The organism is Pseudomonas sp. LY-1 (assembly GCF_053502595.1).
Genome location: NZ_CP094353.1, coordinates 6,115,232 through 6,170,829 on the forward strand (window position 1 = coordinate 6,115,232; position 55,598 = coordinate 6,170,829).

The following is a 55,598-nucleotide window of genomic DNA, read 5'->3' on the forward strand; positions in this document are numbered from 1 at the left end:
TCCAGGTAGCGCGCCTCGAACAATTGCAGGTCGAGGGTGCAGCCAGGGAACAGCACGGTGTTGAGCGGGAACAGCGCCAGACTCATAAAGGTTTCCTTAACCCTGGTTCAAACAATCACCGACACGGCCAGCGGCAGGAACACCGCCGTCGCCACGCCCATCAGACTCATGGCCAGCGCCGCAAAGGCGCCGCACTCTTCGCTTTCCTGCAGGGCCACCGACGTGCCGACGGCGTGAGCGGTCATGCCCAGCGCCATACCGCGCGCCTCGGGGCTGTGGACGCCCAGGCGCGACAAGTACGCCGGGCCGATCATCGCCCCGATCACGCCGGTGATCAGCACGAACACCGCGGCCAACGCGGCCACGCCGCCGATCTGCTCGGCCACCAGCATGGCAATCGGCGAGGTCACCGACTTGGGTGCCATGGTCATCAACATCCTGTGTTCGGCACCGAACCACCAGCCCAGCAACACACACAGGCCGGTGGCCAACACACCACCTATCACCAGCGTAGTAAAAATCGGCCAGAACAATTGACGAATCCGGCGCAGGTTCAAATAGAGCGGCACCGCCAGGGCCACGGTCGCCGGGCCCAGCAGGATGCTCATGATCTCGGTGCTCTTGCGGTACTCGGCGTAGCTCAGGCCACAGGTGAGCAGCACGCCGATCACCAGCAGCATGGACACCAGCACCGGCTGCAGGAAGATCCAGCGGGTTTTCTCGAAGCCCGCGAGCACCAGTTGATAGGCGCCGAGGGTGATGCCGATGCCGAACAGCGGATGATGAATCACCGCCGCCCATGCGCCTTGCCAGTCGAAGGTCATGATTGCTCCTCCTGCTGCGCCTGGCGCTTGACCAGTTTTTGCATCAGCACGCCGACGAACCCCATGGCGATCACCAGCGACAACACCAAGGCACCGACGATGGCCCAAAAGTCTGCGGCGATGTCCTTGGCATACACCATCACCCCGACCGCCGGCGGCACCAGCAGCAAGGGCAAGTAACGCAGCAGGCTGCTGGCCGCCAGGCTCAGCGGCTCGCCGACTTCGCCGCGCCACACCAGGTAACCCAGCATCAGCAGCAGACCGATGATCGGCCCCGGCAACACCGGCAGCAGCAAATGGTTGATCGCCGTGCCGATCAATTGAAACAGCACCAGCCATGTCAGACCGCGTAATAGCATCCGTCCTTCCCCCCTCAAGACCGACCCGCATTATAAGCATGCCCGCGCTATGCTCCGGCATTCGTCATATGCATGGTGGGTTGACCGGGCTGGTTGCCCATGATGATCTAACATGGTTCTCGCACATCAATAAAAACCGATGAACCAAGGAGAGACGCAATGCCCTATGTACCCGTAGCGCAGCTCAAAGATTATGTCGGCAAGGAACTGGGACGTTCCGACTGGCTCACCATCGACCAGGCCCGCATCAACCTGTTCGCAGAAGCCACTGGCGACCATCAGTTCATCCACGTCGACCCGGTCAAGGCCGCGCAAACCCCGTTCGGCAGCACCATCGCCCACGGTTTCCTGTCGCTGTCGCTGATGCCCAAGTTGATGGAAGACATCCTGATCATGCCCGAAGGCCTGAAAATGGCGGTCAACTACGGCTTGGACAGCGTGCGCTTTATCCAGCCGGTGAAGGTCAATTCCAAGGTCCGCCTGAACGTGACCCTCACCGACGTCACCGAGAAAAAACCCGGCCAATGGCTGTTCAAGGCCACCGCCACCCTGGAAATCGAAGGCCAGGAGAAACCCGCTTACATTGCCGAGTCGCTGTCGCTCTGCTTCGTGTAACCGCCTCCTTCCTCCCTGTAGGAGCTGGCTTGCCAGCGAAAAGCCCCCAGACGCCACATTCCCCCTGAATGCCCGCGTTTTCGTTGACCACCTTCGCCGGCAAGCCGGCTCCTACAGGTCATCATTCCCCAACAGACCACTAGGTATGGCTCCTTCGCTGCGGCATACTCGGCGCTTAATTATCCGGATCCCGCTATGCGCCCACTCGCTCCCCTTGCCCTTGTCCTGTTGCTCACCGCTTGCGGAGACGGCGAATCGCTGTTGCCGCCCGATGCGCGCCTGCCCGACGGCGGCCGTTACCGGGGTGATGTGGTCAATGGCTTGCTGCAAGGCCAGGGCCGCGTGGATTACCCCAACGGCAGTTGGTACGCCGGCCAGTTCGACAAAGGCCAGTGGCACGGCCAGGGCGAATGGCATGGCAGCAACGGCGAAGTCTATAAAGGCCAGTTCCAGCAAGGCCTGTTTGACGGCCAGGGCAGCCTGACCACTGCGGGCAGCCACTACGTCGGCGGCTTCAAGCAAGGCCGACGCAACGGCGAAGGCACCCTCAAAGAGGGGCAAATGACCTATCGCGGCGAATTCAAGGACGACCAGTATTCCGGCCTCGGGCGCCTGGAACTGGCTGACGGCAGCCAATACCAGGGCCAGTTCGCCCACGGCAAGCCCAACGGCGAAGGCCAGCGCAACGACGACAGCGGCAACCAGTTCAGCGGCCACTTCGTCGATGGCCAGCTGGAAGGCAACGGCACCTTCAACAGCGCTGACGGCGACATCTACGTCGGCCAGTTCAAACAGAACCAATTGAACGGCAAGGGTCGCTACGAAAACGCCGACGGCGACGTGTGGATCGGCCAGTTCAAGGAAGGCGCCCTCAGCGGCAAGGGCGAGTTGATCGGCGTCGATGGCAGCCACTACATTGGCCAGTTCAGCGATTGGCGCTTCAGCGGCGAAGGCCGCCTGAACCTCACCGACGGCAGCTTCTATATCGGCGGTTTCGACAGCGACAACTACCAGGGCCACGGCACCCTGGTGCTCGCCGACGGCACCGTGCAGGCCGGCACCTGGGTCAACGGCATGCGCGTGCGCGACGCCGACGGCAAGCTGTTGCCTGACCCGTTGGAAATCGGCGTGCTGGCCCAGGGCCGCCTGCTCGATGCTGCCCTCGCCGCCGTGCCTCCTTCGACCCCCGCCGTGGAACTGTACACCCTGGTACTCGCTGGCGACGGCAAACAGAGCGTGTTCCTGCGCGAAGCCGATTACGTCAGCAACATGCTCGCCAGCCGCTTCGGTGCGCGCGGGCAGATTCGCCTGGTCAACCACCGCGACCATATCGCCGACCGCCCCCTGGCTACCCGCGAAAGCCTGCGCCGTGCGGTGCAGACCCTGGCCGAACGCAGCGGGCCGGAGGACCTGGTGTTTATCTACCTGACCAGCCACGGCACCCACGAAAGCGAACTGGTGCTCGACCAGCCGCGCATGGAGCTGGCCGACCTGCCGGCCGATGAGCTCGCCGCAGTACTCACGCCGTTGAAGAACCGCGACAAGGTCGTGGTGATTTCCGCGTGCTACTCCGGCGGTTTCATTCCCGCGCTGAAAGACGAGCACACCTTGATCATGACCGCTTCCCGCGCCGACCGGGTGTCGTTTGGCTGCTCCGAGGAAGCCGACTTCACCTACTTCGGCGATGCCCTTTTCGCCCAAGCCTTCAACCAGACCGACGACTTGCAGCAAGCCTTCAAGCTGGCGCAACTGCACGTGACCGAACGCGAACAGGCGGACAACTTCGAAGCCTCCGAACCGCAAATCTGGGCCCCCAAAGGCGTGATCGCCCATTGGCAACTATTACGCAAGCAGCAAGCACGAAAGGCGCTCGAAAGCGTCTCAATGAATAGCAAGGAAGCTAAAGGCAACTAAGCTGTAACGTGTAACAAAGGGGGAAACACCATGTACCTGACGCCTCAGCATATCTTGCTCGCAGGAGCCTCTGGCCTGACCGGCGAACACCTGCTCGATCGCCTGCTCAACGAACCCACCGTGACCCGTGTGCTGGCGCCCAGCCGCAAGCCATTGGCCGAACATCCACGCCTGGAAAACCCAGTGGGCGACCCGGCGGTAGTCCTGCCGCAACTGCGTGGCCAGGTCGATATCGCCTTCTGCTGCCTGGGCACCACGATCAAGCAAGCCGGCTCCGAGGAAGCCTTTCGCGCGATCGACCTGGACCTGGTCGTGGCCTTTGCCAAGCGCGCGCGGGAAATGGGCGCGCGGCACCTGATCGTCATCAGCGCGATTGGCGCCGACCCGAAATCCTCGATCTTCTACAACCGAATCAAAGGGCAAATGGAAGACGCCTTGAAAGCCCAGGGTTGGCCGCAACTGACCATCGTGCGGCCTTCGCTGTTGCTGGGGGAGCGCCTCGAACCGCGCCTGGCCGAGCAATTGGCCGGGCCGTTGTCACGGCTGATTCCAGGCAAGTACCACGGCATCGAAGTGTGCGAACTGGCACGCGCCATGTGGCGCCTGGCGCTGGAAGAGCAAGATGGTGTGCGTGTGGTCGAATCGGATGAGTTGCGCAAGCTGGGTAAATAAACCCGCCAACCGAGCTGCCAGCTCAACATGTGGGTTCAGATGGGGCCTGAGCGCGGAGTCACAGCCCTCCCGTGGCGTTGAACCCTACCCCCAACACCGTCAACACCGACAGCGGCAACAGCAGGGTATCGAGCAACGCGCTGGCTGGCAGGTCGACGCCGGGATAGCTCGGCGCCTCGGCACCAAAACGGTCCATCGCGCAACAGCCGCCGTTCATCGCATACAGGTCCAGCCGCGTGCCGGCGTACACCACCGGCGCGCCGGGCTTCGCCGCATCCAGCGTTCGCGCGGTGGCGCAGCCCGCCAGTTGCAACGCCAGTAACACCAACAACGCCTTATTCATCGCTGCTCAAATGGTGCTCACCCCAACGCGGGAGCATGTCCTGGGGAATGTTCAGCAGGTTGAGAATCCGCGCCACCACAAAATCCACCAGGTCATCGATGGTCTGCGGCTGGTGATAGAAACCGGGCGACGCCGGCAAGATGGTCACGCCCATGTTCGACAACTTGAGCATGTGCTCCAGGTGAATGCTCGAATACGGCGCCTCACGCGGCACCAAAATCAGCTGGCGCCGCTCTTTCAACGTCACATCGGCGGCCCGTTCGATCAAATTGTTGCAGGCGCCCGTGGCAATCGCCGACAACGTACCGGTGGAACACGGCACCACCACCATCGCCGCCGGCGCGCCGGAGCCGGAGGCCACCGGCGACATCCAATCCTCTTTACCGTAGACCTTGATCTGCCCCGCCGCCGCACCGGTGTACTCGGTGAGGAACGCCTGCATCATCTGCACCTTGGGCGGCAGCGCGACATCGGTCTCGGTGGCCATCACCAGTTGCGCGGCCTTGGAGATCAGGAAATGAACTTCACGCTCCTCGCGCACCAGGCAGTCGAGCAGGCGCAAGCCATAGGGCGCGCCGGATGCGCCGGTCATCGCCAGTGTCACGCGCTCGGGCCCGCTCATTTCAGGGCCTCGGCCAGTTTGCCGTGCAGGCCGCCGAAGCCGCCGTTGCTCATGACCACCACGTGGGTGCCGGGCGTGGCCTGTTGCTTGACGTGTTCAATGATGCCTTCGATCGAATCGCAGACCGTCGACGGCACGTGACACAGCGCCGCAATGGCGGGCAGGTCCCAGCCGAGGTTGGCCGGTGCGTACCAGACCACTTGGTCCGCATCATTGACGCTCTCCGGCAAACCATCGCGGTGCGCGCCGAGCTTCATGGAGTTGGAGCGCGGTTCGATAATCGCAATGATCGGCGCATCACCGACCCGCTTGCGCAGGCCATCAAGGGTTGTGGCAATCGCCGTTGGGTGGTGGGCAAAGTCGTCGTAGATGGTAATCCCATTCACATCGGCAACCTTTTCCATGCGCCGTTTCACACTTTTGAACGCACTCAAGGCCGCGATGCCCATGGAAGGCACCACGCCAACATGCCGTGCCGCCGCCAAGGTGACCAGGGCGTTGGCAACGTTGTGCTGGCCGGTCATGTCCCAGTCGACCACACCCTGGGCCTCGCCTTCGAACAGCACTTCAAATGTCGAACCGTCTTCACTGAGCAACCTGACCTGCCACTGCCCGCCCGCGCCGGTGGTTTGCACCGGCGTCCAGCAGCCCATGTCGATGACGCGCTGCAAGGCCGGCTCGGTGGTCGGGTGGATCACCAGGCCCTCACTCGGGATGGTGCGTACCAAATGGTGGAACTGCCGCTCGATGGCCGCCAGATCGGGGAAGATATCCGCGTGATCGAACTCCAGGTTATTCAGGATCGCCGTGCGCGGGCGGTAGTGGACAAACTTGGAGCGTTTGTCGAAGAACGCGCTGTCGTATTCATCGGCTTCGATCACGAAGAACGGCGTATCGCCCAGGCGCGCCGACACCGAGAAGTTCTGCGGTACGCCGCCGATCAGGAAACCCGGGCTCATGCCTGCGTGCTCCAGCACCCAGGCCAGCATGCTGCTGGTGGTGGTCTTGCCGTGCGTACCAGCGACCGCCAGCACCCAGCGCCCTTGCAGCACATGGTCGGCCAGCCATTGGGGGCCGGACACATACGGCAAACCTTTGTTCAGTACGTACTCGACCGCAGGGTTGCCCCGAGACATGGCGTTGCCGATCACCACCAGGTCGGGGACCGGATCAAATTGGGATGGATCATAGCCCTGGGTCAACTCGATGCCCTGGGCTTGCAGTTGCGTACTCATGGGCGGATAGACGTTGGCATCGGAACCCGTCACATGGTGGCCCAACTCCTTGGCCAGAACCGCCATCGAGCCCATGAAAGTACCGCAAATACCGAGAATATGAATGTGCATGGTCGACCTCGTAAAACATCGAGGCAGGTTAGCGCAGGGAGGGGGAAATCGCACTCTTTTAGCGGTACACGCCAGCTCAATCGTCTGAATTCGGCCGGCAGTGCGGTCGTTGAGCCCGGTGCCGTCACCCGCCGTGACTGCACCGGACTCAGCGTATACGAGGGGTCACTATGGGGTGTCAATTAACGGCCTCCCCTGCATAACCCGCATCAGACAAACTGCATCGAGGATAGCGGCCCCTTCGGCTCCAACACCGTATTGATACGGGAGATCTGGTTTAAAACAGCCTGATTGCGTCGATCCAATGTTTCAAGGCGGCGCACAGGGTCTTTCTCGGTGGCGGCGGTATCACTTTTAAAGGGCCTGAATATAAAATCATTTTCCTTAGAGATTAATTCCAAGTTCGACTCGACGGTGTTGTATTGCTTTTCCAACATATCAAGTCGGGCAGTTGTCTCGGTTGGCCAATCGGGGCTTTTATCCAAGGCTTGACCCTCGCTCCCTTCGGTATAGGCCTGGATCGTATTACTGACCAAGAGCAGTTTTAATTCTGCATTGTCCAAGTGCAACGCCAGGTCTTGCGGCGATGAAGGACTCGGCGCCGATCCCGCCACACCGTTCTGTTGACTCGGCGCGGGCTGGTGCGCGGGAGGAAGTAAGGGGGTATTGGCGCTGAACGCCCCCTTGATCTGCTCGCCACTCCATACGGAGCCTGCGTAAGTACCAATACTCAATGGCGTACTGACCAAGCCGTTGACTGCGGCATTCACGAAAGCGTCCCGTGTCACGGTTTTCAGATCTGGCCCGGTCTTGAACACGCCTGCCTTGACCAGGCGATCGGCAGTGACGAGGTTTTGCGCCACCTCGCCAAACGTCTTGGGAACGGGGTGAGACCTGGAAGGAAGGGTAGTGCTCCCGAACCGGTTGTTACTAATCAGATCTCGAAAGGGCTTATTAGGTGCGGGAGCGGAAGGTGGGTTTGAGAAAGACGATCCCTTAACCGGAGTATATTTACCGGGCGTCCCAGACGGCACGCGGGAAGTGCTATGCGTCGGCCTGCGGAAAAAACGTCCGAAATCAATTCCCCTTTTGCTACGAACCTGCGTGTCCGAGTTCAAACGTTCGGCATCATAAGTAAGCTCGGAGCGATCATTTTTCCAAGTAGCCGAAGCGGCGTTGCGCGGGTTACCGGTCGATCCAGTATTATTGGCAGTTTGAGTAACATCAGCTGAAACGTCACTGGACGGCACTGTAGTGTAAGTTGGAACACCTGTAACATTCATAATCATCACCTTAGTCAGTCAATAAAAACTTGCATTCACTGGGTGACAAAAATATCTATCTCAGTTCCACCGAAACAACATTACATGCATTTACTTCCGCGCCAGCCAGGACACACTTTCTCAACAATTAACCCACAAAAGCAAAAACAGTAAATCCCCCTACAACCAACAATTAAAAACCGCTCCCACACACTCGACAACAACTTACGAATTACAACGCCGAACGCAGTTCAATGCCATGTTTGCGTAACTTTCGATATAACGTGTTGCGGCTCACCCCCAACCGTTCAGCCACAAGGGTCATATGCCAGCGCTGCTGCGTCAGGACCTTCAACAATGCCAGGCGCTCGGCATCCTCAAGCAGCGACAGCGGGGGGACATCCGCAGCAGGCATAGCCAAGGACGCCGGGCGGATCATCGGCGGCAAATCATCGACACCGATCAACGCGCCGTCACACAGTGCAACCAGGGTGCGCAACACCGTGCGCAACTGCCGCACATTGCCCGGCCAGGCGAACGCCAGCAATGCCTGACGCGCGCCGGCATCGAGCGTTATCGTCTGCTCCCCGGCTTCCTGGGCCAGCAGAAAATCCAGCAATTGCGGCTTATCACTGCGCTCGCGCAACGGCGGCAAGCCGATTTCGAGGCCATTGAGTCGGTAGTACAAATCTTCACGAAAGCTGCCGGCCTGCACACGTTGCAACAAATCACGGTGGGTGGCGCTGATGACTCTCACGTTTACCGCCTGGGGCTCGCCGCCGATGGGCACCACTAGGCGATCCTCCAGCACCCTCAAGAGCCGGGTTTGCAAAGCCAGGGGCATGTCGCCGATTTCATCCAGGAACAACGTGCCCCCATCTGCCTGTTGCAGCTTGCCGCGCATGCCTTCCTTGCGGGCACCGGTGAAACTGCCGCCGCGATAGCCGAACAGTTCGCTTTCGATCAGGCTTTCCGGGATGGCGGCGCAGTTGAGCGCAACGAAAGCCTTGTCCGCACGCTGGCTGGCCTGGTGTACGGCCTTGGCGAAGGCCTCTTTGCCGGAACCGGTTTCACCGTTGACCAGCAGCGGCACATCACGTTCGAACACGCGCAACGCCTTGCGAAAATCGCTTTGCAACGCGGAATCGCCCAGGCAGATACCGAGCAGACGCTCGGGCTTGGCGGCAACCACCGGCTGCGACGGTACGGGCACCGGCACACTGCGCGGCTGGCCGCGCAACGCGGCAAACAGATGTCGACCGTCCCGCGTCCGCAGCGGCCAACTCGCTGTGGCATTGGCGCTGGCGCGGCCCAGCAGTTGATCCAGGGTGCATTCGAAAAGCACTTCCACAGGCTGCCCCAGCAAGCCACCACGCATCTGCCCCAACAGGTTCAGGGCACTTTGGTTGACTGCGCAAATGCGCCCTTCACCGTCGAACGCCAGCAGCCCTTCACTGAACAAGCCCACGGACTCCGCCTGCAAGTGAAAACGCAGCAGCCAGTGGTGTTCAAAGTGACGCAGGAAGTAACAACTCTCGATCATCTTCGCCGACAGGTTGACCAGCGCCATGGTGTGGAACTGGCTCTGACGCGACACCGCTTCTCGCGCCGACGACACGTCCAGCACCGCCAGCAACTCACCATGGGGATCGAACACCGGGCTCGCCGAACAGGTCAGCCCGGTGTGGCGCCCGCGAAAATGCTCATCGCGGTGAATGGTCAACGACTGGCGCTCCACCAGGCAGGTGCCGATGCCATTGGTGCCTTCGCAGGCCTCGCTCCAGTCGGCGCCGAGCCACAACCCGGCGCGCTCGAAAATCTTGCGCTCGGACGGCGCGGTGACGCAGTTGAGGATCACCCCGCGCGCGTCGGTGAGCAGCACGGCGTGACCGGCGCCCGAAAGTTGCTGATGCAGGCTGTTCATCTCGCCGCCAGCGATGTGCAGCACCTGCTGCAGGCGCTCGCGGCTTTCCAGCAGACGGCCATGTTCGAGCACGGTGGGGGCGATGCTCAGCGCAGGGTCGAGGTGATAGTCCTCCAGGCAACGCAGCCAGGAGCGGGCGATGGACGGGTCGCTGCCGGGGCCCTGGGAAAGGTCTTGCCCACGGGTCACGGTCAAGACTTGCTGGGCATGGCGACTGAAATGATCGTGATGCATGTTCTTATTATTCTCCCTGCGTGAGAACGTCCAGCATCCCCCAGCCACCCGGCCATTGCAATCCCGCGCCGACCCACCGGTCACAGGTTGTACCGTGCATGGCACAAACTGTCACACAGACTGTACCAAGGCTGGCACAGCCGCACTTTTTGGCTCTCGCCAACCCCCTGATTTAACTGGCTTGCAAGGCAGTGGCCCGACCTTTGCTCTACGCTTTATCAAGCGCTTGCCGCGCTGCACTCCAATAAACATAAAAAGCCAGGAGATACCCACCATGCGTTACGCACACCCCGGTACTGAAGGCGCCATCGTTTCGTTCAAGGCCAAGTACGGCAACTACATCGGCGGCGAATTCGTGGCGCCGATCGATGGCAACTACTTCACCAACACTTCCCCGGTCAACGGCAAGCCCATCGCCGAATTCCCGCGTTCCACCGCCAAAGACATCGACAAGGCGCTGGACGCCGCGCATGCCGCCGCCGACGCCTGGGGCAAAACCTCTGCCCAGGACCGCTCGCTGGTGCTGCTGAAGATCGCCGACCGCATCGAACAGAACCTCGAACTGCTGGCCATCACCGAAACCTGGGACAATGGCAAGGCCGTGCGGGAAACCCTCAACGCCGACATCCCGCTGGCCGCCGACCACTTCCGCTACTTCGCCGGTTGCATCCGCGCCCAGGAAGGCAGCAGCGCCGAAATCAACGAACACACCGCCGCTTATCACTTCCATGAGCCCCTGGGCGTGGTCGGCCAGATCATCCCGTGGAACTTCCCGCTGCTGATGGCCGCCTGGAAACTCGCCCCGGCCCTGGCCGCCGGCAACTGCGTGGTGCTCAAGCCGGCCGAGCAAACCCCGCTGGGCATCAACGTGCTGATGGAAGTCATCGGCGACCTGCTGCCGCCGGGCGTGCTGAACGTGGTACACGGTTTCGGCAAAGAAGCCGGCGAAGCCCTGGCCACCAGCAAGCGCATCGCCAAGATCGCCTTCACCGGCTCTACCCCGGTGGGCGCGCACATCATGCATTGCGCCGCCGAGAACATCATTCCGTCCACCGTTGAACTGGGTGGCAAGTCGCCGAACATCTTCTTCGCCGACATCATGAAAGCCGAACCGCAATTCATCGAGAAAGCCGCCGAAGGCTTGGTGCTGGCGTTCTTCAACCAGGGCGAAGTGTGTACCTGCCCATCCCGCGCGCTGGTGGAAGAGTCGATCTACGACGACTTCATGAAAGTGGTGATGAAGAAGGTCGCGTCGATCAAGCGTGGCGACCCGCTGGACACCGACACCATGGTCGGCGCCCAGGCGTCCGAGCAGCAGTTCGACAAGATCCTGTCGTACCTGGAAATCGCCAAGGGCGAAGGCGCCGAGTTGCTGGCCGGCGGCAAGGTCGAGAAGCTGACAGGTGATCTGGCCACCGGCTATTACATCCAGCCGACCCTGCTCAAGGGCACCAACAAGATGCGGGTGTTCCAGGAAGAAATTTTCGGCCCGGTGGTGAGCATCACCACCTTCAAGGATGAAGCCGAAGCCCTGGCGATCGCCAACGACACCGAGTTCGGCCTCGGCGCCGGCCTGTGGACCCGCGACATCAACCGCGCCTACCGCATGGGCCGGGCGATCAAGGCGGGCCGCGTGTGGACCAACTGCTACCACCTGTACCCGGCACATGCCGCGTTTGGCGGTTACAAGAAGTCCGGCGTCGGTCGTGAAACCCACAAGATGATGTTGGATCACTACCAGCAGACCAAGAACCTGCTGGTGAGCTACGACATCAATCCATTGGGCTTCTTCTAACCCAACACCGCCGGGGCGATAACCGCCCCCGTAGGAGCGAGCTTGCTCGCGAAGAACCTCAACGATTACGCGGATAGCCTGGCTCTGCGCGGTGCTCTGAAGTTTTTCGCGAGCAAGCTCGCTCCTACATTACCCGGCGACAACTTGTCGGGACCAAAACAATAAGAATGAAAGGTACTTTCCCATGCCTAGCGAACCCACTGGATCCTCCGTCGACTTCGAAAAAGTCGATTCCCAATACTTCCAACAACGCGAACTGAAAAAAGGCGCCGCCGGCTGGGTGCTGCTGGTCGGCCTTGGCGTTGCCTACGTGATCTCCGGCGACTACGCCGGCTGGAACTTCGGCCTGGCCCAGGGTGGCTGGGGCGGCATGTTCCTCGCCACATTGCTGATGGCCACCATGTACCTGTGCATGTGCTTTTCCCTGGCCGAACTGTCTTCCATGATCCCTACTGCCGGCGGTGGCTACGGTTTTGCCCGTAGCGCCTTTGGCCCTTGGGGCGGGTTCCTGACGGGCACCGCGATCCTGATCGAATACGCCATCGCCCCCGCCGCCATCGCGGTGTTCATCGGCGCCTATTGCGAGTCGTTGTTCGGCATCGGCGGCTGGATGATTTACCTGGCGTTCTACATCATCTTCATCGGCATCCATATCTTTGGCGTGGGTGAAGCCTTGAAGCTGATGTTTGTCATCACCGCCGTCGCCGCCATTGCACTGGGCGTGTTCCTGGTGTCGATGGTGCCGCACTTCAACGTCGCCAACCTGCTCGACATCCCGGTGACCGACGCCAAGGGCGCCAGCACCTTCCTGCCATTCGGCTACGTCGGCGTGTGGGCAGCGATTCCCTATGCGATCTGGTTCTTCCTGGCGGTCGAAGGCGTACCGTTGGCCGCCGAAGAAACCAAGAACCCGAAGCGCGACCTGCCTCGCGGCCTGATCGGCGCCATTGTGGTGCTGACCAGTTTTGCCCTGCTGATCCTGGTGATTGCACCGGGCGGCGCCGGCACCTACGCGCTGATCAAGTCCGGCAACCCGCTGGTTGAAGCGTTGGCGCTGTCTTACGGCGGCTCGACGTGGATGGGCAGCTTCGTCAACCTGGTCGGCCTGGCGGGCTTGATCGCCAGCTTTTTCTCGATTATCTACGCCTATTCGCGGCAGATCTTCGCGTTGTCCCGCGCCGGCTACCTGCCGCGCAAACTGTCCCAGACCAACAAAAGCAAGGCGCCGGTCCTGGCGCTGGTGATCCCCGGCATTATCGGTTTCGGCCTGTCGCTGACCGGCCAGGGCGACCTGCTGATTCTGGTGGCGGTGTTTGGCGCGACCATTTCCTACGTGCTGATGATGGCCGCGCACATCACGCTGCGCATCCGTCGCCCCAAAATGGATCGCCCGTACCGCACGCCGGGCGGCATCTTTACCTCCGGCGTGGCCCTGGTATTGGCCTGCGTGGCCGTGGTGGCGGGCTTTCTGGTCGACCCGCGAGTGGTGATTGGCGCTGCAATCATCTATGGAGTATTAATTGCTTACTTTGCTTTCTACAGCCGGCATCACTTGGTAGCAGGCACGCCGGAAGAAGAGTTCGCGGCGATCCAGGCCGCAGAGGCCGCCTTGCACTGACTGCCGTAAACCTCGACGCGGGCGCCTTACCCATATTCGCCCGCGTCATCAAGGAGACACTGTATGGCAAGTTTTTCCCACGCGGTGGGTGCATCGACCTACCGCTTCGACAGCCTCAAGGACGTGATGGCCAAGGCCAGCCCCGCCCGTTCAGGCGACTTCCTCGCCGGCGTCGCCGCACAGAACGATGGCGAGCGGGTGGCGGCGCAAATGGCCTTGGCGAATATCCCGCTGAAGCACTTCCTGCAAGAGGCGCTGATTCCCTATGAAAGCGACGAAGTCACCCGACTGATCATCGACACCCACGATAAACAGGCGTTTACCGCCGTCAGCCACCTGACCGTCGGCGGCCTGCGCGACTGGCTGCTCAGTGACGCAGCCGATGAACAATCCCTACGCGCCTTGGCGCCAGGGCTGACACCAGAAATGGCCGCCGCCGTGTCGAAGATCATGCGCGTGCAAGACCTGGTGCTGGTCGCGCAGAAGATCCGCGTGGTCACCCGGTTTCGCGGCACCATGGGCCTGCGCGGCCGCTTGTCGACCCGCCTGCAACCCAACCACCCCACCGACGAACCGGCGGGCATCGCGGCGAGCATTCTCGACGGCCTGTTGTACGGCAACGGCGACGCCATGATCGGCATCAACCCGGCCACCGACAGCATCGCCTCGATCTGCGCCATGCTGGAGATGCTCGACGCGATCATCCAGCGTTACGAAATCCCCACCCAGGCCTGCGTGCTGACCCACGTCACCACCTCCATCGAAGCCATCAACCGTGGCGTGCCGCTGGACCTGGTGTTCCAGTCGATCGCCGGCACCGAGGCGGCCAACGCCAGTTTCGGCATCAGCCTGAGCGTGCTGCAGGAAGGCTACGAAGCAGGCCTGAGCCTGAACCGTGGCACCCTCGGGCAGAACCTGATGTATTTCGAAACCGGCCAGGGCAGCGCCTTGTCGGCCAACGCACACTTCGGCGTCGACCAGCAAACCTGTGAAACCCGCGCCTATGCCGTGGCCCGGCACTTCAAGCCGTTTCTGGTGAACACCGTGGTCGGTTTTATCGGCCCCGAGTACCTGTACAACGGCAAACAGATCATCCGCGCCGGCCTCGAAGACCACTTCTGCGGCAAGCTGCTGGGGGTGCCGATGGGTTGCGACATCTGCTACACCAACCACGCCGAAGCCGACCAGGACGACATGGACACCCTGCTGACCCTGCTGGGCGTGGCCGGGATCAACTTCATCATGGGCATTCCCGGTTCCGACGACATCATGCTCAACTACCAGACCACCTCGTTCCACGACGCCCTGTACGCCCGCCAGACATTGGGTCTAAAGCCGGCGCCGGAGTTTGAACAGTGGCTGGCGAACATGGGCATTTTCACGCAAGCCGACGGCAAAGTGCGCTTCGGCAACAGCCTGCCACCGGCATTTCGCCATGCCTTGGCGCAATTGGGATGAAGGAGCCGCCCGTGCAACCAGACTTACCCGAAAACCCGTGGCTGGAACTGCGTCGCCTGACCCCGGCGCGCATCGCCCTGGGCCGTACTGGCACCAGCATCCCCACCAGCGCACAGTTGGACTTCCAATTTGCCCACGCCCAGGCGCGGGACGCGGTCCACCTGCCCTTCGACCACGTCGGCCTCAGCACTCAGCTCGCCGAACGCGGGCGTGACAGCCTGTTGCTGCACAGCGCCGCCGTCGACCGCCACAGCTACCTGCAACGCCCGGACCTGGGGCGGCGTCTGAGCGATGAGTCGGCCCAGGCGCTGCGCGACCATGCGGCGGCCAACCCGGGCGGCATCGACCTGGCCGTGGTGGTGGCCGATGGTCTGTCGGCGCTGGCGGTACATAAACACACGTTGCCGTTTCTCACGCGCATGGAGGAACAGACCCACGCCGAAGGCTGGTCCTTGTCACCGGTGATCCTGGTGGAACAGGGCCGCGTCGCGGTGGCCGATGAGATTGGCCAGCTACTCGGCGCCAAGATGGTGGTGATCCTCATCGGTGAACGACCGGGGCTCAGTTCGCCGGACAGCCTGGGCCTGTATTTCACCTACAACCCCAAGGTTGGCCTCACCGATGCGTACCGCAACTGCATCTCCAACGTGCGCCTGGAGGGTTTGAGTTATGGCATGGCAGCCCACCGCCTGCTGTACTTGATGCGCGAGGCCTGCCGCCGGCAGTTGTCGGGGGTCAACCTCAAGGATGAGGCGCAGGTTCAGACCATCGAGTCAGATGACCCGGACTTGGTGAAAGGCAATTTCCTGCTCAGCCCGCCCACCGACTGATCCCCGCACGATTGCGCTTTTTCGCGTCTTTAGGCAGCATCGAGTCACGGCCGCTCGCGTGGTCATATACCATCTGGAAGTTGAGGCCTGGCATGCGGATCACTCAAGCGACCCTGGAACACCTGGACCTGTTGACCCCGTTATTCGTCAAATACCGCGAGTTCTACGGGGCGCTGCCGTTCCCGGACTCTTCGCGGGCGTTCCTGGAAAAACGCCTGCGCCGCAAGGAATCGGTGATCTACCTGGCCCTGGCCGATGACGACGACAAGCGCTTGCTCGGGTTCTGTCAGCTGTACCCGAGCTTTTCTTCGTTGTCGCTCAAACGGGTGTGGATCCTCAACGACATCTACGTCGCCGAAGACGCGCGCCGGCAACTGGTGGCGGACAACCTGATGCGCGCGGCGAAGAAGATGGCCAAGGAAACCCATGCGGTGCGGCTGCGGGTGTCGACCAGCAGCAACAATAACGTGGCGCAGAAGACGTATGAGTCGATGGGTTTTCGCGAAGACAGCGAGTTCAAGAACTACGTGTTGCCGATCAGCGAAGACTGACCCCATCCCCAAGCCCCCCCAAAGTCCCTGTGGGAGGAGCTTGCTCCCGATAGCCGTGGACCAGTCAGACTATTTATAACTGGCACGACCCGATCGGGGGCAAGCCCCCTCCCACATTTGGTTCTGTGGTGCTCTGGGAGCCGAGTGCCATGACATCACCCGCTACAAAACCCACACACTCTTTTCACTTCTCAATCCGTATAATGCCGACCTTTCAGGATTGTAAGAAGCGCGACAAATACTTGTAGCCTTATTACCCGAGCCTCCGCACAGGCCTGCTGAGTCGGGCCATTCACACAGGTGCCATCCATGGATTTCAACCCGCTTGACCTTATCCTGCATCTCGACGTCTACCTCGACCTGCTGGTAAAAAATTACGGTCTGTGGATCTACGCCATTCTGTTCCTTGTAATCTTTTGCGAAACCGGCCTGGTGGTCATGCCGTTCCTGCCGGGTGATTCATTACTGTTCATTGCCGGCGCGGTGGCGGCGGGTGGCGGCATGGACCCGGTCTTGCTCGCCGGTCTATTGATGTTGGCGGCGATCCTCGGCGACAGCACCAACTACGTGATCGGGCGAACAGCCGGCGAACGCTTGTTCAGCAACCCGAACTCGAAAATCTTCCGCCGCGACTACCTGCAAAAAACCCACGATTTCTACGACAAGCACGGCGGCAAAACCGTGACCCTGGCGCGCTTCCTGCCGATCCTGCGCACCTTTGCACCGTTCGTTGCCGGTATCGCGAAAATGCCCTACCCGCGCTTCTTCGGCTTCAGCGTGCTGGGCACCGTCTTCTGGGTCGGCGGCCTGGTAACCCTGGGCTACTTCTTCGGCAACGTGCCGTTCATCAAGAAAAACCTCTCGCTGCTGGTGGTGTTCATCATCCTGCTGTCGCTGGTGCCGATGATCATCAGCGTGTTCCGCAGCCGCTTTGGTCGCACGTCCACCGAAGCCAAGTCGCAGTAACCTGCGATGTGGTCCCTCAGCGCCTGGCGTCGCCGGCGCCTGTTGGCCAGGCACCCGATTGCCGATGACACCTGGCAGCGGGTGCGCGAGCACCTGACCTTCCTCGACGGCATCAGCGCCGAGCAAGACCAGTGGCTGCGCGAAGCCTGCGTGGTGTTTCTCGCCGAAAAACACCTCACCGCCCTGCCCGGCGTCGAGCTGCACCAGGAACAACGCCTGCTGCTCGCCGCCCAGGCGCAACTGCCACTGATGAACCTCGGCGATCTCGACTGGTATCAGGGCTTCCACGAGATCGTGCTGTACCCCGACGACTTCCTCAGCCCGCAACGTCATCGCGATGCCAGTGGCGTCGAGCACGAGTGGGACGGCGAGCACAGCGGCGAAGCCTGGCAACAAGGCCCGGTGATCCTCGCCTGGCCCGGCGTGCTGGCCAGCGGCAACTGGGAAGGCTACAACCTGGTGATCCACGAACTGGCGCACAAGCTCGACATGCTCAACGGCGACGCCAACGGCCTGCCGCCCCTGCACCACGACATGCGCGTGCAAGACTGGGCCCGCGTGATGCAAGGCGCCTACGATGAGCTTAACCGCCAGTTGGACGCCAACCCCGACGCCGAAACCGCCATCGACCCCTACGCCGCCGAAAACCCGGCGGAATTTTTCGCGGTCACCAGCGAATATTTTTTCAGCGCGCCAGATTTATTGGTGGAAAGTTATCCACAGGTGTACGCCCAACTCAGTCATTTTTACCGCCAGGACCCTCTGGCCCGCCTCGCGCAGCTGCAAGCGCACGACCCGCGTTATCAGCCACAAGGCGAATGACTGTACGACGTCTGGTGCATGGCATCGGCGTCAGAATATGCCTATAATCGCCGCCACTTTTAGGCCAATCCGGCCATGTACATGGCCAACTACGGGGGCAACGCCCAATGAGCTACAGCAAGATTCCGGCTGGCAAAGACCTGCCGAACGACATCTACGTCGCCATCGAGATTCCGGCCAACCACGCGCCGATCAAATACGAAATCGACAAAGACAGCGACTGCCTGTTCGTTGACCGGTTCATGGCCACCCCGATGTTCTACCCGGCCAACTACGGTTTCATCCCCAACACCCTGGCTGACGACGGCGACCCCCTCGACGTGCTGGTCGTAACCCCTTACCCGGTTACTCCAGGCTCGGTTATCCGCGCGCGTCCAGTCGGCATCCTGAACATGACCGACGACGGCGGCGGCGATGCCAAAGTCATCGCAGTGCCCCACGACAAGCTGTCCCAGCTGTACGTGGACGTGAAGGAATACACCGATCTGCCGCCACTGCTGCTGGAACAGATCAAGCACTTCTTCGAGAACTACAAAGACCTCGAAAAAGGCAAATGGGTGAAGATCGACGGTTGGGGCAACGCAGACGCCGCCCGCGCCGAGATCATGAAGTCGGTCGCCGCCTACAAAGGCTGATACCGGCTCCTCATTGCTGCGGCAATCAAAAAGCCCCGATCATTCGGGGCTTTTTTTGTGGAAAAATTTAAACACCAAGTTCAATTATTAACACTCTATGTTGAACTAAGCAGCACCAACGAAAGATCAGGCTACAACTAAGTAAAAACCTACACCGGCAATTGAACGCATAGTTTATTTGATCTATTTTCCCGGCCAGTAAACTCAGCGTTTATGAATACATCAGGTGATCGCTTAAAAGCGCTATTACGGGAAGTTCATCTTTCCGCTTCCGACTTCGCCAAGAACCGCGGCGTCACGCCTCAGCACGTGAACAACTGGTTCAAACGCGGTGTTCCCATGGGCCGACTCAACGAAATCGCAGAACTGCTGTGCGTCTCCAGCCGCTGGCTGCACGCCGGTGTAGGCCCTAAACACCCACCGGCCAACTTCCTGTTGGACGCTCAAGATGCAAGGAAAGCATTGCCCACCCGCGAAGAAAGCGGCAAATACCTCACAGGCCCCGCCCGTTCCCCGGAAACAATCGATGTGGAGATCGCCCTCCATCCGTCCTTCACCTCAACCGAACGTATCCGCCTCTCCCGTCACACCCTCGAGACCTTAAACGTAAACCCCGACCGCGCCCTCGGCGCCTACATGGTCGATAACAGCATGGTCGACATCATCCAACAAGGCGCCACCCTCGCCATCGACCGCGGCCGCACCCAAATCGTCGACGGCGAAATCTACGCCGTCGAACACGACGACATGCTGCGCATCAAATACCTCTACAACCGCCCCGGCGGCGGCCTGCGCATGCGCAGCCACAACGCCGGCGAACACCCCGACGAATACCTGACCTTCGATCAACGCTTCGAACAGAACTTCCAGATTGTCGGCTGGGTGTTCTGGTGGTCCACCCTCAACAACCGCCGCCCACCCGTGCCGCTGGATGAACACCTGCTGGGCTGGGAAGGCTCTAAATCGGATACGGAGGTGGGCAACTGAGGTGAATGTGGGTATCATGCGCCGCACATTTGGCAGGGGCTGGTTTTAGGCCATTCACCCTGCCAGGCGATGCGGAAAAACGCCCGCGGATGCCCTGACTATTCAGCCAGACGCGATGTTGGCTGAGCGATTTGAAGGCTGGTGAGGTTTGTCAAAAACAAGCTGAGGCGGTCCCCGAGAAGCCGGCCACAAGCCGGCTTTTTAATTGACACCGAAATAATCCTATCTCTCCCGAGAATCCTGCCTAGCGATCATCGACGTTTCAGACACTCCCCCTGTCCGATGGTGCTCGATACGATTTCACCACTACAGTATCGTTTGTCTAAAGGAAGGGCGTTGACCGAGAGTAGACTCGTCTTCAGCCATCAATCAACCTCTCCTTCCCTGCCAATAGCGCCATGAAGGCTTCGCAAGCCTTACTTACGTAGCAGTTCGTGCCGGAAGCGTGCTTCTAGGGACGGAATCTCCAACAGCACATCTTCGTCTTCCCAGACATCGTAAGATCGGACTTCCAGGATCTCGTCCTCAAATTCCAGATCTTCATGATCTTCATCGGCAATTCCCTCATAGAGCGCCGAGGTGTAACCCTTGATCCACAGTTTGCGCTTGTCAGCGCTGACGACATAACCAGAGGTGTACTCCCCACCAGGCAGCCGGTCGGGCATTGCGCTGCCTTTACGCCCCAACGCGGTGATTGCAATTACCAGATGCGCCAGTTCATCAATGTCTGGGCAGACCGTTTCATGGAAGGAAGGCCAGAAGGATTTGTCTGCATCGGAGGCTCGCCAGCCCTTGCAGTCATTGACTTCGGATAAATCCTCATATGGGTGCGAGTGGAAGGTTCCAATTAGTTCCAGTTGCGGCCAGTACTCGGCAAAAAAATCTCGCTTCATCTTGATGGACTCAAGATCGGGCTTGACCCATTCGGCATGTCGTAACGCAGAGGTTTCCACGGTCGCAACCGCAGCTACCAGTCGAGCAGGTACATTCTCTCGCACCGGTAATGCGTAACCCCACAGCAGGCCAAAGGTTTCCAGTTTCTTGTTTACTCGACCTCGTTCATGAGCTTTGTGGGAGACCTCATACGCTTCAATGGCTGAGGTAAGGAGCTGAGGCAGTACGTGGTCCTCAATAATGACTTGCGTGCGCATGAGAGTCCTTGTTTTACGCTGGAGAAAGAGGCACTGGAAAATGTGACAGGTGCCTAATCAGAGCTATCGACCGGAGCTTGGCTTTCTTGAAGTTCTAATGCCGCGCCCCCACCAGATAGACAGGCGCTGTTTGTGTCATATTCGATAATTACTTGACCACCAGAAAGTGATGAAAAAATCAAAGCACCTAGGTGCCGACCTTCCCTACTGACATACGAGACCAGACGACATACTTTCAAAGGGAAGGGGCTTCTCGATAATTTTTCCGTCGGCCACTCAACGCAAAAGCGGGAAAAACAAAGAACAAAATAATCAAAAAAAGCCGGGCTTTTGCTGAAAAAAAACCAAGTGAGAATTGTAAAAAGTGGAGGAGTAAATGGGGATCTTAGCGTTTTTAAAAACATCTAAGTCATTGCTTTTTTCAAAAACATAGATCGATAAATAGCTAACCACAGACTGGTTTTTTTAATGCCTGCCGTCAGCAAAATCCAAATACCCATCGTTTACCAAACCCTCCGCCAATAGCGGGCCGCATATCGCCCTGCCCGCCTCTCAAGTCGCGTTACCTAGGCTTCAAACACTCCACCGCCCGATCCGCCACCAGCTTCGCCATCTCCACCAAATGCATCACCGCCCTCTGCGGCGCAGCCAGCGGCTCCCCGAGCTCCTGCGATGTGGCCACCGCACATTGCAGCAACTCAGCCACGCGCACCCAGGCATCCTCGAAGCTCAGTTCTTCATTGACAGTAAAGGGGTTGGCCGCAGGCGATGACGGTGAATCCGAAACAACGTTATCCATAGCAAAACTCCTAGCAGTAAGTGAATACCACCGTCCTTTCGCGACTAAACGAGCAGAGGTGGCGGCTGTGCACAGGTTAGTCGACCGGCCGCTAGGCACCGGCGCACCCGGAGGTGCCCTGCGCACAGCCACCATAAAGTGCAGGTGAGAAGACACCTGTCTTTGGGATGGCGCGTGCGCCTAGCGAAGTCCGGGCGACTAAACCCGATCACTGAATTTGCAGTGACGGACCGCAGCCTAGTCACGGAATTTCGCTGGCGCAAGCGGCTGGGATTCTCTAGGAAACGTCCTGCAAATGAAAGGGATCGAGACTGCTGGCCGTTCAAATCCATTGTCCTTTCCAAGTTGACAGTAAGACGCCTCCCAGCCGATTTATCCCTCACGTCCCACCCATTAATCTGTGCCCATGTTGAACGCAACGCCCAACCCACTTAAACAAAAAAGGATTCAACCATGAGCACGCCAACCTACAACCGCTTGAACAAAGACGACGCCGTAGTCCTGCTGGTCGACCACCAGACCGGTCTGATCTCCCTGGTGCAGGACTTCTCGCCCAACGAGTTCAAGAACAACGTGCTGGCCCTGGCGGACCTGGCCAAGTTCTTCAACCTGCCGACGATCCTCACCACTAGCTTCGAGCAAGGCCCTAACGGCCCGCTGGTGCCGGAGTTGAAGGAGATGTTCCCGGACGCGCCGTACATCGCTCGCCCTGGCCAGATCAATGCGTGGGACAACGAAGATTTCGTCAAGGCGATCAAGGCCACCGGGCGTAAGCAGATCATCATTGCCGGTGTGGTGACGGACGTGTGCGTGGCGTTCCCGACGTTATCGGCGCTGGCGGAGGGGTTTGATGTATTTGTGGTGACGGATGCGTCGGGCACCTTCAATACCACGGTGCAACAGGCGGCGTGGAGCCGGATGACGCAGGCCGGTGCGCAGATGATGAACTGGTTTTCGGTGGCGTGTGAGCTGCATCGCGACTGGCGCAACGATATCGAAGGCCTGGGCAATCTGTTGTCCCAGCGTATTCCGAACTATCGCAACTTGATGAATGGTTATGCGGCGCTGACGGCGCAGCAGGCTCAGTAAGGCCGCCTGTCAGGACAAGCCTGACCAGCACCGCTGGCCTGGCTCATGTCGTCAAATCACCCGATACTCCCCTTCAATCACCTCACTTGAACCAAACGCTTGGCTCAGGTGCGTTTCCACCTCTGTCAGTTGCGCTTGACGTTTGCGCAAATGCTCAAGGTTGCCTTCTTGTTCCACTAGAATCTTCTCGAACCCCTTGATCTGCGGTGCAAAGATTTCCATCACCTTGTCGTGGTCTTTGAGCAGTTTCATGGGTTCAGCGAAGTGGCTCTTGACCACTTCGGCAAGGTCATTCTGCAGTTGTTTGAGTTCGGTTTCCGCGCGCTGCTGCTGGGCAACGCTGATGACGTCGGTCAGTACCTGGATGCCCGCGCCGATGGGCCCCGCCCAGCGGCTGATGTTGGCGGCCAGTTTGGTGGCTTCCCAGGGTTTGAACTTGTAGACATATCCGGTGAGGTTCTTGAGGGTTTCACGGGCAAGGAACACGCCGTTCTTAATGCTTTCGACCGGGATCTTCGAGACAGCACTCAACGCCCTGCTAGAGGCAGATAAGGCCGATGCAGTGATGCTGTCGGCAAAGTCCGACGAGCAGTCCAACTGATGTTCGATGCTGGCACTGATGCCATTCATGATGGTCGAGGACTGGTTGAATGCAGTGCTGAACAGGAGGTCGATGCGGAATCGCAACTTCTCTCCGATGTCGTTCTTGGTGAAGCCGATTTCCGCTTCAAGAAAGGCATGAACCTGATCACGCGGCAAGGTGCGAATGCTGTTGAGCAGATCTTTTTCCAGGTTACTGAGCTCCTGGTAAAGATTACCGACGGTGGCCAGGACCTTGCGTTTGCCTTCGTCAATATCTTCCTGAATACGTGCCGAGTCACGACGCTGGTTGGCAGCAAGAAGTTCGAACCTGATCAGTTCATCCTTGGCGACACTGATTTTTTTGCCCAGCACATCACGGACCACATCGATTCCGGTTTTCTTGATCAGGGTTTCACGCCCGCTGCCGTCAAGAACGTGTTGGGTCACTCGTTTAAGCTCGTTGATCCGCGAACGCTGGTCATACAGATCCTTTTGTTCCAGCCAAAACTCCAGACCACGACTGTTGGGGTTGGACGCGACGCAGACCACGTTGACAGCTTTGCGCTCGGCGGGTGTCAGGTCAACAAAACGCTGTAGTTTGTCGAGTAGGTTGGTCTTCTTGATGGTGCTTTGCTGCTGAAATTCTTCAGCGTCGCGCAGGTCGGCCACTTCATCCATCTTATTAATGATGAAGATCGTCGAGCTCAATTTATTGAGGTCACGCAATACCCAGCGGACGATGTCCTGGTGGCTTTCCTTGAGTGGGTTCGTCGCATCGACCACGTAGAAAATCAGATGTGCTTCGGAGATGTAGTTCTTGGTGATGTCGCCGTACTGGATCAGAGCACCGTTTTCCGCGGTTTTTTCCTTGTCACCAAAAAGACCGGGGGTATCGACGATTTCGCAGCGGTCTTGCAGGTTTTCGGGCCGGTAGATCGCGAGCGCGTCCGAAGACTCGTTTGTGTCGATCTTCATGTCCTTCATCACCTGGCCCAACCAGCCGGCAACTACACTGGTCTTGCCATCGGAGAACGCGCCCAGCAGGGCGATGCGCAGCGTATCGGCCTGGACATCACCAATGGCTTTTTTGATCTTGTCGATATCCTGGGCCACGTCCAACCCCAGTTTCTCCAGCTCACCTACCAGGTTCTGGAGGTTGTCGAGCGAGTGAATCACCTCGGTCTTGCTGGCGTTGAACTGCTTAAATTGTTCCATGGGGCTTAGCTTCCACTTGATTTTTCAACGCCTGGATAGAGGCAATTTTTTCGTCGAACAAGGCACCGACGTCAGCCATTTTGCGGCGCTCATCATCCAGCGGGCTCAGGGTTGAGCCTTCAATCTGGGTCTTGATTTGCTCCAGCATGGCCTGGGTATCCCGTTCGAACGTCTTTTCGCTCGCAACGCGTTCTTTCTTGATGGCTTCGGTGATATTGGCTTGTGCTTCGGCGATCTTCTTGTTGCGTCCGCCGAAGAGGTAACTCAACCCTGCGGCAAGGATTCCGACGACACCGCCGATCACGGCGCCAATGATGTTACCCACCCCAGGGAAGAAGAACGTACCGATCGTGAAACCACTCGCGGCATACCCTCCGATACTCAGTAGGAAGCCGCCGAAGTCGGAAAAGTTGAAGTCGATTGCATCCATCGCGCTGGATAGCGAAATTGAACTACTGGCCGCGGTGTTCAAGCGTTGTTGAAAACTAACCCGCTCCGCGTTCTCTTGCAGACGCTTGAGTGCCCGCTCAATATTTTGTGACAGTTGCTGCAGAACCTCTTCCTGGCTCTCTTCCAGACGTTTGGCAAGCTGTTCTTGGCCCGCACTGACGTGTACCTGGATCACCCGCTCTACTTCATCCTTATCACTGAAGTGCTCTTCGACCGCTGCACGTGCGGCACTACTCAGGTCATTGAAAAAAATACCGAGGGCATTGCTGCGGCGTTTGGTGAAGCTGGTTTTCAGCTCTTCAAAACTGAGCCGAATGGATTTCTGACACTCTAGGATTTCCGCACTGATCTTGTCGGAAAATGCCTGGTGCTCATCCCGTTGTTTCTTCAGATCATTCACGGTGTCTTGCAGCAAACGCAGCACTTTGCGCTTGTTGCTTTCAACGATATCAACCTCAAAGTTGGCGCACGCCTGGCCGATGACTTCGTGCAACTGGTCCAACTGGCTGAAACTGCGCATAGCTTGGCGGCTGGAGAAGTCCTGCTGATAGGCTCGTTGCGACTTCAGCAGGTCAGTACGGCTGGGGTGGATACTGGTCAGGCCGCGCTCATCAAATGCTACGCCGGTCAGGCCGAGCAACCCTTGCAGACTCTGGCAACCACTGACCAATTCGGCGCCGAGAATGTCTTCGAGCACCTCGCGGGTCTGCTGGCGGGTTGCGAGTGCGTCCTTGTGGGTACGCTCCAGCGACTCGCGATCGGTGTCGAACTCATAGGAGTCCGCCTTGCCGCGCAGGTTGCAGATGGCGTAAACCTTGGCGTCACGGTTGAGGTAGTGTTTGATCTTTTGGGCCGTCTCGGCCTCCGGTTTCTTGTTGGTACCGTTGACGTAAAACACCAGGTGGGCCTTGGCGATAGCCGCCTGGACCATCTTTTCATACTTGCTTTCGTTACCCTCGATACCGGGAACGTCGATCAGGTGGAAGCTCTTGCCCTGATGGTTGAACTCGTAGATCACATTATCCTGGGTGAAATCCGCACGACCAGTCCCGACGATTTCACCGTCGATCTGTTCGGCACAGCGCTGCAGGCGCTCCAGTTCTTTCTGCTGTTTCAGCAGGGTCGGCAGCCTGTCGCTGACCAACTCGCTCAAGGAATGTTGTTCGCGCATGGTGGTGTCCGGGAGTCGACGAATGAGAAATAAGTGCCGGGCAAAAAGACGCCGACCTTAAAGCAATTGGGCGTAACCCAAGACTCCCGCGATGACACCGAACGCCAAACCCACGGCCAGACCGATCACCAGTTTCACTGTTGCACGCCGCTCTGAAGCAATGCGCGCAACCTCAGCCTGGCGCTGACTTTCGAGCAATTGCGATTGGCTGGCTTGCAACTGAGCACTTTGCTCCGTCAGTTGCTGCTGACTGCGCTGGCAGTCGCTGCGTGCGCCTTGTAACTGCTGACCAACCTGTTGCAGTTCACCCCGGACCTGGCCCAGCATGCTCTGGCTTTCACTCAGGCGCGTTTCGGTGCCTTGCAGCGCTTGGCGCGTGTTATCCAAATCGCTCTGGGCATGATTAAGCCGCTCTTTGCAGAAGGTGTAATCCTGCTGGGTATGCTCGAGTTGCTGGCGGGTGCTTAACAGGTCGCGCTGGGTCTGGTTGACCAGGGCGCCAATGTCGTCCCCCAGCGCGGCAACGTCTTCGCAGAAGCTGACATAACGCGTACTGAGTTCGTCAATAAGCGCGTCGCTTTTCTCCGAGAACACCGCCTGGATATCACTGACGGTGGCCTGGTTTCTTTTGATCAGCGCCTGGCGTTTCTTTTCTTCAAACAGAATGCGCAGGCTTTCAATGATCGTGCTTTTCCCAGCGTTTGTTTCGCCGAAGAAGGCGATGGTGAAGTTGTCCCACTCGGCATGTTTCTCGAGATAGGTAATCTCGGAGTCGAACCGCAACTTCATTTCGCCGAGTTTTTCTTTAACGCTGGCGAGGTGGGCATTGCCCTTGTCGTTACTGACATCAAGCCTGGAAACGTCTTCCAGTGCAGTGGCGATATCACTCGCCACACGCGCATACAGCTTGGAGAAATCCTGAGCCTTACTCATATCGTCCCTTAATAATGTATCCAGGTGTACTACGCTTCAGGTGGCTAAGTTGCATTTTGCCATCATCGGTGTCAAGTTGATCGGCAGTACACTGCAAGATCCAATTAGCGGCGGTCCGGCTAAGACGTTCCCAGCCTACTCTTCCTGCGCAATCACCCCCTGCAAAATCCCCACCTTCGTCTGCAACTGCTTGATATGCGCCTTCTCAGCGCGCAGCGCAGAACGCAACTCCCGGTTCTCAGCCTCATAGATCCGCCCCCAGCGCGCGTTCCGGCGGCAGGTAAGCGCCATTTTCCAGAGTTCACGCAGCCTCAAGTATTGCAGCAGGAGCACCAGCAGGATGCTCCCCAACACTACCAATGCCCCTGTCGACACTGCTTCTGCCATAGTCATGCGTACTTCCTTGCGTATACCCAATTTGTTTAAACGACAGCCACACGATATGTAGCAATAGACGACAGGTCTAGAATGTAGACTTATACAGGTAAAGTATTCGCACACGTCACGAGGGGATGGAACCCATGCATTGCATTGAACAGGTTTGCTGAGACCTGGCACTTCGCCACTGCTTGATCGAGATTGTCGCCCGGCAGGAGGGCCGGCAGACCACGGGGCACTTGATCCAGAGCGTTGGTAGCAAAAGCCGGCAGGCCGCCAACGACATCAATATGCACATCACCGAACATGCGCCTCAAAACCTTACACATGACAAAAAAAATAACCGGCTACGTGCCAAGCAAAACGTTCCAGCCGCTGTTCATCGGTGACGAATCTCAAGCACTTGAGACCGGGGTTTTATGAGTAACGGGGCAAAACGTGGGGCAAGCCGCATCGTGCTATTGCCCTTGACTCTCCCCTATACGGCAGCCCCTACCCTGCAACCCCGTTTCAGGACTCATCCCCATGGCTCAGCGCATTCTGGTCATCCTCGGCCATCCCTCCAGCACCAGTTTCTGTTCGGCACTGGCGGACACCTACATCCAATCGGCCAAAAACGCCGACCATGAAGTACGCGTCCTACGGCTGGGCACGCTGACTTTCGACCCGGTGCTGCATCACGGTTACACCGACATTCAAGCCCTGGAAGCCGATTTGCTCGGTGCCCAGGCAGATATCCTGTGGGCCACCCATTTGGCGTTTGTCTTGCCGATTTGGTGGGGTGGTATTCCGGCGTTGATGAAGGGCTTTATCGATAGAGTTTTCCTACCCGGCTTCGCCTTCAAGTACCGTGCAGGCAAGGCATTTCCCGACAAGCTGCTGCATGGCCGAACCGCACACTTGCTGGTGACGCTCGATACGCCGCCATGGTATTACCGCTGGTTCTACCGCATGCCGGGTATTCATCAGATGCGCAAGACGACGCTGGCGTTTTGCGGCATAACGGTGACCAAGACCTTGTTGCTCGGGCCGGTGCTGGGTTCCACGCCCGCGCAACGCGCTCGTTGGCTGACGCGGGCCGGCGGATTATTTGGAAAAGGGCGTTTTCATGTTCATCGGCAAAGCGGCGCAACTGTCGGGCACGACCATCAAGGCGATTCGTCACTATGAAGCGATCGGCCTGCTTCCCAGCCCGCAGAGAGCGGGGCGGTATCGGGTCTATTCGGCGCAGAGTGTCGAGCTGCTGATGTTGATCAAGTGTGCTCAGCAACTGGGTTTCAAGCTCAAGGAGTTACAGGCCATTTTGCACGGGCACCAGGGCGACGCGCTGCCCTGGGCGCGCGCGAGCCAGGCGATTGCCCGCAAGCAGGAGGAGCTGGCGCTGCAGATGGCGGCACTGCAGAAGATGCAGGCCGGGCTGGTCGAGTTTGACGCGATGCTTAAACACTCAAACCAGAATTGCACTATAAGTACAAATTAGACAATAAATACAAAACAGGTTAGTGTCGCGCTTTCGTCCCGTTGATATTCAGGAGCGCGCCATGACCACACTCTCGGACTTCAAGCTTAAAACCTGCGTTCCCCTGCAGGAGCGTGCGTGATGAGCGCGGTGCCACTGGCGGTTTACGAACTCAGTGCATTGCGCGCCACGCTGTCGCGCCAAGACATGCTGCACGCGGTGGAACAGGCATTGATCAGTCACGCCGACGGCCGCATCGTGGCCCCGCCGCCGGGGGTGTTGTTGTTTGAAAACCCGCCGGGGGACTGTCATATCAAGTCCGGCTACGCGAAAGACGGTTCGGTGTTTGTGGTCAAGCTGGCCATGGGCTTTTATGAGAATCCTTCCCGCGGCCTGGAGACCAATAATGGCCTGGTGCTGGTGTTCGATTCTCACACCGGCAAGACCCGCGCCATCCTCAACGACGAAGGCTGGCTGACCAGTTGCCGCACTGCCGCCGCCGGTGCCTTGGCCGCACGGGCCGGGGCGCCCGCACGGGTGAGCGCGTTAGGCATTCTCGGCAGCGGGCATCAGGCGCAACTGCAGGCGCGCTGGGCCTGCGAACTGCTCGGAATCGAGCGTGTGGTGATCTGGGGACGCGCTCCCGAGCGGGCACAACACCTCGCCAACGCGCTGCAGCAAGCTGGGTTGAAAGCCCAAGCAGCCGACAGCGTTGAGGCTGTTTTCGCACAGTGCAATCTGGTGATTACCTGCACGCCGTCGACCCAGGCAATCGTACCGGCCGACGTGGTGCGTAAAGGCACTCATATTGTCGCCCTGGGCGCAGACAGCCCAGGCAAACAGGAACTGGACCCGTTGCTGCTGCAGAGGGCACGGGTGCTCATGACCGATGACCGGGCCCAATGCCTGGACCATGGCGAAATGAGCCACGCAGTACGGGCCCATTTGATCAGCGACCAGGCCGACGTTTCCCTCGGCCATGTGCTGGCCGGTAAGGCACGCGGGCGTTTCCGCGACGATGACCTGACCATCGCCGACCTGACCGGCCTGGCCGCTCAGGACATCGCACTGGCGACCCTCGCGGTGCAGCGCATGCAGGCCGTGGACTGACAACTGTTCGGACGCCTGCGTACAATCACCGTTCCTTTTTCCAGTGCCCGGTTAACCCATGGTCGATATCGCATTCATCAAGGCAACCGCCGACGGCATCGCCGCCCTGCTCTATCCGGACCTGGAAGCCGTGGTACACGACCTGCACACCGGGCGTATTGCCCACATCGCCAATGGCTTTTCCCGACGTCAGGTCGGGGATGAATCGCTGATCACTGACCTGGCTGAGTTGGCTGCCGGACCCGACACCGTCGGGCCGTATGAAAAGACCGGGATCAACAGCCGTCAGTTGCGTTCGATCTCCCTCGTCGCCCGTGCCGCCAACGGTGAACCCTGCGCCTTGCTGTGCCTGAACTTCGATGTGACCGCCCTGGCCCAAGTGCAGAAACTGATCAGCGGCTTTGCCGTAGGCCAGCAGTCCCAGGGGCGCCCAGAATCGCTGTTCAGCGGCGATTGGCGGGAAAAACTCAATGAGATCATCGAAACCCTCGCCGCCGAAAATCATTTGAAACCCGCCGATTTCGGCCGTGGCGAAATCATCCAGGTGCTGGTGCAGGCGCGGGAACACGGCTTGCTGGATGTGCGTAACTTTGTCGACTACGTCGGCGACTACTTCAAGATTTCCCGGGCCAGTGTGTATAACTATTTGCGCGCCGCGGCGGCGCAGTAACAGGCGACCGCGCAATCGGCTCAGTCGCCCCGTTCATTTGCCCCCATCCCCCATGTCTGCTAGTGTCGCGCCGGTTTACCGTCTACCGGAATAGCCGCCATGGCCCGCAAAAAAGTTGCACTCGATTTCGAACAATCCCTCGCCGACCTGCAAACCCTGGTCGAGCGTCTGGAGAACGGCGAGTTGTCGCTGGAAGACTCGCTGACGGCGTTTGAACAAGGCATCGGCCTGACCCGCGACTGCCAGAGCGCGTTGGCGCAGGCGGAGCAGAAGGTCCAGGTGTTGCTCGAACGCGACGGGGAGTTGGCCGAAGAACCTTTCGATGCGGAACAGCCCGAATGATCGACGCGTATCAGGCCAGTAGCCAAGCCCGGGTCAATGCGGCGCTGGAGCCCTTGTTTGTTGCGCCAAGCCCGGAAATGAAACGGCTCTACGAGGCCATGCGCTACAGCGTGATGAATGGCGGCAAGCGGGTGCGCCCGTTGCTGGCCTATGCGGCATGCGAAGCCCTCGGCGCGCCTGCCGAACAGGCCAACGGCGCGGCCTGCGCGGTGGAGTTGATTCACGCCTATTCCCTGGTGCATGACGATTTGCCGGCGATGGACGACGATGACCTGCGTCGCGGCCAGCCGACCACCCATAAAGCCTTTGACGAAGCCTGCGCGATCCTCGCCGGCGATGGCCTGCAAAGCCTGGCGTTCAGCGCATTGCTCGACCCGAGTTTGAGCAGCGTGAATGCCGAGATCCGCTTGCGCATGGTCACCACCCTGGCGGTCGCCGCAGGCCCCGCCGGGATGGTCGGTGGCCAGGCCATCGATCTCGGCTCGGTGGGCCAGAAGCTCGATCAACAGGCCCTCGAACACATGCATCGGCACAAGACCGGCGCCCTGATCGAAGCCGCCGTCCACCTGGGCGCACTGGCCAGTGGGCGTGCCGAAGCCGCGCAATTGGCGGCTTTGCAGGTTTACTCCGGGGCCATCGGCCTGGCGTTCCAGGTGCAGGACGACATTCTCGACGTAGAAAGTGACACCGCCACCCTGGGCAAACGTCAGGGCGCCGATATCGCACGGGACAAACCGACTTATCCTGCGCTGCTCGGGCTGGATGCCGCCAAGGCCTATGCCCTGGAACTGCGCGACCAGGCCCTGGCCGCCCTGCGACCTTTCGACGCAGCAGCCGAGCCCCTGCGAGACCTGGCGCGGTACATCGTCGAACGTCGTCACTGATAACCGCGGCCATTACAGCCACATATCGGTCAAGTTCGGTGCTCTGCGTGGGCAGTTTGCGATGCTTGAGGTAAACTGCCGCCTCTTCTATACCTATAACGATTCGCCTGATGCCCACGACGTTTCAAGAGATTCCCCGCAAACGCCCGTCCACGCCTCTGCTCGACCGTGCTGTCACGCCGGACGGCCTGCGTCGTCTGGGTGAAGCCGAGCTGGTAACCCTGGCCGATGAATTGCGCCTGGAATTGCTCTACACGGTCGGCCAGACCGGTGGGCATTTCGGTGCCGGCCTGGGCGTCATCGAGCTGACCATCGCGCTGCATTACGTGTTCGACACCCCGGACGACCGGCTGGTGTGGGACGTAGGCCATCAGGCGTATCCGCATAAAATCCTCACCGGCCGTCGCGAGCGCATGAGCACCCTGCGCCAGAAGGACGGCATCGCCGCCTTCCCGCGTCGCTCGGAGAGCGAGTACGACACCTTTGGCGTCGGCCACTCCAGCACCTCGATCAGTGCCGCGCTGGGCATGGCGATTGCCTCGCGCCTGCAAGGCAGCGATCGCAAGGCGATTGCGGTGATCGGTGACGGCGCGCTGACCGCCGGCATGGCTTTCGAAGCGCTGAACCATGCGCCGGAAGTGGACGCCAACATGCTGGTGATCCTCAACGACAACGACATGTCGATCTCGCGCAATGTCGGCGGCCTGTCCAACTACCTGGCGAAGATCCTTTCCAGCCGGACCTACGCCAGCATGCGCGAAGGCAGTAAGAAAGTGCTGTCGCGCTTGCCCGGCGCGTGGGAAATTGCCCGCCGCACCGAAGAATATGCCAAAGGCATGCTGGTGCCCGGCACGCTGTTCGAAGAGCTGGGCTGGAACTACATCGGCCCCATCGACGGCCACGACCTGCCGACCCTGATCGCCACGCTGCGCAACATGCGTGACCTCAAAGGCCCGCAGTTCCTGCACATCGTCACCAAGAAAGGCAAAGGCTTCGCCCCGGCGGAAGTCGACCCGATCGGTTACCACGCGATCACCAAGCTCGACCCCCTCGACGCCCCCGCCGCCGCGCCGAAAAAAGCCAGCGGGCCAAAGTACTCCGGTGTGTTCGGCGAATGGCTGTGCGACATGGCCGCCGCCGACCCGCGCCTGGTGGGAATTACCCCGGCGATGAAGGAAGGTTCCGACCTGGTGGCGTTCAGCGAGCGTTTCCCGCTGCGCTACTTCGACGTCGCCATCGCCGAGCAGCACGCGGTGACATTCGCCGCAGGCATGGCCTGCGAAGGCGCCAAGCCGGTGGTGGCGATCTACTCCACCTTCCTGCAGCGCGCTTATGACCAGTTGGTGCATGACGTCGCGGTGCAGCACCTCGACGTGCTGTTCGCCATCGACCGCGCCGGCCTGGTCGGCGAAGACGGCCCGACCCACGCCGGCAGCTTCGACCTGTCCTACCTGCGTTGCATCCCCGGCATGCTGGTGATGACGCCGAGCGACGAAAACGAACTGCGCAAGATGCTCAGCACCGGCCACCTCTACAACGGCCCGGCCGCCGTGCGCTACCCGCGCGGCACCGGCCCGAACGCGGTGATCGAAAAAGACCTGGCGCCGATCGAAATCGGCAAGGGCGTTGTGCGACGTCAAGGCAGCAAGACCGCGTTCCTGGTGTTCGGCGTGCAACTGGCCGAAGCGCTGAAAGTCGCCGAGAAGATCGACGCCACCGTGGTCGACATGCGTTTCGTCAAACCGCTGGATGAAGCGCTGGTGCGCGAGATCGCCGCCGGCCATGAACTGCTGGTGACGGTCGAAGAAAATGCCATCATGGGCGGTGCCGGTGCGGCGGTCAGCGAGTTCCTGGCGCGCGAGAACATCCTCAAGTCGGTGCTGCACCTGGGCTTGCCGGATGTGTACGTCGAACACGCCAAGCCGGCGCAGATGCTCGCCGAGTGCGGGCTCGACGAGGCGGGTATCGAGGCGTCGGTCCGCGAACGCATGACACTCCTGGGTTTATAACCCCCCGAGACTTCTGTAGGAGCGAGCTTGCTCGCGAAAAACGTCAACGATGACGCATGCACTCTGTATGCACGCGGCGTCCTCAGGTTTTTCGCGAGCAAGCTCGCTCCTACAAAAAGCTATGGACCGCTCTATGAATCACCTGCGCCTTGCCCTGCCCTTGCTTCTTCTGCCAGCCCACGACCTGCTCGCCGACAGCCGCGACGCTGCGCTGAAACTCCCCGACGTGGTCATCAGCGCCAACCGCCAGGTCCAGGCGCGCAACGACAGCAGCGCCGCCAACACCGTCTTCACCCGCGACGACATCGACCGCCTGCAACCCACCAGCCTGACCGACCTGCTCAGCCGCGTGCCCGGCGTGCAAGTGGCGCCCACCGGCGGCCGTGGCAGTTTGCCGGGCATCTACCTGCGCGGCACCAAGTCCGCGCAAAGCCTGGTGCTGGTGGACGGCCAGCGCATCGCCAACGCCACCTCCGGCGACAGCGGCCTGCAATACCTGAATGTGGACCAGATCGAGCGCGTCGAAGTGCTGCGCGGCTCGCGCTCGGTGATCTACGGCAGCGATGCGATTGGCGGGGTGATCCAGGTGTTTACCCGGCGCAACGCCGAACAGGGCCTGCAACCGCGCCTGCGGCTGGGCTTCGGCAGCCACCAGAGCTGGGAGCGCAGCTTCGGGCTGTCCGGCGGCGACGAACACACGCGCTTCAACCTGGGCGCGAGCCTGGATGAAAGCGCCGGCATCAACTCGACACACACCTCGTTTCCCAGCGATGGCGACCATGATGCCTACCGCAACCAGTCCGTCAGCCTGAACCTCAGCCACAGTTTCAGTGACGCGTTGGAAGCCGGTTTCAACCTGCTGGATAGCCGCGGCAAGTCGGAGTACGACAACAGCTTCGGCCGCTACGACGTCGCCACCGGGCAAAGCGTCGGCCAGAAACCCTACACCGACTACGCCGTGAGCAGCGCCAGCGGCTATGCCGACGCCCGCCTCAGCGAACGCTGGCAATCGCGCATGGAGCTGGGCCACAGCGAGAACCGCGACACCAAGCGCGACACCCTCAGCGATGACTTCAGCGTATTCAACACCTACCGCGACTCGGTCAACTGGCAGAACGACCTGACCCTGAATGAGCGCAACAGCCTGATCCTCGGCGGCGACTGGTACGAAGACCGCTTCCACGGCTCCACCACGTTTACCGAAAACAGCCGCTGGAACCGCGCCGCCTTTGTCCAGCATCGTTTCCGCAGCGAGTGGTTTTCCACCGAACTGGGCCTGCGCCATGACCAGAACCAACAGTTTGGCAGCCAGAACAGCTGGAGCGGCACCCTCACCGTGCCGATCAACCCCGACAACGATGTGCTGCTCAGCTACAGCGAAGGCTTCCGCGCGCCGACCTTCAATGACCTCTATTACCCGGACACGCAGTACAGCAACCCGAATCTTCAGCCCGAGACCTCCAAGAGTTACGAACTGCAATGGCGCAGCCAGCTCGGCGACCACACGCGCCTGGAAACCTCGCTGTACCGCACCGACTTGAGCGACGCGATCATTCTCGACGGCGGCAAACCGCAGAACGTCGCAGCGGCGCGGATCAATGGTTTTGAAGCCGCGCTCAAGCACGAGCTGTTCGGCTGGCAGGGCAACCTGGGCGTTTCGCTGATCGACCCGCGCGACCGCGACAGCGGCCACACCCTCGCCCGCCGTGCGCGGCGCACCCTGAACCTGGACCTGGATCGGCAATTCGATCAACTCGGCGTCGGTGCGAGCTGGCAGGCGATCAGCAGCAGCTACGACGACGAAGCCAATCGCAATCGCCTGGGCGGTTATGCCTTGCTCGGGCTGCGCAGCAGTTGGGCGCTCAGCCGGGAAGTGGCGCTGTCGCTGAAAGTCGATAATGTGCTGGACAAGACTTACGCTCGGGCACGTTACAGCTATGACGATCCGGCGTTCCTGAACAATCAGGACTATCGGGAAGAAGGTCGGGTGTGGAGGGTTGGCGTGACTTGGACGCCGACGCTCTGATAGAAACGTCGGCGTGCCTGCGATTGCGTCAGCGGTTCGGCGCAATCACCTGACACAACCGCGCCAAGGCTTCCAACATCTGCCCGCTCGGCCGTTCCAAGCCTTTGTCCGGCACCAACAGCAAACGCCCCTGCGCCACCGCCGCCAGCTGCGGCCAGGCTTTCCAGGCATCCAACTGCGGTTGATCCGCCGCCAGAATCACCTCGGGGTTGCGCTGCAGCACCGCCTCGACGCTGACCTGCGGCGCGGGCAGCGTGAGGTCGTCGAACACATTGCGCGCGCCGCACACACTCAGCGCATCGCTGATGATCTGCCCACCGCCCACGGTGTACAAAGGCGGGCTCCACACTTGGTAAAACACCCGCAGGGGTTCGGCACGCTGATAGCGCTGGCGCAACCCGGCCAGGCGTTGGCGCAACTGCGCAGACAATTGCCGGCCGGCGTCGGCGCGCCCCAGTTGCTCGGCGATGGCCTGGACCTGCTGGGTCAGTTGTTCGAGGTTATGGGGTTCGGCGACGTAGACCGGGATATTCAGGCGCTGCAGCTGTTCACGCTGGGCCGGGCCGACGCTGCCGGGCCAGAGCAGGATCAGGTCGGGCTTGAGGCTGAGCAAGCGCTCGATGTTCAATTGCCCATAGCGCCCGACCGACGCGACCTTCGCCAGCGCCGCTGGCCGCTCGCCGCCGTCGAGCACGCCCACCAACAGGTCGGCAGCGCCCAGTTCAACCACGATTTCCGACAGCGACGGCGCCAGGCTGACCACCCGCTCGACCGCCAGGGCCTGGGCAGCGAACGCCAGCAGCAGGAGCGCCAGCCAGCGAGGCTTCATCCCAATTGACGCGGGATGCGGTAGAGGTAAAACAACACCAGGGTCGACAACGCCAGCAGGAACAACGGCACCGCTTCCAGGCCGACGAATACCGCCAGCGCACCGATCCAGGCGGGCACGGAGGCAATCAGCAACGCCGTGCGCCGACGGGCGGCGAGGGTGATCCAGGCCGCCGGCTCTTCTGCGGTGTCGAGGGCTTTAGAGGTGGCGATCAACGCATGTTTATAGCCATGAAAATAGCGCAGGCTGAGAAACATCGAGGCCACGCCGGCAATGAAGAACGGCATGGCCAGCACCGGCAACAGCGGTTCGGCCTGAGCGAACACCAGGTTGATCACGAACAATGGCAGCAACGCCAGCGCCAGGTACTGCCACCAATTGAAGGACAGTCGCCGTTTCACCTGGCCTCGAGTCACGCGCGGTCGACCTCGCCCTGGTGTTCGTTGCCCATCATGTGGTCGAGCTTGCTGGCTTTGGTCGCCAGGTAGAGCTTGTTGTGCGGGTTGTGCCCGGTGTGCAGCGGCACGCGCTCGGCGACGGTGATGCCCATCTCGGTCAAGGCTTTGACCTTGCGCGGGTTATTGGTCATCAGGCGCAGGGATTTCACGCCCAGGTGCTCCAGCATCGGCAGGCAGATGCCGTAATCACGCTGGTCGGCGGCAAAGCCCAGGCGCTCGTTGGCTTCAACGGTGTCGGCGCCGCCGTCCTGCAACTCGTAGGCGCGGATTTTATTCAGCAGGCCAATGCCACGACCTTCCTGGCGCAAGTACAGCAAGATGCCGCGGCCTTCATGGGCAATGGCGCGCATCGCCGCTTCCAGTTGCGAACCACAGTCGCAGCGCTGGCTGAACAGCGCGTCGCCGGTCAGGCACTCGGAGTGGATGCGGCCCAGTACCGGCGCGCCATCGGCGATATCGCCCAGGCTGAGCACGACGTGCTCGCGCCCGTTGGCTTCTTCGAGGAAGCCATGCATGGTGAACATGGCAAAAGGGGTAGGCAGCTTGGAAGCAGCGACGAAAACGACGGGCACCGTGTGCTCCTGATTTCAGATTTCACAGAGGCGGGCATTGTAACAGCACGTTCCTACAGACGCTTAAGCTGAATTATCGTTGATAAAGATCAATCGGCTCGATTGGCCTTCGTCTCGGTTCTATGCAGGTCTGAATGCTGACTCAGGGCGTCTCGCGAAAATGTTGATAACCGCGAACGGCCGGGGTGATGTCGCGCCCGTTCGCGTCGAGCAGCGTCACCCCCTGCCCCGCCTCGACCCGGCCGATCACATGCACCGGCCAGCCGCCCGCCAGCAATGGTGCCAGCGCGGCCGGTGGCAGGGTGAACACCAACACATAGTCGTCGCCGCCACTCAAGGCCGCCACCCGCGCCGCGTCATCGCCGACAAATGCGAGCAAGGCTTTGGATAACGGCAGTCGCTGGCGCTCGACCAGCAGGCTGACAGCCGATGCCTTAGCGATATGCCCACAATCGGCCAGGAGCCCGTCGGAAATATCCATTGCAGACGTCGCCTTGCCCCGAAGGGCCACCCCCAGGGCCAACTGCGGTTGCGGCGACCAGTAATGCGCCAGCAGCGGGTCGGCGATGCCGGCCTCGGCGCTGCGCTGGCCCAGCACCAACGGCAGCGCTCCCGCCGCGTTGCCCAATTCCCCGCCCACACACAGCAAGTCACCCGGCCGCGCACCGCTGCGGGTCAACGCTTGCCCGGCCGGCACACGGCCGAACACGGTCATGGTCAGGCTCAGCGGCCCGCGCGTGGTGTCGCCGCCGACCAGGCCCACGCGGCAGCTCTGCGCCATGGCGTTCAAACCCTGGGCATAGCGTTGCAGCCAATCGGCATCGACGGTGGGGGTTGTGAGGGCCAGGGTAAACGCGATGGGGTCGGCGCCCATGGCGGCCAGATCGCTCACCGCCACGGCCAGCGAGCGCTGGCCGAGCAGGAACGGATCACAGGGGTCGGCGAAATGCACGCCGGCCACCAAGGTATCGGTGGAGATTGCCAACTGCTCCCCGGCGGGGAGCGCCAGCAAGGCGCAGTCATCGCCGATCCCCAGGGCAATGCCCTCGCCGCCCTGCGCACAAGGCGCGGCGGCGAAGTATTTGCGGATCAGCTCAAACTCGCCCATCGGGAACTCAAGCGCAGATCAGCGCTTGTGTTCCTTCACTTCGGCTTCGCGCAGGCGCGGGGCCAGCTTGTCGAGCACGCCATTGACGAACTTGTGGCCGTCGGTCGAACCGTAGACTTTCGCCAGTTCGATGCCTTCGTTGATCACCACGCGGTACGGCACGTCGACGCGCTTGAGCAGTTCCCAGGTGGACAGGCGCAGTACGGCCAGTTCAACCGGGTCCAGCTCGTCGAGGGTCAGGTCCAGGCACGGTGCCAGCGCGATGTCGATCTCGGTCTTATTGGCCGGGACGCCGTGCAGGATGTCGTGGAAGTAGCTGGCATCGACGTCGCTGAAATCGTTGTCGACGCGAAATTGCGCTTCGATTTCGTTCAGCGAGGTTTTCGCCATGTGCCACTGATACAGCGCCTGGGTCGCAAGCTGACGCGCTTCGCGACGCTTGACGCTCTTGGACGGCTTGCCAGCGTCGGCTGGGCGTGGGTCGCGCGGGTTGAAACGATCGCTCTCGTCGGAAATCACTTGGCCTCCAACTGCGCCAGCAGGCTGACCATTTCCAGGGCGGACAGGGCAGCTTCAGCACCTTTGTTACCGGCCTTGGTGCCGGAACGTTCGATGGCTTGTTCGATCGAATCCACGGTCAGCACGCCGAATGCAACCGGTACGCCGAACTCCATGGACACCTGGGCCAGGCCCTTGGTGCATTCGCCAGCCACGTATTCGAAGTGCGGCGTACCGCCACGAATGACCGCGCCCAGGGCGACGATCGCCGCGTATTCACCCCGTTGCGCAACTTTTTGCGCAACCAGTGGAATTTCGAAGGCGCCAGGGGCACGGATGATGGTGATGTCGCTCTCGCTCACACCGTGGCGAACCAGGGCGTCCACGGCACCGCTTACCAGGCTTTCAACCACGAAGCTGTTGAAGCGGCCAACCACCAGGGCATAGCGGCCTTTGGGGGCGATGAAGGTACCTTCGATGGTCTTCAGGGTCATTCGACAAATCTCTTAAAGAGCCGGGACGCGAAAAGTGCGTCCCTCAGTGATGATTTAACCGCGAACAAGGGGCAACAATCGCCAGCCTTTATTCGGAGGGCACGTATTCTACAACTTCCAGGTCGAAACCGGATATCGCATTAAATTTCATCGGTGCGCTCATCAGGCGCATTTTGCGCACGCCAAGGTCGCGCAGGATCTGCGAACCGGCGCCGACGATGCTGTAGGTGGTCGGCGTTTTGACCTGGGTTTGCTCGGCGGACTCACGAATATGCGCGAGCAAGACGTCGCCATCCACCGGGTTGCCCAACAGCAACACCACCCCGCTGCCGGCCTCGGACACCGCGGCCATCGCGGCGCGCAGGCTCCAGCGCCCGGGTTGCTTGACCATCAACAGGTCGCGCAGCGGGTCCATGTTATGCACGCGCACCAGGGTCGGTTCGTCGGCGCAGATGGTGCCCAGGGTCAGCGCCATGTGAACGTCGCCTTCCACCGAATCACGGTAGGTCACCAGGTTGAATTGGCCCAGTTCGCTGTCCAGCGGCTGCTCGGCAATCCGCTGAACGGTACGTTCGTGGATCATCCGGTAGTGAATCAGGTCGGCAATCGTGCCGATCTTGAGGTTGTGTTGGGCGGCAAAGGTTTCGAGTTCGCTACGACGGGCCATGGTGCCGTCGTCGTTCATCACTTCGCAGATCACCCCGCTCGGCTCGAAACCGGCCATGCGCGCCAGGTCGCAGGCGGCTTCGGTGTGGCCGGCGCGGGCCAGGGTGCCGCCCGGCTGGGCCATCAGCGGGAAGATGTGGCCCGGGCTGACGATGTCTTCGGCCTTGGCGTCTTTCGCGGCGGCCGCTTGCACGGTGCGCGCACGGTCGGCGGCGGAGATCCCGGTGGTCACGCCGGTGGTGGCCTCGATCGATACGGTGAACTTGGTGCCGAACCCGGAACCGTTGCGCGGCGCCATCAGCGGCAGCTTGAGCAACTCGCAGCGTTCGCGGCTCATGGGCATGCAGATCAACCCACGGGCGTGCTTGGCCATGAAGTTGATGTGCTCCGGCTTGCACGCCTCGGCGGCCATGATGATGTCGCCTTCGTTCTCACGGTCTTCGTCATCCATCAGGATGACCATCTTGCCTTGGCGGATATCTTCAACCAGTTCTTCGATGCTATTGAGCGCCACAGGGCACCCCCTTGGTCAGGATTTCAGGTAGCCGTTAGCGGCCAGAAAACTTTCGGTGATGTTACTGGCAGGCTTTTGTCGAGAGTCAGACTCTGCGGCCTTATCGCCCATAAGCAGGCGCTCCAGGTAACGGGCAAGCAAGTCGACTTCCAGGTTCACCCGGCGACCTGGCTGGTACGACGCCATGATGGTTTCGCTCAGGGTGTGGGGAATGATGGTCAGTGCGAATTCGGCGCCATCCACGGCGTTCACGGTCAGGCTGGTGCCATCGACGGTGATCGAGCCTTTGTGGGCGATGTATTTGGCCAACTCCTTGGGCGCGCGGATGCGGAACTCCACGGCGCGGGCGTTTTCGCTGCGCGCCACTACTTCGCCGACGCCGTCGACATGGCCGCTGACCAGATGACCGCCCAGGCGCGTGGTTGGGGTCAGGGCTTTTTCCAGGTTGACCGGGCTGCCGGCCTTGAGGTCGCTCATCGCCGTGCAGTCCAGGGTTTCCCGGCTGACATCGGCGGCAAAGCCGTTGCCCGGCAAGTCGACGACGGTCAGGCACACGCCGCTGACGGCGATGCTGTCGCCCAGCTTGACGTCGCCCAGGTCGAGCTTGCCAGTGTCAACCAGCAGGCGCACGTCGCCGCCCTTGGGGGTCATGGCACGGATACTGCCGATGGATTCGATAATGCCGGTGAACATGGCCTTCTCCTGGAAAACGGTGCGGGCGTTTGAGCACCCGGTCAGAATTATACGCTCGCTGCTGGCACAGGGATGGCAGTGACTCGCCAGTCATCGCCCACAGCGCGCATTTCAGTGATCTTGAGTTGGGGCGCGTCGGCCAGTTTCTCAAGCGGCCAGTCCAGCAAAGGCCGGGCTGCGGAGCCGAGGAACTTGCCGGCGACGAAAATCACGTATTCGTCCACCAGGCCCTGCTGGGCGAACGCGCCCGCCAGGCTTGGCCCGGCTTCCACCAGCACGTCGTTGACGCCACGGGCCGCCAACGCCACCAGCGCCGAGCGCAGGTCGACCTGGCCATCGACACCGGGCACCACCAGGCACTCGGGGCCGCGGGGGAACTGGTTTTCCGCAGTGACACAGGTGATGACCAGCGCCGGGCCGGCCTTGAAGAACGGCGCATTGAGCGGCACCCGCAAGCGGCCGTCGATCAATACGCGCAGCGGCGGACGCGACATGGCCAACGCGGTGGTTTCTGCGTCCAGGCCGAGTTCGGCGGCGCGCACGGTCAGGCGCGCACCATCGGCCAGCACGGTGTCGGCGCCGGTCAGCACTACGCTGGCCTCGGCGCGCAGGCGCTGCACGGCGGCGCGGGCGGCGGGGCCGGTGATCCATTGGCTCTCACCGCTAGCCATCGCGGTGCGGCCGTCCAGGCTCATCGCCAGCTTGACCCGCACAAACGGCAGGCCGTGTTCCATGCGCTTGAGGAAACCTTTATTGAGCGCCCGCGCTTCCACTTCGAGCACACCACTGCGCACTTCGATGCCGGCCTGGGCCAAACGCTGCATACCGCGCCCGGCGACGTCCGGGTTGGGGTCCTGCATCGCCGCGACCACCCGCGCCACCCCGGCACTCACCAGCGCATCGGCGCACGGCGGGGTATGGCCGTAATGGCTGCAGGGTTCCAGGGTGACGTAGGCCGTGGCGCCGCGGGCTTTGTCAGCGGCCGCGCGCAAGGCATGCACTTCCGCATGGGGCTCGCCGGTACGTACATGCCAACCTTCGCCGACGATCTGCCCATCGCGCACAATCACGCAACCCACACGCGGGTTGGGATGGGTGGTGTACAGGCCGTTGCGCGCCAGTTCGAGGGCACGGGCCATGTAATGGGCGTCGAGGATGGCCTGTTCAGCAGACGGTGGGTTCATTTTTTGATCGGCTCACGGGCCAGGCGGTCGATCTCTTCGCGGAACTCATTGAGGTCCTGGAAACGTCGATACACCGAAGCGAAACGGATATAGGCGACTTCGTCGAGCTTTTGCAGCTCGCCCATCACCAGCTCTCCAACCACCAGGGACTTGACCTCGCGCTCGCCGGTCGCGCGCAACTTGTGCTTGATATGCGCCAGCGCCGCCTCCAGCCGCTCGACACTCACCGGGCGTTTTTCCAGGGCGCGCTGCATACCGGCGCGTAATTTGTCTTCGTCGAAAGGCTGGCGGCTGCCGTCGGATTTGATCAGGCGCGGCAATACCAGTTCGGCGGTTTCGAAGGTGGTGAAACGTTCACCGCAGGCCAGGCATTCGCGCCGGCGACGCACTTGATCGCCCTCGGCGACCAGACGCGAGTCAATGACCTTGGTGTCGTTGGCACCGCAGAAGGGACAGTGCATGGTGGCAGGCAACAAAAAAAGGGAGGGCCATGGTAGCGCATCCCCGTGGCAAGACAAGCCATAGCCTTTACGGTATATAGGCTGACGATTATGTTTCCTGTTTTTTAAGCCACGGATTTTGTCCTTTCTGGAGCCGTACATGCAGTTACGACCACTCGTTTTACTCACCTTGTTCGGTTTTCTGGTCGCCTGCAGCAGCGAAGCCCCAAAACCTTCGACGCCGCAGCCTCAGCCGGCGCAAGAGAAAAAAGTCCCCGGCATCGAAGACCTCGGCCCGCTGCCGGCCTACCAGCGTGAGATCAACGGCAGCCTGACCAACGTGCCCGCCGGCGCCGAAGTCGAAATGGCGCTGTTGGTGATCGACGACCGCAGCCGCCCGCAACAACTGCTCGCCAGCAGCGTGCTGAGCGGCAACGGCAAGCCCCTGGCCTTCCGCCTGCGCTTCAGCCCCGACGCGTTCCCGGCCGGTGCGCGGGTCGAACTGCGCGGGCGCGCCAGCCAGTCCGGCCAACTGATCCTGCACCTGCCCGCAGTACGCATCACCCAGGCGATCACCCAGACCACCGGCCCCCTGCAACTCGTCAGGGCACCATGACGCCACCGCTCGACCTGCAACGGGCGCTGAGCGCCCTGATCGGCGACGCACAGCTGGTGCCCTGCCCGTTGCCGGGCACCGACCTGGCATTGTGGCTGCTCGACGCCGACAACATGGACCGCGCCTTCAGCCCCGAAGAAACCCGGCGCATCCTGCATGAGCCGCCCTACTGGAGTTTTTGCTGGGCCAGCGGCCTGGCGCTCGCACGCTACCTGGCGGCAAACCCGGAATGGGTCGCGGGCAAGCGCGTGCTGGATTTCGGCGCCGGCTCCGGCGTCGCCGGGATTGCCGCCGCCAAGGCCGGCGCGCTGGAAGTGGTGGCCTGCGACCTGGACCCACTGGCATTGGCGTCCTGCCGTGCGAATGCCGAACTCAACGGGGTTGAACTGGGCTATTCGACGGACTTTTTCGCCGAGGCCGACCGCTTCGACCTGATCCTGGTGGCCGACGTGCTCTACGACCGCGCCAACCTGCCGCTGCTCGACCAGTTCCTCACGCGCGGGCGTGAAGCACTGGTGGCGGATTCGCGGGTGCGGGACTTTCAGCATCCGGATTATCAGCGCCTGACGATACTCGATGCCCTGACATTGCCGGACTTGGCCGAGCCTTGGGAGTTTCGCAAGGTGAGCCTGTACCATTCGCGGCGCTAAACCTCTGCGTTACACATTTTCAGCAATGGATTGGTTGAGACAGCAAAAGGCGAGGCATGGAAAATGCCCTCCTTTCGCACGCGGCTTGGACAATCGACCTGCATGCTTTTCCAAACAATTCCATTCATTGCTGGCCATGCAAAAGTCTTGCAAAAAGTCGGGCGGCTACCTAACCTTCGCCGCAATACACCCGCCATGCCTCTGGTTGCGTCAGTAGCCAAGCACAAATTGTGCGGGTTTTTTATGACCGGTACTTTTTGGGCATGAGGCGGTTCAGCAAGCCCGCCATTGACGTTCCTGCCCAATTGGAACTACTCAAGCGCCGCGGGTTGACGATTCAGGATGAGGCTCGTGCCGAGCTTTTTTTACGGTCGGTCAGTTTCTTCCGATTAAGCCCTTATATGCGGCCCTTCCAGCAACCGGAAGATATCAACCATTGCTTTCGCACAGGTATCCAATTTCGCCAGTTAACCCGCCTCTACGACTTTGATCGACGGCTTCGTTTACTGACCATAGATGCCCTTGAGAGAGTCGAAATTGCATCACGCGCTGTCATCAGCAACCACATGGGCCCTACCCATGGCAGTCACTGGTATATCAACCCATTGATGTTCCACCAGGCGTTCGATCATCAGCGGCTGCTGATGACGCTGTCCATCAAACAGTCCGCCGCAATACGTGACTTCCAGCGCGAATGCGAGCGCATCGATAGATCGCGCGCAGACGCCCAGAGAAAGAGCCTCCTTAAACGCCAGAGGGCAAAGGAAAGTTATGCCCGTCACTACCCGACAACTTATGCCCATCCTGCTCTTATGCCGGGCTGGGCCATGCTGGAAGAGCTGACGTTGGGTGATTTATCCCATTTATATAAAGGGCTGGCCAAAGACATGGATAAAAAGGCCATCGCCAGGCGCCTTGGGCTGGCGGCACCACTGATGCAATCCTGGCTGCACACACTGACCACTATCCGAAACATCTGCGCCCATCATTCGCGAATGTGGAATCGAGAACTGGGGATTCGTCCCGAGCTGCCGAAGAAAGCCATTTTTCCGTGGCCCACACATCTGGTTCAACCAGGACCGCATGCCCGTATTTTTTCAGTACTGTGCATTCTTAATCATCTGATGCATCAGGTGAGCCCTCACACTCGTTGGGGAGAGCGCCTGTATCACTTGCTCAGAGAGTTTCCCGACGTCAGCTTGCAAGCGATGGGGGTTTCCTCGCGACTGGTATCAGGACCCTTTTTGGCATATGTCTCGCGGCGAAGCGCCATGCGGCTTCCGATAGCCTGCGCCAGCCCTTATAGTTGCCCCATTCCCGCTTTATTCGAGACGCCCCATGAGTGAGCCCACGCCGTATATCTTCGACGCCACCACCGCCACGTTCGACCAGGCGGTGATCCAGAACTCCTTCGAAAAGCCCGTGCTCGTGGACTTCTGGGCCGAGTGGTGCGCGCCGTGCAAGGCGTTGATGCCGATGCTGGCGCAGATCGCCGAGAGTTATCAGGGCCAATTGCTGCTGGCCAAGGTCGATTGCGAGGCCGAGCAGGACATCGTTGCGCGCTTTGGTATTCGCAACCTGCCGACGGTGGTGCTGTTCAAGGACGGCCAACCGGTGGACGGGTTTGCCGGGGCGCAGCCGGAGTCGGCGGTGCGGGCGATGCTCGAACCTCACGTGCAGATGCCGCCGCCGGCTGCGGCGGCCCCGCTGGAGCAGGCTCAGGCGCTGTTTGCCGAGGGCCGTATCAGTGAAGCCGAAGCCGTGCTGGTCGCGCTGCTGGGCGAAGACAACAGCAACGCCGGCGCGCTGATTCTGTACGCGCGCTGCCTGGCCGAACGCGGTGAATTGGGCGAAGCCCAGGCCGTTCTCGACGCCGTCAAGAGCGACGAGCACAAGGCCGCCCTCGCCGGCGCCAAGGCGCAAATCACCTTCCTGCGCCAGGCCGCCGACCTGCCCGACCCCGCCGACCTGAAAAGCCGCCTGGCGCAAAACCCGCAGGACGACGAAGCGGCCTATCAGTTGGCCATTCAGCAACTGGCACGCCAGCAGTACGATGCCGCGCTGGAAGGCTTGCTCAAACTGTTCATCCGCAACCGCAGCTACAGCGAAGGCTTGCCGCACAAGACCTTGCTGCAGGTGTTCGAACTGCTGGGCAACGATCACCCGCTGGTGACCGCGTACCGCCGCAAGCTGTTCGCCGCGCTGTACTAATCGCCCTGTAGGAGCGAGCTTGCTCGCGAAAAACTCAAGGACACCGCATTCATTCTGGATGGGCGCGTTGTGGTTGACGCTCTTCGCAAGCAAGCTCGCGCCTACAAGGGGTCAATCCAGGTATAGAGCGGCGTATCACCGCCGCTGCTGACCTTGACCTGGCCGCTATGGCGCAGGCGCACCAGCAGGCGCTTGCCCGCTGCGGCGTCGCCAGCCAGTCCTTCCAGTTGATCGAGCAATTCCAGCCCGTTGAGCTGGCCGGCGGCGCGCAACAGGTCCTGGGCGTTCTGCCACAGGTCATCGTTCTGCTTGACCGCAACGGCCGGCGCAGCGGTGGCGCTGGCCACCGGCGTCGTCTGCAACTGCGCGCGCAGGCGTGCCCAATCAGCGTCATCCAGCTCCAGGGTCAAGTCCACCGGCAGGTCGCCGACAGTTCCACGAATCCGCAACATCGTCCCTACTCCTGCATTTTTTCCGACGGGCATGCTCCCATGCGGCTTGCGCAACGCCAAGCGGACGGTCAAACTCTCGATACTATTGTTATAAGATCACATAACATAAATTTCATATTCTGGAGCTTCCCCATGCGCCGTCTGCTGCTTGCTTTGCCGTTTGCCCTGCTGCCACTGGCTATCGCCCACGCCGCTGACGAGCATGATCATGAGCATGCCAGCCTGGGAGCCCATGAACACGGGGTCGGCCGTCTCAACGCGGTGCTCGACGGCCAGGCCCTGGAGCTTGAGCTGGACAGCCCGGCGATGAACCTGGTGGGGTTCGAACACCCCGCCACCAGCGCCGCCGACAAAGCCAAGGTCGCCGCCGTGCGCAAACAGCTGGAAAACCCAACCGTCCTGTTCAATCTGCCCAAGGCCGCCGGTTGCGTGGTCAGCACCCAGGAACTCAACAGCCCGCTGTTCGGCGACAAGCCCGAAGCCGAGCATGATGACGACGATGACGACCACGCCACCGACAGCAAAGGCGCGGCCGCCCACGAGCATCATCACGACCACAGCGAAATCCACGCCCACTACCAATTCACCTGCGCCACGCCGACGGCCTTGAGCAACCTCGACCTGAGCCAGGTGTTCAAGACCTTCCCCGCCACCCAGAAAATTCAGGTACAACTGATCGGCCCGAGCGGCCAGCAAGGTGTGGAAGCGACGGTCACAGCAGCCACCTTGAAGTTCTGAGTAGCCATGAGCCACGCATTGATCGAACTGTCCGACCTGGGTTTTAACTGGCCCGGACACCCGCCGCTGCTGGACATCCCCGCGTTCCGCCTGGAACCGGGGGAGACCCTGTTTCTCAAGGGCCCCAGCGGCAGTGGCAAGACCACCCTGCTCGGCCTGCTGGGCGGCGTGCAGACACCCGGCCGGGGCAGCATCCGTCTGCTCGGTCAGGAACTGACCGAACTCTCGGCCAGTGCCCGCGACCGTTTTCGCGTCGACCATACCGGCTACATCTTCCAGCAGTTCAACCTGCTGCCGTTCCTGTCGGTGCGCGAAAACGTCGAGTTGCCGTGCCACTTTTCCAAGCTGCGCGCGCAGCGGGCCAAACAGCGCCACGGCAGTGTCGACCAGGCCGCCGCGACGTTGCTGGCGCACCTGGGGTTGAAGGACAGCGCCCTGCTGGAGCGCCGCGCCGACTCGCTGTCGATCGGCCAGCAACAACGGGTGGCCGCCGCCCGTGCGCTGATCGGCCAGCCGGAGCTGGTGATCGCCGACGAGCCCACCTCGGCGCTGGACTACGACGCCCGCGAAGCCTTCCTGCAACTGTTGTTCGCCGAATGCCGCGAGGCCGGCGCCAGCCTGTTGTTTGTCAGCCATGACCAGAGCCTGGCCCCGCTGTTCGACCGTCACCTGTCGCTGGCCGAACTCAATCGCGCCGCCACGCCCGCAGAGGTTTGAGATGTATCTGTTCCGTCTAGCCATGGCCAGCCTGGCTAACCGCCGCTTTACCGCGATCCTCACCGCCTTCGCCATCGCCCTCTCGGTGTGCCTGCTGCTGGCGGTGGAACGGGTGCGCGTTGAAGCGCGCAACAGTTTCGCCAGCACCATCAGCGGCACCGACCTGATCGTCGGCGCGCGCTCCGGCTCGGTCAACCTGCTGCTGTATTCGGTGTTCCGCATCGGCAACGCCACCAACAATATCCGTTGGGACAGCTACGAACACTTCGCCGCCAACCCGCAAGTGAAATGGGCGATTCCGATCTCCCTCGGCGACTCCCATCGCGGCTACCGGGTGATGGGCACCAACGAATCCTATTTCGAGCACTACCAGTACGGCCGCAAGCAACACCTCGAACTGGCCAGCGGCCGCGCCTTCGCCACCGATCCGTTCGAAGTGGTACTCGGCGCCGAAGTGGCCGAAGCGCTGCACTACAAGCTCGGCGACCAGTTGGTGCTGGCCCATGGCGTGGCGGTGGTGAGCCTGGTCAAGCACGATGACAAACCGTTCACCGTGGTCGGCATCCTCAAGCGCACCGGCACCCCGGTGGACCGCACACTGCATATCAGCCTCGGCGGCATGGAGGCGATCCATATCGACTGGCACAACGGCGTGCCAGCCCAGGGCAAAGGCCGCATCAGTGCCGATCAGGCGCGCAACATGGACCTGACCCCGCAAGCGATCACCGCCTTCATGCTCGGCTTGAACAACAAGATCTCCACCTTCGCCCTGCAACGCGAGATCAATGAATTCCGTGGCGAGCCGATGCTGGCGATCCTGCCCGGCGTGGCGCTGCAAGAGCTGTGGAGCATGATGGGCACCGCGGAAAAAGCGCTGTTCGTGATCTCGCTGTTCGTGGTGCTGACCGGTTTGATCGGCATGCTCACCGCGATCCTCACCAGCCTCAACGAGCGCCGTCGCGAAATGGCGATCCTGCGTTCGGTGGGCGCGCGGCCGTGGCATATCGCGACGTTGCTGATCTTCGAAGCCTTCGCCCTGGCGCTGTCCGGTGTGATCGCCGGCGTGGGTCTGCTGTACGTGTGCATCGCCGCTTCACGCGGGTACCTGCAGGCCAACTACGGCCTGGACCTGCCGATGGCCTGGCCCAGCGAGTATGAATGGAGCTTGCTCGCCGGTATCCTCGTGGCGGCGCTGCTGATGGGCAGCGTGCCAGCGTGGCGGGCCTATCGACAATCCTTGGCCGATGGCCTGTCCATACGTTTATGAGGAAGGCTTCGATGCATCGTGCCCTGTTTGCCCTGTTGTTGCTGCTGGCCGCGCCCGCCTGGGCGGAGGATCAGCCCAAGGATTTGTCCTGGCAGGAGATGATCCCGGCGGACGCGCCGCCGGAAATCCCCAATATGAAACCACTGCACGACCTGTCGAAAATGGCCGATGCGTTATCGGTGGAGGCCGCGCCAGCGGCCAAGCAGGACTTGCCCAACGCACCGGTGGTGCCAAGCCTCGATGGCCGGCATATCCGCCTGCCGGGCTATATCGTGCCGCTGGAAGTCAGTGAAGAAGGCCGTACCACCGAGTTCCTGTTGGTGCCGTATTTCGGCGCGTGCATTCACGTACCGCCACCGCCGTCGAACCAGATCGTGCATGTGAAAAGCGAAGTCGGCGTGAAGCTCGACGAGCTGTATCAGCCGTATTGGATCGAGGGCGTGATGCAGGTCAAACCGTCCTCCAGTGAGTTGGCCGACGCCGGCTATCAGATGGATGCCGAGAAGATTTACGTCTACGAATTGCCGGAATAGCGCTTATCACCCATTCATTGAGCTGCGTCAAAAGACCGAACGGAACGATCTTTACCATTGGATGTACAACCTTTAAACGTCCTCTGGAGCTCCCATGAACAATAAGTCTCTGCTCGGCGCGTCACTCTTCGCGCTCGCCCTCGCCGCCCCCGTTGCCCACGCTCACGAGGCCGGTGACATTCTGGTTCGCGCAGGTGCAATCACCGTGAACCCGAATACCGACAGCGGCAGCGTCAAAGTTGACCAGGGCCCAATTGCCGGCACGAACCTGGGCGGCAAAGCGACCTTGAGCAGCGACACGCAACTGGGTCTGAACTTCGCCTACATGTTCACCAGCCACTGGGGTATCGAACTGCTGGCGGCCACACCGTTCTCGCATGACGTGAAGCTCAAGAATACCGCTTTGAGCCCAGCCAACGGTAAACTCGGCTCCCTGAAACAACTGCCGCCAACCCTGAGCGTCGTGTACTACCCGCTGGACAGCAAATCGGCGTTCCAACCGTATGTGGGTGCTGGTATCAACTACACCTGGATCTATGACGAGAGCGTCAGCGGCAGCGCGAAACAAAACGGTTTCAGCAACTTCAAGGCCGAAAACTCCTGGGGCTGGGCCGCGCAGATCGGCGCCGACTACATGATCAACGACAAGTGGATGATCAACGCCCAGGCGCGCTACATCGACATCAACACCAAGGCCACAGTGAACTACAACAACGTGCCTGGCACTCGCGCCAAGGTCAATGTTGACGTTGATCCATTCGTTTACATGGTCGGTATCGGCTACAAGTTCTAAGCGATATTTCACAAACACCGCAAAACCAATGTGGGAGGGGGCTTGCCCCCGATAGCGGTGGCTCAGTCAATGAATCTGTTGACTGATGCCGCGCTATCGGGGGCAAGCCCCCTCCCACATTTTGCTTTGGGGTGTTTCAGCTACGGCGGTAGAACCGATCCAGCAACGCTGGCAACCCCGCTCGCCACGCCCGCGGCTTGATGCCGAAGGTGTGGAGAATTTTCTTGCAGGCCAGCACCGCGTGTTGTGGTTCTTCACCGGCATCCGGCCGAGCCGCATGGGCCTGGGCGGTGGGGGCTTCGATCACCAGCGCACGGAAACTGCGCGCTTCGGTGAGGATCGCCTGGCCCAGCGCCAACGGCGTGGTCGCCTCGTGACCGGCGTAGTGATAAGTGCCCCACAGCGGCGCCGCGCAATCGAGTTGCTTGAGCACGGAGATGATCACCCGCGCCGCATCGTCCACCGGCGTCGGGTTGCCGCGACGGTCGTCCGCCATCAACAGTTCTTCAGTCTGCTCGGCCCGCGCCAGGAAACGCCCGAGGGTGCCGTCGACACTGTCATCCAGCAGCCAGCCAAAGCGCAGCAACACATGCTGCGGGCAGGTGGCGCGCACGCTCTGTTCGATACGCCACAACGCCTGGCCGCGCAGGCCCAGGGGCACCGGCTCGTCCTTTTCGCTGTAGGCAGTGGCGCGGGAGCCATCGAACACGCGGTAGCTGGACGGTTGCAGCAAGGTGATGCTGTGGTGCTGACACAGTTCGGCCAGGCGTTCGATCGCCGACTCCTGGGCGGCCAGACGGCTTTCGCTGACCGTTTCGGCCTGGAACCAATCGAAATAGTAGGCGAGGTTGATCAACGCATCGGGACGGGTGTCGTCGAGCAATTGGGTAAGGCTCGCGGCATCCCAGCCGTCTTGGGGCGGTTTGGGGGCGAGGAAACCGATGTCTTCCTCTGCACCGAGGCGAATCAGCGCCTGCCCGAGGGCATTCCCGCCGCCCAACAACATAAGGCGCATTCGCATAGATTGAGCTGGCCCGGTCTGTTTGGAACGATGGCTAGTATCGACAGGCGTTTGAGCCTTGCCGTGGGTATTTGCCAGAATCGTTGCATTTTGCGGGTTTGTAGCGCAACCGTCACGGACAAAGTGCGGGCTTGCAACTTGGCCCTGGCGGTTGCATATAGGGATCATGAACCTTCCTGAAACAACCGATACGGTCTTGAACGGCTTTCACCCCGCCGTCAGCGCCTGGTTCCGCAGCACCTTCCCCTCGGTGACCCACGCCCAGGCCCAGGCGTGGCCGCTGATCCGCCAGCGCCGCTCGACGCTGATCGCCGCGCCCACCGGCTCCGGCAAGACGCTGACGGCCTTCCTCGCAGTGCTCGATGACCTGGTTCATCAAGGCCTGGCCAACGGCGGGCAACTGCCGGATGAAACCCAGGTGGTGTATGTGTCGCCGCTCAAGGCGCTGTCCAACGACATCCAGATCAACCTGCAAACCCCGCTGACCGGGATCACCGCGCATTTACAGCAACTGGGCCTGCCACCGCTGGCGATCCGCACCGCCGTGCGTACCGGCGACACGCCGCAAAAAGACCGCGTGCTGATGCGCAAGCGTGCGCCGCATATCCTGGTGACCACGCCGGAATCGCTCTACGTGCTGCTGGGCTCGGACTCCGGCCGGCAGATGCTCGCCAGCACGCGCACGGTGATCGTCGATGAGATCCATGCGATTGCGGCGAGCAAACGCGGCAGTCACCTGGCCCTGAGCCTCGAACGCCTGCAAGGCTTGTGCGCCGAGCCGTTGATACGCATCGGTCTGTCGGCCACGCAAAAACCCATCGAGGCGGTGTCGCGTTTTCTGGTGGGCACGGCACGTCCGTGCGCGATCGTCGACATCGGCCATGCGCGCCCGCGTGACCTGGATATCGAAGTGCCGCCGGTGCCGCTGTCAGCGGTAATGGCCAACGACGTGTGGGAATTGGTCTACGACCGCCTCGCCGCCCTCGCCAGCGAACACCGCACCACGCTGATTTTCGTCAACACCCGGCGCCTGGCCGAACGCCTGGCGCGGCATTTGAGCGAGCGCCTGGGCAAGTCCGCCGTGGCCGCGCACCACGGCAGCCTGGCCAAGGAGTTGCGCCTGGACGCCGAACAACGGCTCAAGGCCGGCGCGCTGCAAGTGCTGATCGCCACCGCATCCCTGGAGTTGGGGATCGATATCGGCGAGGTCGACCTGGTGTGCCAGATCGGCTCGCCCGGTTCCATCAATGGGTTTCTGCAAAGAGTCGGCCGCTCCGGGCACCAGGTCGGCGGCACGCCCAAGGGGCGCCTGTTCGCTACCACCCGCGATGATCTGATCGAATGCGCCGCCCTGCTCGACTGCGTGCGCCGGGGCGAGCTGGACACCTTGCACATCCCGGTCGCGCCGCTGGACGTGCTGGCCCAGCAAATCGTCGCCGAAGTCAGCGCGCGGGAATGGCCGGAACAGGCGCTGCTCGAACTTATCCACCGCGCCGCGCCCTATGCCGAGCTGGATGAACGCCATTACCAGGCGCTGGTGCAGATGCTCTGCGACGGCTACAACGGCCGCCAGGGCATCCGCAGCGCCTACTTGCACCGCGACGCCGTGACCGGCACCCTGCGCGGCCGTCGGGGCGCCAGGCTGACCGCCGTGACCAGCGGCGGCACCATCCCCGACAACGCCGACTACAGCGTGTTGCTCGAGCCTCAGGGCCTGAACATCGGCAGCGTCAACGAAGACTTCGCGGTGGAAAGCATCGCCGGGGATGTCTTCCAGCTCGGTAATACGTCCTACCGGATCTTGCGGGTCGAAGCCGGCAAGGTGCGGGTCGAGGACGCCCATGGCCAGCCGCCGACCATCCCGTTCTGGCTCGGCGAAGCGCCGGGGCGCAGCCGCGAATTGTCGGCGGCGGTCGCGCGTTTGCAGGGCCAGTTGGACGAACTGCTCGGCGCCACGCCCGGCGACCTGCAACCCACCCTCGCCTGGCTCACCGACACCCTGCGCCTGAACCGCGCCAGCGCCGAGCAGATCGTGGATTACCTGGCCCGCGCGCGCCTGGCGCTCAGCGCGCTGCCGTCCCAGGACACGCTGATCATGGAGCGGTTTTTCGACGAGTCCGGCGGCACCCAACTGATCATCCACACGCCGTTCGGCAGCCGCATCAACCGCGCCTGGGGCCTGGCGCTGCGCAAGCGCTTCTGCCGCACCTTCAACTTCGAACTGCAAGCGGCGGCCAGCGAGAATGCGATCGTGCTGTCGCTGTCCACCAGCCACAGTTTCGCGCTGGATGAGGTGTGGCGTTATCTCAACAGCCAGACCGCCGAGCACCTGCTGATCCAGGCCGTACTCGACGCGCCGTTGTTCGGCGTGCGCTGGCGCTGGAACGCCGGGGTGGCCCTGGCGTTGCCGCGTTTTACCGGCGGGCGCAAGGTGGCGCCGCAGATCCAGCGGATGAAAAGCGAAGACCTGATCGCCAGCGTGTTTCCCGACCAGATCGCGTGCCTGGAAAACCTCGCCGGCGAGCGCGAAGTACCCGACCACCCGCTGGTCGAACAAACCCTGAATGACTGCCTGCACGAAGCGATGGACAGCGACGGCTGGCTGGCCCTGTTGCGGCGCATCGAGCGCGGCGAGGTACGCCTGATCAGCCGCGACCTGCCGGCGCCCTCGCCCATGGCCGCGGAAATTCTCAGCGCGCGGCCCTACACCTTTCTCGACGACGCGCCGCTGGAAGAACGCCGCACCCAGGCCGTGCTCAACCGGCGCTGGAGCGACCCGCAGAGCACCGACGACCTTGGCGCGCTGGACGCCGACGCCATCGCCGGCGTGCGCGAAGAGGCCTGGCCGGCGCCCCATGGCCTGGATGAAATGCATGAAGCGTTGATGAGCCTGGCGTGCATCGTCGACAGCGAGGTTACGCCGCAATGGCAGCAGTGGTTGCAAACGCTGGCCAAGGGCGGACGCGCCTGTCATCTGCCCCAAGGCCAGTGGGTGGCGGTGGAACGCCTGAGTTGCTTGCGGGCGATTTACCCCAACGACTTGCCGCTGTTGCCCGGCTTCGATGAGCCCTGGACCTTCGATGACGCGCTGGTGGAAGT

Annotated in this window: 57 protein-coding genes and 1 pseudogene (2 of these 58 running past the window's edge); 32 read left to right on the forward strand and 26 right to left on the reverse strand. The window is 61.2% G+C overall.

The window, feature by feature from the left end; all coding sequences use genetic code 11:
- The 3 genes in view from MOQ67_RS28090 to MOQ67_RS28100 are tightly spaced (at most 21 nt apart) and all read right to left on the reverse strand, a layout consistent with a single transcriptional unit that may run on beyond the window.
- Positions 1–86: the beginning of an LON peptidase substrate-binding domain-containing protein gene (locus tag MOQ67_RS28090; RefSeq protein ID WP_017848351.1), read on the reverse strand. It extends 505 nt beyond the left edge of the window; 86 of the gene's 591 nt are visible here — the first part of the coding sequence; it begins with the start codon at positions 84–86; its stop codon lies beyond the left edge, outside the window.
- A 21-nt stretch (positions 87–107) separates the two neighbouring features.
- Positions 108–824, reverse strand: coding sequence for an LrgB family protein (locus MOQ67_RS28095; RefSeq protein WP_017848352.1), 717 nt, complete (start codon positions 822–824; stop codon positions 108–110).
- Positions 821–1,183, reverse strand: a complete 363-nt coding sequence (locus MOQ67_RS28100; RefSeq protein WP_017848353.1) for a CidA/LrgA family protein — start codon at positions 1,181–1,183, stop codon at positions 821–823. Before MOQ67_RS28100 ends, MOQ67_RS28095 begins: the two co-directional genes overlap by 4 nt.
- Before the next feature lie 159 nt (positions 1,184–1,342).
- Between MOQ67_RS28100 and MOQ67_RS28105 the strand changes: the two genes are divergently transcribed.
- The 3 genes from MOQ67_RS28105 (at position 1,343) to MOQ67_RS28115 (ending at position 4,384) form a co-directional block, all read left to right on the forward strand.
- Positions 1,343–1,798: a MaoC family dehydratase gene (locus tag MOQ67_RS28105; RefSeq protein WP_017848354.1), complete on the forward strand. Its 456-nt coding sequence runs from the start codon at positions 1,343–1,345 to the stop codon at positions 1,796–1,798.
- 195 nt (positions 1,799–1,993) lie between these two features.
- Entirely contained in the window at positions 1,994–3,712 is a 1,719-nt protein-coding gene (locus tag MOQ67_RS28110) for a C13 family peptidase (protein ID WP_126586255.1), read from the forward strand.
- Positions 3,713–3,742: 30 nt separating this feature from the next.
- Positions 3,743–4,384: an oxidoreductase gene (locus MOQ67_RS28115; RefSeq protein WP_046381921.1), complete on the forward strand. Its 642-nt coding sequence runs from the start codon at positions 3,743–3,745 to the stop codon at positions 4,382–4,384.
- 58 nt (positions 4,385–4,442) lie between these two features.
- Here MOQ67_RS28115 and MOQ67_RS28120 read toward each other — a convergent pair whose 3' ends face one another.
- From MOQ67_RS28120 to MOQ67_RS28140, 5 genes are all read right to left on the reverse strand, one after another.
- Positions 4,443–4,727, reverse strand: coding sequence for a YceK/YidQ family lipoprotein (locus MOQ67_RS28120; RefSeq protein ID WP_017848357.1), 285 nt, complete (start codon positions 4,725–4,727; stop codon positions 4,443–4,445).
- Positions 4,720–5,349: a flavin prenyltransferase UbiX gene (gene ubiX / locus MOQ67_RS28125; RefSeq protein ID WP_010206807.1), complete on the reverse strand. Its 630-nt coding sequence runs from the start codon at positions 5,347–5,349 to the stop codon at positions 4,720–4,722. The genes MOQ67_RS28120 and ubiX overlap by 8 nt, the downstream gene beginning before the upstream one ends.
- Positions 5,346–6,695 carry a UDP-N-acetylmuramate:L-alanyl-gamma-D-glutamyl-meso-diaminopimelate ligase gene (gene mpl, locus MOQ67_RS28130; protein ID WP_017848358.1) on the reverse strand — a complete coding sequence of 450 codons (1,350 nt, stop codon included), beginning with the start codon at positions 6,693–6,695 and terminating at the stop codon, positions 5,346–5,348. Before mpl ends, ubiX begins: the two co-directional genes overlap by 4 nt.
- A gap of 209 nt (positions 6,696–6,904) precedes the next feature.
- Positions 6,905–7,978, reverse strand: coding sequence for a hypothetical protein (locus MOQ67_RS28135; protein ID WP_126588956.1), 1,074 nt, complete (start codon positions 7,976–7,978; stop codon positions 6,905–6,907).
- 211 nt (positions 7,979–8,189) lie between these two features.
- Positions 8,190–10,115, reverse strand: coding sequence for a sigma-54-dependent Fis family transcriptional regulator (locus MOQ67_RS28140; protein WP_126588957.1), 1,926 nt, complete (start codon positions 10,113–10,115; stop codon positions 8,190–8,192).
- A 274-nt stretch (positions 10,116–10,389) separates the two neighbouring features.
- Between MOQ67_RS28140 and exaC the strand changes: the two genes are divergently transcribed.
- The 9 genes from exaC to MOQ67_RS28185 all read left to right on the forward strand — a co-directional run bounded on the left by exaC (position 10,390) and on the right by MOQ67_RS28185 (position 19,777).
- Positions 10,390–11,910, forward strand: a complete 1,521-nt coding sequence (gene exaC / locus MOQ67_RS28145) for an acetaldehyde dehydrogenase ExaC (RefSeq protein ID WP_017848361.1) — start codon at positions 10,390–10,392, stop codon at positions 11,908–11,910.
- Between the two features lie 184 nt (positions 11,911–12,094).
- Positions 12,095–13,528, forward strand: coding sequence for an ethanolamine permease (gene eat / locus MOQ67_RS28150; RefSeq protein WP_017848362.1), 1,434 nt, complete (start codon positions 12,095–12,097; stop codon positions 13,526–13,528).
- 63 nt (positions 13,529–13,591) lie between these two features.
- Complete coding sequence (locus MOQ67_RS28155) at positions 13,592–14,986, forward strand: ethanolamine ammonia-lyase subunit EutB (protein WP_017848363.1); 1,395 nt, start codon at positions 13,592–13,594, stop codon at positions 14,984–14,986.
- Complete coding sequence (eutC, locus tag MOQ67_RS28160; protein ID WP_017848364.1) at positions 14,983–15,816, forward strand: ethanolamine ammonia-lyase subunit EutC; 834 nt, start codon at positions 14,983–14,985, stop codon at positions 15,814–15,816. Before MOQ67_RS28155 ends, eutC begins: the two co-directional genes overlap by 4 nt.
- Before the next feature lie 92 nt (positions 15,817–15,908).
- The gene (locus tag MOQ67_RS28165) at positions 15,909–16,367 is read left to right on the forward strand and encodes a GNAT family N-acetyltransferase (protein WP_017848365.1); all 459 of its coding nucleotides are present in this window, start codon (positions 15,909–15,911) and stop codon (positions 16,365–16,367) included.
- Positions 16,368–16,676: 309 nt separating this feature from the next.
- Entirely contained in the window at positions 16,677–17,333 is a 657-nt protein-coding gene (locus MOQ67_RS28170) for a DedA family protein (protein ID WP_017848366.1), read from the forward strand.
- A 6-nt stretch (positions 17,334–17,339) separates the two neighbouring features.
- Positions 17,340–18,155 (forward strand): M90 family metallopeptidase, encoded by an 816-nt coding sequence (locus MOQ67_RS28175; RefSeq protein ID WP_017848367.1) that lies wholly within the window; start codon positions 17,340–17,342, stop codon positions 18,153–18,155.
- Between the two features lie 107 nt (positions 18,156–18,262).
- Positions 18,263–18,790 (forward strand): inorganic diphosphatase, encoded by a 528-nt coding sequence (ppa, locus tag MOQ67_RS28180; RefSeq protein ID WP_003176323.1) that lies wholly within the window; start codon positions 18,263–18,265, stop codon positions 18,788–18,790.
- A 213-nt stretch (positions 18,791–19,003) separates the two neighbouring features.
- The gene (locus tag MOQ67_RS28185; protein ID WP_026140197.1) at positions 19,004–19,777 is read left to right on the forward strand and encodes a LexA family transcriptional regulator; all 774 of its coding nucleotides are present in this window, start codon (positions 19,004–19,006) and stop codon (positions 19,775–19,777) included.
- Between the two features lie 416 nt (positions 19,778–20,193).
- Here MOQ67_RS28185 and MOQ67_RS28190 read toward each other — a convergent pair whose 3' ends face one another.
- Both MOQ67_RS28190 and MOQ67_RS28195 read right to left on the reverse strand, forming a co-directional pair.
- The gene (locus MOQ67_RS28190; RefSeq protein ID WP_104904373.1) at positions 20,194–20,928 is read right to left on the reverse strand and encodes a hypothetical protein; all 735 of its coding nucleotides are present in this window, start codon (positions 20,926–20,928) and stop codon (positions 20,194–20,196) included.
- Positions 20,929–21,490: 562 nt separating this feature from the next.
- Positions 21,491–21,727 carry a DUF6124 family protein gene (locus MOQ67_RS28195; RefSeq protein ID WP_046482509.1) on the reverse strand — a complete coding sequence of 79 codons (237 nt, stop codon included), beginning with the start codon at positions 21,725–21,727 and terminating at the stop codon, positions 21,491–21,493.
- Positions 21,728–22,180: 453 nt separating this feature from the next.
- On the opposite strand from MOQ67_RS28195, the gene ycaC reads away from it, so the two are divergent.
- Positions 22,181–22,816: an isochorismate family cysteine hydrolase YcaC gene (gene ycaC, locus MOQ67_RS28200; RefSeq protein ID WP_046482510.1), complete on the forward strand. Its 636-nt coding sequence runs from the start codon at positions 22,181–22,183 to the stop codon at positions 22,814–22,816.
- A gap of 51 nt (positions 22,817–22,867) precedes the next feature.
- Here the strand turns inward: ycaC and MOQ67_RS28205 are convergent, their stop codons facing one another.
- The 4 genes from MOQ67_RS28205 to MOQ67_RS28220 form a co-directional block, all read right to left on the reverse strand.
- Positions 22,868–24,613, reverse strand: coding sequence for a LeoA/HP0731 family dynamin-like GTPase (locus tag MOQ67_RS28205; protein WP_046482512.1), 1,746 nt, complete (start codon positions 24,611–24,613; stop codon positions 22,868–22,870).
- Positions 24,600–26,234 (reverse strand): GTPase, encoded by a 1,635-nt coding sequence (locus MOQ67_RS28210; protein ID WP_046482514.1) that lies wholly within the window; start codon positions 26,232–26,234, stop codon positions 24,600–24,602. The genes MOQ67_RS28205 and MOQ67_RS28210 overlap by 14 nt, the downstream gene beginning before the upstream one ends.
- A gap of 57 nt (positions 26,235–26,291) precedes the next feature.
- Positions 26,292–27,167 carry a DUF745 domain-containing protein gene (locus tag MOQ67_RS28215; RefSeq protein WP_046482516.1) on the reverse strand — a complete coding sequence of 292 codons (876 nt, stop codon included), beginning with the start codon at positions 27,165–27,167 and terminating at the stop codon, positions 26,292–26,294.
- A 135-nt stretch (positions 27,168–27,302) separates the two neighbouring features.
- Positions 27,303–27,560: a hypothetical protein gene (locus tag MOQ67_RS28220; protein WP_017849563.1), complete on the reverse strand. Its 258-nt coding sequence runs from the start codon at positions 27,558–27,560 to the stop codon at positions 27,303–27,305.
- A gap of 158 nt (positions 27,561–27,718) precedes the next feature.
- Here MOQ67_RS28220 and MOQ67_RS28225 point away from each other — a divergent pair.
- From MOQ67_RS28225 to MOQ67_RS28265, 9 genes and pseudogenes are all read left to right on the forward strand, one after another.
- Positions 27,719–27,947: pseudogene (locus MOQ67_RS28225) on the forward strand (WYL domain-containing protein); the annotation flags it as partial.
- A 123-nt stretch (positions 27,948–28,070) separates the two neighbouring features.
- Positions 28,071–28,715, forward strand: a complete 645-nt coding sequence (locus tag MOQ67_RS28230) for an NAD(P)H-dependent oxidoreductase (RefSeq protein ID WP_104904372.1) — start codon at positions 28,071–28,073, stop codon at positions 28,713–28,715.
- Positions 28,654–29,025, forward strand: a complete 372-nt coding sequence (locus tag MOQ67_RS28235; RefSeq protein ID WP_057005484.1) for a MerR family transcriptional regulator — start codon at positions 28,654–28,656, stop codon at positions 29,023–29,025. Before MOQ67_RS28230 ends, MOQ67_RS28235 begins: the two co-directional genes overlap by 62 nt.
- Before the next feature lie 120 nt (positions 29,026–29,145).
- A complete protein-coding gene (locus tag MOQ67_RS28240) occupies positions 29,146–30,114 on the forward strand; it encodes an ornithine cyclodeaminase (protein ID WP_102616997.1) in 969 nt (322 codons plus the stop codon).
- Positions 30,115–30,172: 58 nt separating this feature from the next.
- Complete coding sequence (locus tag MOQ67_RS28245) at positions 30,173–30,784, forward strand: helix-turn-helix transcriptional regulator (RefSeq protein WP_126589118.1); 612 nt, start codon at positions 30,173–30,175, stop codon at positions 30,782–30,784.
- Positions 30,785–30,883: 99 nt separating this feature from the next.
- Positions 30,884–31,126, forward strand: coding sequence for an exodeoxyribonuclease VII small subunit (locus MOQ67_RS28250; protein ID WP_003176346.1), 243 nt, complete (start codon positions 30,884–30,886; stop codon positions 31,124–31,126).
- A complete protein-coding gene (ispA, locus tag MOQ67_RS28255) occupies positions 31,123–32,010 on the forward strand; it encodes a (2E,6E)-farnesyl diphosphate synthase (protein WP_017849569.1) in 888 nt (295 codons plus the stop codon). Before MOQ67_RS28250 ends, ispA begins: the two co-directional genes overlap by 4 nt.
- 110 nt (positions 32,011–32,120) lie before the next feature.
- Entirely contained in the window at positions 32,121–34,019 is a 1,899-nt protein-coding gene (gene dxs, locus MOQ67_RS28260) for a 1-deoxy-D-xylulose-5-phosphate synthase (RefSeq protein WP_017849570.1), read from the forward strand.
- 133 nt (positions 34,020–34,152) lie between these two features.
- Positions 34,153–36,045 (forward strand): TonB-dependent receptor domain-containing protein, encoded by a 1,893-nt coding sequence (locus MOQ67_RS28265; protein ID WP_126589119.1) that lies wholly within the window; start codon positions 34,153–34,155, stop codon positions 36,043–36,045.
- Positions 36,046–36,073: 28 nt separating this feature from the next.
- Here the strand turns inward: MOQ67_RS28265 and MOQ67_RS28270 are convergent, their stop codons facing one another.
- The 10 genes from MOQ67_RS28270 to nrdR all read right to left on the reverse strand — a co-directional run bounded on the left by MOQ67_RS28270 (position 36,074) and on the right by nrdR (position 43,522).
- Complete coding sequence (locus tag MOQ67_RS28270; RefSeq protein ID WP_126589120.1) at positions 36,074–36,874, reverse strand: cobalamin-binding protein; 801 nt, start codon at positions 36,872–36,874, stop codon at positions 36,074–36,076.
- Positions 36,871–37,290: a nuclear fragile X mental retardation-interacting protein 1 gene (locus MOQ67_RS28275; RefSeq protein ID WP_026140360.1), complete on the reverse strand. Its 420-nt coding sequence runs from the start codon at positions 37,288–37,290 to the stop codon at positions 36,871–36,873. Before MOQ67_RS28275 ends, MOQ67_RS28270 begins: the two co-directional genes overlap by 4 nt.
- A complete protein-coding gene (ribA, locus tag MOQ67_RS28280) occupies positions 37,287–37,904 on the reverse strand; it encodes a GTP cyclohydrolase II (RefSeq protein WP_017849574.1) in 618 nt (205 codons plus the stop codon). Before ribA ends, MOQ67_RS28275 begins: the two co-directional genes overlap by 4 nt.
- A 142-nt stretch (positions 37,905–38,046) precedes the next feature.
- Entirely contained in the window at positions 38,047–39,012 is a 966-nt protein-coding gene (gene thiL, locus MOQ67_RS28285; RefSeq protein WP_079444802.1) for a thiamine-phosphate kinase, read from the reverse strand.
- Positions 39,013–39,030: 18 nt separating this feature from the next.
- The gene (nusB, locus tag MOQ67_RS28290) at positions 39,031–39,531 is read right to left on the reverse strand and encodes a transcription antitermination factor NusB (RefSeq protein WP_017849576.1); all 501 of its coding nucleotides are present in this window, start codon (positions 39,529–39,531) and stop codon (positions 39,031–39,033) included.
- A complete protein-coding gene (gene ribH, locus MOQ67_RS28295) occupies positions 39,528–40,004 on the reverse strand; it encodes a 6,7-dimethyl-8-ribityllumazine synthase (RefSeq protein ID WP_017849577.1) in 477 nt (158 codons plus the stop codon). The genes nusB and ribH overlap by 4 nt, the downstream gene beginning before the upstream one ends.
- Before the next feature lie 88 nt (positions 40,005–40,092).
- Positions 40,093–41,184 (reverse strand): bifunctional 3,4-dihydroxy-2-butanone-4-phosphate synthase/GTP cyclohydrolase II, encoded by a 1,092-nt coding sequence (gene ribBA, locus MOQ67_RS28300; protein WP_046381892.1) that lies wholly within the window; start codon positions 41,182–41,184, stop codon positions 40,093–40,095.
- 15 nt (positions 41,185–41,199) lie between these two features.
- The gene (locus MOQ67_RS28305) at positions 41,200–41,877 is read right to left on the reverse strand and encodes a riboflavin synthase (protein ID WP_017849579.1); all 678 of its coding nucleotides are present in this window, start codon (positions 41,875–41,877) and stop codon (positions 41,200–41,202) included.
- A 47-nt stretch (positions 41,878–41,924) separates the two neighbouring features.
- Entirely contained in the window at positions 41,925–43,061 is a 1,137-nt protein-coding gene (gene ribD, locus MOQ67_RS28310) for a bifunctional diaminohydroxyphosphoribosylaminopyrimidine deaminase/5-amino-6-(5-phosphoribosylamino)uracil reductase RibD (protein WP_046381891.1), read from the reverse strand.
- Entirely contained in the window at positions 43,058–43,522 is a 465-nt protein-coding gene (gene nrdR, locus MOQ67_RS28315; protein WP_026140361.1) for a transcriptional regulator NrdR, read from the reverse strand. The genes ribD and nrdR overlap by 4 nt, the downstream gene beginning before the upstream one ends.
- A 139-nt stretch (positions 43,523–43,661) precedes the next feature.
- Between nrdR and MOQ67_RS28320 the strand changes: the two genes are divergently transcribed.
- The 4 genes from MOQ67_RS28320 to trxA all read left to right on the forward strand — a co-directional run bounded on the left by MOQ67_RS28320 (position 43,662) and on the right by trxA (position 46,978).
- A complete protein-coding gene (locus MOQ67_RS28320) occupies positions 43,662–44,117 on the forward strand; it encodes a YbaY family lipoprotein (RefSeq protein WP_126589121.1) in 456 nt (151 codons plus the stop codon).
- Positions 44,114–44,767 (forward strand): class I SAM-dependent methyltransferase, encoded by a 654-nt coding sequence (locus tag MOQ67_RS28325; RefSeq protein WP_126589122.1) that lies wholly within the window; start codon positions 44,114–44,116, stop codon positions 44,765–44,767. The genes MOQ67_RS28320 and MOQ67_RS28325 overlap by 4 nt, the downstream gene beginning before the upstream one ends.
- A gap of 263 nt (positions 44,768–45,030) precedes the next feature.
- Positions 45,031–46,113 (forward strand): Abi family protein, encoded by a 1,083-nt coding sequence (locus MOQ67_RS28330; RefSeq protein WP_232925623.1) that lies wholly within the window; start codon positions 45,031–45,033, stop codon positions 46,111–46,113.
- Entirely contained in the window at positions 46,106–46,978 is an 873-nt protein-coding gene (gene trxA, locus MOQ67_RS28335; RefSeq protein WP_126589123.1) for a thioredoxin, read from the forward strand. The genes MOQ67_RS28330 and trxA overlap by 8 nt, the downstream gene beginning before the upstream one ends.
- A 101-nt stretch (positions 46,979–47,079) precedes the next feature.
- On the opposite strand, the gene MOQ67_RS28340 is transcribed toward trxA, so the two are convergent.
- The gene (locus MOQ67_RS28340) at positions 47,080–47,430 is read right to left on the reverse strand and encodes a hypothetical protein (protein ID WP_017849585.1); all 351 of its coding nucleotides are present in this window, start codon (positions 47,428–47,430) and stop codon (positions 47,080–47,082) included.
- A gap of 132 nt (positions 47,431–47,562) precedes the next feature.
- Between MOQ67_RS28340 and MOQ67_RS28345 the strand changes: the two genes are divergently transcribed.
- From MOQ67_RS28345 to MOQ67_RS28365, 5 genes are all read left to right on the forward strand, one after another.
- Positions 47,563–48,168, forward strand: a complete 606-nt coding sequence (locus MOQ67_RS28345) for a DUF2796 domain-containing protein (protein ID WP_126589124.1) — start codon at positions 47,563–47,565, stop codon at positions 48,166–48,168.
- Positions 48,169–48,174: 6 nt separating this feature from the next.
- Positions 48,175–48,885: an ABC transporter ATP-binding protein gene (locus tag MOQ67_RS28350; RefSeq protein WP_126589125.1), complete on the forward strand. Its 711-nt coding sequence runs from the start codon at positions 48,175–48,177 to the stop codon at positions 48,883–48,885.
- A gap of 1 nt (position 48,886) precedes the next feature.
- Positions 48,887–50,152: an ABC transporter permease gene (locus MOQ67_RS28355; RefSeq protein ID WP_126589126.1), complete on the forward strand. Its 1,266-nt coding sequence runs from the start codon at positions 48,887–48,889 to the stop codon at positions 50,150–50,152.
- A gap of 11 nt (positions 50,153–50,163) precedes the next feature.
- The gene (locus MOQ67_RS28360; protein WP_126589127.1) at positions 50,164–50,685 is read left to right on the forward strand and encodes a DUF3299 domain-containing protein; all 522 of its coding nucleotides are present in this window, start codon (positions 50,164–50,166) and stop codon (positions 50,683–50,685) included.
- Positions 50,686–50,779: 94 nt separating this feature from the next.
- The gene (locus MOQ67_RS28365; RefSeq protein WP_126589128.1) at positions 50,780–51,478 is read left to right on the forward strand and encodes an OmpW/AlkL family protein; all 699 of its coding nucleotides are present in this window, start codon (positions 50,780–50,782) and stop codon (positions 51,476–51,478) included.
- Between the two features lie 136 nt (positions 51,479–51,614).
- On the opposite strand, the gene MOQ67_RS28370 is transcribed toward MOQ67_RS28365, so the two are convergent.
- Entirely contained in the window at positions 51,615–52,499 is an 885-nt protein-coding gene (locus MOQ67_RS28370; protein WP_026140363.1) for a sugar nucleotide-binding protein, read from the reverse strand.
- Positions 52,500–52,665: 166 nt separating this feature from the next.
- On the opposite strand from MOQ67_RS28370, the gene MOQ67_RS28375 reads away from it, so the two are divergent.
- Positions 52,666–55,598, forward strand: the 5' portion of a protein-coding gene (locus MOQ67_RS28375) for a DEAD/DEAH box helicase (RefSeq protein ID WP_126589129.1). It continues 1,315 nt past the right edge of the window; the window shows 2,933 of its 4,248 coding nt (coding positions 1–2,933); it begins with the start codon at positions 52,666–52,668; its stop codon lies off the right edge, out of view.

What these genes read in the sequence shown, in the direction of transcription:
- MOQ67_RS28095 (WP_017848352.1), bottom strand. Translation starts at nt 824, where the DNA reads ATGACCTTCGACTGGCAAGGCGCATGGGCGGCGGTGATTCATCATCCG.
- MOQ67_RS28100 (WP_017848353.1), bottom strand. Translation starts at nt 1,183, where the DNA reads ATGCTATTACGCGGTCTGACATGGCTGGTGCTGTTTCAATTGATCGGC.
- MOQ67_RS28105 (WP_017848354.1), top strand. Translation starts at nt 1,343, where the DNA reads ATGCCCTATGTACCCGTAGCGCAGCTCAAAGATTATGTCGGCAAGGAA.
- MOQ67_RS28110 (WP_126586255.1), top strand. Translation starts at nt 1,994, where the DNA reads ATGCGCCCACTCGCTCCCCTTGCCCTTGTCCTGTTGCTCACCGCTTGC.
- MOQ67_RS28115 (WP_046381921.1), top strand. Translation starts at nt 3,743, where the DNA reads ATGTACCTGACGCCTCAGCATATCTTGCTCGCAGGAGCCTCTGGCCTG.
- MOQ67_RS28120 (WP_017848357.1), bottom strand. Translation starts at nt 4,727, where the DNA reads ATGAATAAGGCGTTGTTGGTGTTACTGGCGTTGCAACTGGCGGGCTGC.
- ubiX (WP_010206807.1), bottom strand. Translation starts at nt 5,349, where the DNA reads ATGAGCGGGCCCGAGCGCGTGACACTGGCGATGACCGGCGCATCCGGC.
- mpl (WP_017848358.1), bottom strand. Translation starts at nt 6,695, where the DNA reads ATGCACATTCATATTCTCGGTATTTGCGGTACTTTCATGGGCTCGATG.
- MOQ67_RS28135 (WP_126588956.1), bottom strand. Translation starts at nt 7,978, where the DNA reads ATGAATGTTACAGGTGTTCCAACTTACACTACAGTGCCGTCCAGTGAC.
- MOQ67_RS28140 (WP_126588957.1), bottom strand. Translation starts at nt 10,115, where the DNA reads ATGCATCACGATCATTTCAGTCGCCATGCCCAGCAAGTCTTGACCGTG.
- exaC (WP_017848361.1), top strand. Translation starts at nt 10,390, where the DNA reads ATGCGTTACGCACACCCCGGTACTGAAGGCGCCATCGTTTCGTTCAAG.
- eat (WP_017848362.1), top strand. Translation starts at nt 12,095, where the DNA reads ATGCCTAGCGAACCCACTGGATCCTCCGTCGACTTCGAAAAAGTCGAT.
- MOQ67_RS28155 (WP_017848363.1), top strand. Translation starts at nt 13,592, where the DNA reads ATGGCAAGTTTTTCCCACGCGGTGGGTGCATCGACCTACCGCTTCGAC.
- eutC (WP_017848364.1), top strand. Translation starts at nt 14,983, where the DNA reads ATGAAGGAGCCGCCCGTGCAACCAGACTTACCCGAAAACCCGTGGCTG.
- MOQ67_RS28165 (WP_017848365.1), top strand. Translation starts at nt 15,909, where the DNA reads ATGCGGATCACTCAAGCGACCCTGGAACACCTGGACCTGTTGACCCCG.
- MOQ67_RS28170 (WP_017848366.1), top strand. Translation starts at nt 16,677, where the DNA reads ATGGATTTCAACCCGCTTGACCTTATCCTGCATCTCGACGTCTACCTC.
- MOQ67_RS28175 (WP_017848367.1), top strand. Translation starts at nt 17,340, where the DNA reads ATGTGGTCCCTCAGCGCCTGGCGTCGCCGGCGCCTGTTGGCCAGGCAC.
- ppa (WP_003176323.1), top strand. Translation starts at nt 18,263, where the DNA reads ATGAGCTACAGCAAGATTCCGGCTGGCAAAGACCTGCCGAACGACATC.
- MOQ67_RS28185 (WP_026140197.1), top strand. Translation starts at nt 19,004, where the DNA reads ATGAATACATCAGGTGATCGCTTAAAAGCGCTATTACGGGAAGTTCAT.
- MOQ67_RS28190 (WP_104904373.1), bottom strand. Translation starts at nt 20,928, where the DNA reads ATGCGCACGCAAGTCATTATTGAGGACCACGTACTGCCTCAGCTCCTT.
- MOQ67_RS28195 (WP_046482509.1), bottom strand. Translation starts at nt 21,727, where the DNA reads ATGGATAACGTTGTTTCGGATTCACCGTCATCGCCTGCGGCCAACCCC.
- ycaC (WP_046482510.1), top strand. Translation starts at nt 22,181, where the DNA reads ATGAGCACGCCAACCTACAACCGCTTGAACAAAGACGACGCCGTAGTC.
- MOQ67_RS28205 (WP_046482512.1), bottom strand. Translation starts at nt 24,613, where the DNA reads ATGGAACAATTTAAGCAGTTCAACGCCAGCAAGACCGAGGTGATTCAC.
- MOQ67_RS28210 (WP_046482514.1), bottom strand. Translation starts at nt 26,234, where the DNA reads ATGCGCGAACAACATTCCTTGAGCGAGTTGGTCAGCGACAGGCTGCCG.
- MOQ67_RS28215 (WP_046482516.1), bottom strand. Translation starts at nt 27,167, where the DNA reads ATGAGTAAGGCTCAGGATTTCTCCAAGCTGTATGCGCGTGTGGCGAGT.
- MOQ67_RS28220 (WP_017849563.1), bottom strand. Translation starts at nt 27,560, where the DNA reads ATGACTATGGCAGAAGCAGTGTCGACAGGGGCATTGGTAGTGTTGGGG.
- MOQ67_RS28230 (WP_104904372.1), top strand. Translation starts at nt 28,071, where the DNA reads ATGGCTCAGCGCATTCTGGTCATCCTCGGCCATCCCTCCAGCACCAGT.
- MOQ67_RS28235 (WP_057005484.1), top strand. Translation starts at nt 28,654, where the DNA reads ATGTTCATCGGCAAAGCGGCGCAACTGTCGGGCACGACCATCAAGGCG.
- MOQ67_RS28240 (WP_102616997.1), top strand. Translation starts at nt 29,146, where the DNA reads ATGAGCGCGGTGCCACTGGCGGTTTACGAACTCAGTGCATTGCGCGCC.
- MOQ67_RS28245 (WP_126589118.1), top strand. Translation starts at nt 30,173, where the DNA reads ATGGTCGATATCGCATTCATCAAGGCAACCGCCGACGGCATCGCCGCC.
- MOQ67_RS28250 (WP_003176346.1), top strand. Translation starts at nt 30,884, where the DNA reads ATGGCCCGCAAAAAAGTTGCACTCGATTTCGAACAATCCCTCGCCGAC.
- ispA (WP_017849569.1), top strand. Translation starts at nt 31,123, where the DNA reads ATGATCGACGCGTATCAGGCCAGTAGCCAAGCCCGGGTCAATGCGGCG.
- dxs (WP_017849570.1), top strand. Translation starts at nt 32,121, where the DNA reads ATGCCCACGACGTTTCAAGAGATTCCCCGCAAACGCCCGTCCACGCCT.
- MOQ67_RS28265 (WP_126589119.1), top strand. Translation starts at nt 34,153, where the DNA reads ATGAATCACCTGCGCCTTGCCCTGCCCTTGCTTCTTCTGCCAGCCCAC.
- MOQ67_RS28270 (WP_126589120.1), bottom strand. Translation starts at nt 36,874, where the DNA reads ATGAAGCCTCGCTGGCTGGCGCTCCTGCTGCTGGCGTTCGCTGCCCAG.
- thiL (WP_079444802.1), bottom strand. Translation starts at nt 39,012, where the DNA reads ATGGGCGAGTTTGAGCTGATCCGCAAATACTTCGCCGCCGCGCCTTGT.
- ribH (WP_017849577.1), bottom strand. Translation starts at nt 40,004, where the DNA reads ATGACCCTGAAGACCATCGAAGGTACCTTCATCGCCCCCAAAGGCCGC.
- MOQ67_RS28305 (WP_017849579.1), bottom strand. Translation starts at nt 41,877, where the DNA reads ATGTTCACCGGCATTATCGAATCCATCGGCAGTATCCGTGCCATGACC.
- ribD (WP_046381891.1), bottom strand. Translation starts at nt 43,061, where the DNA reads ATGAACCCACCGTCTGCTGAACAGGCCATCCTCGACGCCCATTACATG.
- nrdR (WP_026140361.1), bottom strand. Translation starts at nt 43,522, where the DNA reads ATGCACTGTCCCTTCTGCGGTGCCAACGACACCAAGGTCATTGACTCG.
- MOQ67_RS28320 (WP_126589121.1), top strand. Translation starts at nt 43,662, where the DNA reads ATGCAGTTACGACCACTCGTTTTACTCACCTTGTTCGGTTTTCTGGTC.
- MOQ67_RS28325 (WP_126589122.1), top strand. Translation starts at nt 44,114, where the DNA reads ATGACGCCACCGCTCGACCTGCAACGGGCGCTGAGCGCCCTGATCGGC.
- MOQ67_RS28330 (WP_232925623.1), top strand. Translation starts at nt 45,031, where the DNA reads ATGAGGCGGTTCAGCAAGCCCGCCATTGACGTTCCTGCCCAATTGGAA.
- trxA (WP_126589123.1), top strand. Translation starts at nt 46,106, where the DNA reads ATGAGTGAGCCCACGCCGTATATCTTCGACGCCACCACCGCCACGTTC.
- MOQ67_RS28340 (WP_017849585.1), bottom strand. Translation starts at nt 47,430, where the DNA reads ATGTTGCGGATTCGTGGAACTGTCGGCGACCTGCCGGTGGACTTGACC.
- MOQ67_RS28345 (WP_126589124.1), top strand. Translation starts at nt 47,563, where the DNA reads ATGCGCCGTCTGCTGCTTGCTTTGCCGTTTGCCCTGCTGCCACTGGCT.
- MOQ67_RS28350 (WP_126589125.1), top strand. Translation starts at nt 48,175, where the DNA reads ATGAGCCACGCATTGATCGAACTGTCCGACCTGGGTTTTAACTGGCCC.
- MOQ67_RS28355 (WP_126589126.1), top strand. Translation starts at nt 48,887, where the DNA reads ATGTATCTGTTCCGTCTAGCCATGGCCAGCCTGGCTAACCGCCGCTTT.
- MOQ67_RS28360 (WP_126589127.1), top strand. Translation starts at nt 50,164, where the DNA reads ATGCATCGTGCCCTGTTTGCCCTGTTGTTGCTGCTGGCCGCGCCCGCC.
- MOQ67_RS28365 (WP_126589128.1), top strand. Translation starts at nt 50,780, where the DNA reads ATGAACAATAAGTCTCTGCTCGGCGCGTCACTCTTCGCGCTCGCCCTC.
- MOQ67_RS28370 (WP_026140363.1), bottom strand. Translation starts at nt 52,499, where the DNA reads ATGCGAATGCGCCTTATGTTGTTGGGCGGCGGGAATGCCCTCGGGCAG.